Here is a 44,219-nt window from a genome sequence, read left to right as displayed (position 1 = left end):
GATTACCTGCGTAGGTCAGGCTATCCAGCACCAGAATGTGGTCATTGGTATCATTAATGATATGCCGGGCAACCGCCGACCCAATGAAGCCTGCACCACCGGTAACGATAATTTTCATAAAATCCTCTAAAACAACGCCTAGCTTCGTGGGAAAATTCCCATCTCAATCATGTTGAACCGACATAAGAATTTGCCGCTAATCACAAAACCGCACCTTCCGTGAAAACAGCGGCAACGCACTCGGCAAATCTGCCGGTGCGCAGTAACGTTTTCTTATCCAATTCCCTTCCTTCACAAACGGGTTCCTGCCACATTGGCGATCAGCGGTACCCTTGCGGATTCTTTTGCTGCCAGTTCCAGGTGTCGCGCATCATGGCATCAATGCCGCGCTGAACTTCCCATCCCAACTCTTGTTTCGCCAGGCGCGCATCAGCCCAGAAGGCAGGAAGATCACCGTCGCGGCGCGGTAAAATTTGATAAGGAACGGTGACGCCGGAGGCTTTTTCAAAGGCTTGCACCATTTCTAATACGGAATACCCGACGCCGGCCCCCAGGTTGTACGCTTTGAACCCTTCAATCTTAGCCAGATGCCCCATCGCCATAAGGTGGCCTTCTGCCAAATCCATCACATGGATATAATCGCGTACGCCGGTCCCGTCTTTTGTCGGATAGTCTCCGCCGAACACGCCCAACTTCTCCAATTTACCGATCGCCACCTGAGAGATATAAGGCAAAAGATTGTTCGGAATACCGTTCGGATCTTCACCAATCATGCCGGACTCATGTGCGCCAACCGGATTGAAATAGCGTAAGGCAATAATGGAAAATTGCGGTTCCGCCTTGGCGAAATCCTGCAAAATTTGCTCAACCATCAGCTTGGAGGTGCCGTATGGACTCGTCGTGCCGCCAATAGGCGTCGTTTCAACATAAGGAACCGGTGAGTGGGCGCCATAAACCGTCGCCGAGGAGCTGAAGATAAATTGGTGTACGCCGGCTCGGCGCATTTCTTCCAACAGAACCAGCGTGCCCGCGACATTATTCTGATAATACTCAAGCGGCTTGCGCGTAGACTCACCCACGGCCTTCAAACCCGCAAAATGGATGACGGCGCTAATCTGCTGCTCGCCAAATATACGCTCAAGACATTCCCGATCCCGAATATCCCCGCGGTAGAATACTGCAGCCTTGCCGGTCAGCTGCTCAACGCGATGCAATGACTCTTCGGAAGCGTTACAAAGGTTGTCTAACACGACCACGTCTTCCCCGCGTTCCAGCAGACTCAGCACCGTGTGTGAGCCGATATACCCCGCACCGCCCGTAACCAAAATCGCCATAACCACTCCTCTCATGCTTCGCGTTATACATTAGTCATGCCCGCGGCGCGCCGCATTTGAACACTCGATATGAAGCAAACGCATCGGCTAAAAAACAACCTTTCAGCCAACAGGCCGATCTCAGGCGGGCAGTTCGGAGACATACGATAACGCATCTGAGGCAACAATACAGAAGTAAAGCCACATTTCAGAATTATTCTTAAGGCCGCGGCGAGCGGCGGCCGACATGCCCCCGTCAAGGGCTCACACACGCTCTCTCCCCGTAATGACTTCTCAAAAAAAACAAATAGTTATAGAAAAACTTCTTCCCGCTCGATTGATACTGAAAGTAAATAAATTTGCCGTGATTTTGACAAGTATGTACGATAAAAAACCAACTGAAGTCCAATTGATATTCGTGCTGAGGTAGGTTTAATGGAACGTCGTTCTCTACTTAAAAATAGTATGCTGGGACTTCTTGCTTTGTTTATCCCCGCCCGAAAAAGCGCGGCAGAAAATACCGTTATCAGCAATGCAATCGGTCAAAAAGATAAAATATCGATTACCAATGTTCTGATTGAAAACATAAAGCAAAGATCACGGGAGGAGAGCTATCTCTTGGTTGGGAATATCGGCTCGGACCCTAAAACCACACGGAACAGGATCCCTGTTTTCATTCAGCGGCAAGACGGCACATTAACCCCCATTCCTCAACCTATTCAGCTCGGTAGCGACGGATTGCCGGTACTTAACGGAAAGCCGATCGAGATATTCGCAAACAAACAGTTCTCGCTGGCGACTTACGATAAGGCCCAGAATCAACAACGCTACTACGCATCCATCACCGGCGAAAAGTTCGCGCGCTTAACCTCCGAAGCAAAAGCTTACACCATTGGCGATACGACGTTAGACCAATTATTGGCCATTGACGTCCAAATGTTCGGCGCGCATCCGATCACAGAACCGGGCTATGAAAACTTCGACAGCGCTCCCGCTTTTAGAGCCGCCATTGCTCACGCGGCGGCGGCCGGTGGAGGGACAATACACTTTACGGGAAAGTACAAATGCTTATCGGCCGGCGGCGAGTACGTTTTGCCCTACGATGACGGCAGCATATCACCAAAATTTTCTCGTCTTGCACTCGATAGCGATATGCAAGCAGAGGAAAAAATCACCATGCCGGTATGCCTGGATATCCCCTCAAACGTGCAACTGCGGGCCGATAATACGAAAAATAGCCACATTGACTTTGGCTGGAACAGGGAGTCGGGCGATATATCGACAAAACAAATGATCGGTATTGTTTTCCGCGTTTACGGGTACCCGCAAAAAACACGGATGAATACTTATGTCAGCAACGTTTCGATTGACAATTTTAGAATATTGAATGCTTTTATTGGATGGATATCCGACGGTGTGATGTTTGCGGAGTCACGTATCGGCAATATATTTTATTACAACTGCGGGATTCCCGCGATCGCTCAAGGGGTAGACTCCTGTAGCTGGGGAACTCAGACAATTGCCGGCAACTATGCAGGTATTGTCGTTGGTGGCATGTGGCTGCAAAGAAATAACGTTCAACTCGGCGGTGAATGGGTCCCACCATATCGTAACAATGATATTTACGCCCTAGGCTGGTGCGACATGCTCACCATCGATAGAATCGCCGTCGGTAATAATTTATCTTGGTCAGATCGACACCGCGCCATCGATAAGTTTTTCGACGATTATTTTTTCAAGTCTAAAAACTCAGCCACGACATCGGAAGGTGGGCGGCTCTCCAACGTCGGTATGGATCTTAAGACCAAGTCATCCTATGCCGAAAATAAATACCGCGGCATCGCCGGCCGTGCATTTATTAACTTCAGCCGCTACAATCGTGGAAACAATAACTTAATCATCAACGACCTGAAAGTTTACTTCCTGCAAAGAACGCCTATTTTATCGAGCTATGGGCAAGGCTCGATATATTACGGAGAGGTTAAGAACTCTTTTATCGAAAGAGTCGGGTTTTCTGACCACGCCAAACCTAACACTGAAGATAACCGCTTTTACGAGTCGGGTGTCGACGAGTTGAATAAAGATATGAAAACGCTCCCTGCACTGGTTTGTGAAGGTAGCCTCTCAGCAATCCGTGCTTCAATAGCAAGTTCGGTTTTTGCACCAATCAGCACAGTATCATTGCCAATCAATAATGTGATTTCTACTCTGCTTTACACCCACAATATCAGTACGGCGCTATCCTTACCCAAAGTGTCAAACAACGCATTGCGCTACCTGAGTTTATGGGATGGAAAAACCGGTGCGGTTATCGAGCGTGTTTGGCCGGGGAGATTTGAGTCGCAACCTATCGCCTTCGACGCCGAAGACAAAAACCCTGACCATCAGTTTAAGCATCGGGTGAAGAAATTTACGCCGGAGCTATACAACGGCAGTTCCGGCGATAAGCTCTCTCTTGCACAGGCCAAAGGTTCCTGCGTCTTCATGGCGGGGATCACCAAAGTCTTTATAGAAATCACATTACCGCCCCAGACCGACGGGCTGCAAAACGCCTTGACCCTCGGCGCTTTACCTAAAAATACCGATTCTCACTATGAATTCGGTTCAACCATGCCGATTTTGCATGTGATAAATGCGGCGCTAAAAAACGAAAGCGCACAGATTATGACGGCGGCTCTCAACGCGGATCGCCTGACCCTGAGCTATACGCAAAACGCGCAAAGCGATAAGAAAGTGAATATCCATGATCTGATGGGGGGAAGCGTATTGTCCCTGTGCCTTGAATACAATACCAGCTGGCACATGCAGTAACCATGCTGGGGCTTCCGCTATCGGGCAACCCCAGCATCTGCATCAGAATTTCAACGCCCTTTGGCAAAATACTGCGCCACGCGTTGCACGTCTTTTTCATCCAACGTGCCAGAGTCGCTCAACAGGGTGATCCAGGATTTGATGTAGGTGTACTTGGCGGAAGCCAAATCGCGCTGGGCGCTATAAAGCTGCTGCTCGGCGTTGAGCACGTCGACGTTGACGCGCTGCCCCGCCAACACGCTCTTGCGCGTCGCTTCAACCTGCGTGGTGGCCGATTTCACCGCCAGCTCGTACGCCGCCAGCTTCGCCTTACTGCTGATACATAAATTGAACTGCTTGCGCAGATCGTTCAACGTAGTACCGACCTGCGCATCCATTTCATACATCGCCTGACCATAACGCGCCGCCGCCTGACGTGTGGAGGCGGAGACCCCGCCACCGGCGTAGATCGGCATGCTGAGCTGTACGCCGATGCTGTTGGTGCGATATTTCTGGTTTACGGTGTTGTCGCTGCTCGAATCATTTTCAGAATGCGATGCGTAGAGCTGAACCTGAGGCATATGACCGGCCCGGTTCCTCTCCACATCGTACTTAGCCGCCTCAACGCCGTGACGCGACGCCGCCAAGGTGGGATTGTTTGCTATCGCGATCTTCTGCCATTCTTCGAACTTCGACGGGATCAGCGGCGCAACCTGGAATTTTCCAGGCCGCAGCGTTTGCAACTCATCCAATTGGCTGAGCGGCATGCCGATAATCACCTCCAAATCCCGCTGTGCGGCGTCCATCGCATCTCGCGCTTCGATCACCTGGGCTTCCGCCAGGCTGTACCGGGCCTGCGTCTCCGAAACATCGGTGATGGTCCCTTCCCCGGCGCTCATCAAACGATCGTTCAGCGCCAGTTGCTCTTTGTAGGCGGCCTTTTGCGCTTCCGCCAGCGCAATCTGATCTTTGGAATACGCCACCTCGACATAGGCTGAAATCACCCGCACCGCAAGATCCAGATATTTGCCGCGATAGCGCTCGTCCGACATCAGCGTTTGCGCCACGCCGGCCTTATAACGCGCATATGCCTCGTAATCGAACAGCGGTTGCGTCAGCGTCACCGAACCGGAGTAACTGCGATACTGCTGCCGCTTGGTGACCTCCGAAACATTGCCGAAGAAATCACCTTGCGGATACTTCTGCGTTTGCCAGTTGCGCGGTGAGTTTTGGTAATTCAGCGATACCTTCGGCAGCAGCCCCGCCCTGCCGATATTCTCATTTTCATCCCCGGCTTCTTTTTCTTTAATCGCCGCCCGGAAGGTCGGGTCCTTTTCTAATGCCAGCGAATATGCGTCTAAAATCCCTATCGAATAAGCCGGCGCAGACATCGCAAACAAAAGGGTGCCGATAGCGAGGGCGGCAGCCTGTCGTTTTGATTGAATCAAAATTATTCCTCGGTTAATGAAGTATGAGCGCGATCCAGAATAGGTTTAAACAGATAGCTCAACAACGAGCGCGATCCCGTTTTCACGAACACTTCGACCGGCATCCCCGGCTTAATGTCCTCTCCACTGAGCATTTTCATGCCCTCTGGAGATACCGTGACCTGCATCTGGTAGTAGGGTTCGCCATTGGTTTTATCGACCAAGCGGTCGGCTGAAACCAACGTTACCGTTCCCGGAATTTTCGGGGTCTTGTTTTGGTTGAAAGCGGTAAACATCAAATCCACCGGCAGCCCATTGTATACCTTGTCGATCAGATCGACTTTCAGACGAGAATCCACCACCAGCATCGCCTGGCTGGGCACAACATCCATCAGGTGGTCACCCGCTCCCACGACGCCCCCCAGAGTGAAAATATTCAGCCCGACGACGGTGCCGTCCACCGGCGAGGTGATCGCCGTATTGCCAAGATCGAAATTAGCCATATCCAGCTTGTTTTTATACTCACTGGCGTCCATTTGAGTTTGTGCCAGCTGCGTGCGGACTTCGCGTTGATAGTCGGCAAAACGCTGATCTATTCGCTGCTGAGACTCTTGCAGCTGCTTTTGCAATTGGCCGATGCGGCCAACAGTTTCATCAATACCGCCATTAACCTCTGCGAATTGGCGTTGGATTTCCAAATAACGGTTACGCGGCAAGTAGCCGTCGGCGGCCAGCTGTTTCATGCTGTTCATCTGTTCGCGCAGGCTGGCTAGCTGGATGCGCCTGTTGCCGTTGGAGTCCTGCAGCCCCTTCAACTGGAAACGCATGCCGTCCATCGATTGCTTGTAACCGTCGATCTCGCTTTGCAGCCCCTGGCGACGTGAAGTGAAAAGCTGCGTTTGCAGTGCAATAATCTCCGCCACCCGCGGCTGATCTTTAATCTGTTCAAACACAGGAGAAAACGCGATTTTGCTCAAACCATCGCGCTCCGCGAGCAGCCGCCCTTCGGTCGCCAGCGTGGTGTAGTACTGATCGCGCAACGATTCGACCTGCGCCTGCGCCTGCACCTGGCTGAGTTGAACCAATACTTCCCCGGCTTTAACCTTGTCGCCTTCCTTTACCGAGATGTTCTTGATGATGCCGCTGGCCGGCGCCTGCACCGTTTTCCGATTGCCGGAAACGGTAACGGAACCCGGCGACGCCACCCCTTTATCCAGCGGCGCGAACGCCGCCCAGATGAAGAAACCGAACAGCCCGATCCCAACGACCAACCATCCCATGCGGGTAAAACGCCGCTCGTCCTGCGGGATTTGCTCTGTGTACGAGTCTTGCGGCTCGCCAATATGCGTAGACATACCAACTCCTTTGATTGCAAGCGGCGCGACCGCGCCGCCAGGCAAGTTCACGGCTTAATTAATTTGAGTTTTTGGAATATTGCCGTCATTCGGCTCATTACTGACCGCCCGCACGGCCTGCGGCCCGCTCTGAGGGCGCTGCGCATTCGCCAATGCCTGAAGCACTTGCTGCGTAGGGCCAAACGCATTGACGTTCCCATTGACCAGCAGCAGCAGCTTGTTGGTCATCGACAGCAAATTGGTGCGATGGGTGATCAAGACCACCGTTTTATTGCGCTGCTTAAGGAACATAATGGCCTGATTAAGCGCTCTTTCGCCGGCGTCATCCAAATTGGAGTTGGGCTCATCCAACACGATCAACGCAGGGTCGCCGTACAGCGCCCGCGCCAGGCCGATACGCTGTTTTTGCCCGCCGGACAAGCCCGCGCCGCCGTTGCCGATAATGGAGTCATAGCCATGCGGGAAACGCAGAATCAGCTCATGCACGCCCGCCAGCTTGGCGGCCTCAATGACTTTCTCCGAATCCACCTCGTTAAAGCGCGCAATGTTCTCGGCGATCGACCCGGCGAACAGCTCGATGTCCTGCGGCAAATAACCGATATAAGGCCCAAGCTCATCTTTGTTCCACTGGTAAATATCGGCGTTGTCGAGCCGAACAATGCCGTCGCTCACCGGCCAAATGCCGACCAGCAAGCGCGCCAACGTCGACTTGCCTGAAGCGCTGGGGCCGATGATCCCCAGCACGTCGCCGGGCTCGACGGCGAAGCTGACGTTATGCAGCACCGCATCGCCCCGAGATCCCGGCGGCGTGGCGGACACGCCCTCAACCGAAACCAGCCCCTGCGGCCGCGGCAGCGACATGCCGGTTCCGCGTTCCGGATGTGTATCCAGCAATTTGACCAGGCGCCCGTACGAAAGCTTGGCGGCGCTGTAACTTTTCCAAACGTTAATCACCTGCTCGATCGGCGCCAGGGTGCGCCCCATCAGGATCGATCCGGCGATCATCATCCCCGGCGTGATATGCCCGTCGATAGCCAGCCAGCCGCCGAGGCCCAGCACCAGCGACTGCAAAGACAACCGCACGAATTTGGTGATCGACGTCACCGTCGATGCGCGTTCGCTGGCTACCCGCTGGCTGTTCAAAAAACGCTGATGCAAACCGAACCACCGGCGTTTAAGGTTAGGCAGCATCCCTAAGGCTTCGATCACCTCAGCGTTGCGCAAATTGGTGCTCGCCAAATTCGCCGACATAATCGACAGTTTGCTCGCTTCTGCCAGGGGTTGTTTGGAAACCATTTCGTTAATCACGGCCAGGGCAATCAGCAGCAATGAGCCGACCAGCGCAAACAACCCAAGCCATGGGTTGAACAGGAAAATCACCAGCAGATAAATCGGGAACCAAGGCGCATCGAAGAAGGCGAATAACGCGCTGCCGGTCAGGAACTGGCGCACCATGGTCAGATCGCCCAACATTTGCCCTGCGTCGGAAGACCCGTTTTTGAGATTAGATTCGTATGCAGCCGTATAAATGCGGTTATTCAAACGCATGTCCAGTTGGCTACCAATGCGGATCACCACCATGCTGCGCACATATTCCAACAGCGCCATCATACCGAACAGGCCCAGCATGATGAGCGTTAACATCAGTAAGGTAATTTCATTGCGCGAAGGCAGAACCCGATCATATACCTGGAGCATATAAACGGAGGGAACAAGCATTAATAAGTTAATAAAGGCGGTAAAAATGCCAACGGTCCAGAAGACTTTGGTGCGCGTTCGGATAACATCCGCAATTTCATTGCGCGGGATAAATTGGTTCACTTTCTTTCCTTACTTCACCTGCACTGTCAGCCAAATCGCATTGATTCGCATCGGTTTTTCGTATGCGACATCACCCCAAACATGCTCGAGACTGCAGCTGCTTTTTTTAAGCATAGATACAAAAAGCACATAACGGCAAGGCCGCCGCCAAAAAAACGCCGCCTATAGAAAATTTAGGAAAAACACCAGGATAGCTCCTTGTTAAATGCCGAAATGATCACACTCAGCTCATCGCGCCTCACTCGGTCCGTGACGGAAAAACGGGGGCGATACGTGCCCCCGTTTTATTTCACTTAACAGCAAGATTGATTATCAAGCGACTTCAGCCACAGGCGCATGAGCGATACCGTTCAGCGTCACCGTCGATGCGTAATGCAGCGTATCGACCAGGTTCAGGTGATCGGTATTTTTCAGGTAGATCACGCTATCGTTGGCATCCAATTTATGGTCATCATTGTTATCGATAATGATGTATGAATCGGTGCCGCCCGAACGTTCAACCCCAACTACGCCCACTTTGCTTCCCAGCGAGTCGTTGCCGCCGATGCCCAGCAAGGCCCCCAGAGCCCCAATCGCACCGGTAAGGATCCCGCCCAGCAGTGCGCTGACCGCGTTCGCCAGCACGCTTTCGGTACGGACGCCATAGTCGGCGATATTGTTGATGCCGGCGGTAGCGGAAATGGTCAACCCGGAGAGGCCATCGACAATGCTGTCCTGCGCACTGTTGAAGTCATTGATCGTCACGCCCGCCGCCGTGGTGCTGCTGACCAGGTGATAATCGTTGGCGCCCGTGCCGCCGGTGATGGTGGTGTTGCCCAGCACCGTGAAACTGTCGGCGGCGCTAGAACCGGTCAGCGCGAAGTTCGTGCCGCCCAGTCCCAGCAGGTTGGCCAGGGTGCTGCCCAGCGGCAGCAGCGCCAGCAGGTTATACAACACGCCCTGCCCGGTGCCGCCCTGGTTGAGCACCACATCAATGCCACCGGTATTGGCGGAAGCATCCAGCGTCAACAGGTTGTTGTAGCCCGACGCCACGGTCAGATCCAGATGATGATCGCCGGTAACGAAAATCGAACTGACCTGCGAGTTGGAACCAGCCAGATTCAAGATATTGCCGTGATCGCCGGTGCCGCCGGAGGCGATATTGATCGTGGACAGCGCAGTAGGGAACAGAACAGAGCTGCTGCTGTTCAGGCTCAATGAACCGGCATTAATATCGGTGGTGCCCGACGCGGTGAAGTTCACATTGAAGTGATCGGTGGCGTTTTGCCGGAAGGTGATGTCCACGCTGCTGGCTGCGGTGGCGTTTCCTGTCACCTCAAGCTGAGCAGAGTCGCCGCCGGCGGCGTTAATCACCTTGACTGCGCTGGCCAAACCGGACAACACAAAGCCTTGCGAACCGATATTGGAGGTTCCCGCCTGAACCAGAGTGCCGGCATTGACGCTGCTTTCCGTGGTCGCGTTGCCGGTCAGGATACCGAAGTCGAAAGTATGATCCGCAGTCGCGACGGCATTACCGCGGTCGGTCGCGGTTGCTTTGCCGATATAACCGCCCAGATCAATTTTCTCGAAGCTGGTGAAATTACTGGCATTGGTCGTGAAGGTTGTGGTACGGCCCAGGCCGCCGATGCCGGATGCCACCGTAGTCACGTTTTTGGTGATGAAGTTGGCGGAGATGGTGTCGATGCCGTTGCCGCCGTTAGCCTGCACGCCGGAGTTGACAATGTTCGCGGCACCTGCCGCGGCATTGCCCACCCAGGTCAGGCTGTCATTGCCGTCGCCCAGGTTGAACTTCGCCGCGCCGGTCGCCAGATTGGCAGTCGAAGTGACCGCCGCCTTGTCGTTGCCGGAGCTGCCGTTCAGCACCACGTTGCCGTTATTGACGGTGATGCCGACCCCAGGGTTAACGCCATCGGTCGACAGCGACACGATGGAAGCGGCGGTGCCGTTGATCGTCAGGTTGGCCAGATGATCGGCAAACGCCAGATTCACCGTCGCCGCCGCGTTGGCGTTCAGTTGAATATTGGTCAGAACCGCCGTTTCGGCGTTGCTCAACACATGGCTGCTGTTGGTGTTGACGGTACCGGTGGCGTTGCCGCCCGCAGCAGTAGTGGTCAGAGTCGCCGCCGTTTTGTAAACCAGGCTGGTGCCGATGTCGTATTCAAACGCGTGCTGCTGAGCAACCGTGGTGTTGTCCGTCGCCGTCGAGTTGCGAAGATCGTTGATAATAGCGGTGGTAATCGCGGCCTTGTCGGTCAACCCGCTATAGAGCGCCAGTTGCGCCGGTGTCGCGGCAACGCCGTGAACGCCGGTATACACATGCTGGATGAAGTCAGTGCCGGTCAGTTGAGCGCCTTTTTTCTGGAACTCGACGGAGGTCAACAATTTGGTGGTCAGCGAACTGAAGGTATTACCGTGCTTGCCAAGATAGTTGCTCCAGTCGTCCAGACCCTGCGCATCGACATCGCGCTGTGGCACGGCGAGGAAGATCGATGCAACTTGTTCACGCGCGGCCAGCCCCGCCAATTGTCCTGCGTTGTCCGGTGCCGTCTCGTTCAAGAAGAACTGCTGCGCCGCCGTATCGCCGGCGCCAACCGTGCCGCGCAGCCCGGTGATGATATTGACCAACACATCGCCTTTGGTGCCGCCGCCGCTGAGGATCGCGTTCAGAGCGGAGAGTTCGGTGCTGTTTGGTGCGCGCTCATACGCTTCGGTGAACACTTTGTTGATGAAATCGGCGTTGGACAGCGAGTTCAGCGCCGCGCGATCGGTGACAAACTTATTGGCAACCTGCGCAAAAGTCTGTGCCGAGGTGTTGATTTGTGTCCCCAGAGTAATGACCGTGCTGGTAACCGGATCGATCCCCGCCAGGTAATACAGCGCCAAGGCGTCCGATACGCCAGGGCCGGAACCGGCGGCGCTGGTGCCCGGATACAACACGTTATTCAGCTGTGCGTCGAAGTTGTTTTGAGACGTCAACGTGCCCGAATCGAACCCGTTGTAGTTTAACAAGGACGTCACGGCATCGGAGATGGCGTTGGTCAACGAGCTGCCGCTCAGAATAGCCTGAAGTTCCGCGGTGCTCGGCGAGCTGCCATAGACTGACGTGTAAATGGTCTGCAGGATCTCCACGTCGGTTTTAGACGCGTACAGCGCCTGACCGGCGCTGGAGTTTAACAGACTTGTAATGTACGCCTGGGCGGTAGTCTGCCCCTTCTCTATTTGGTTGCCAACACTATCAAATACACTTGGCGAGGCATTTTGCCCAAGCACTGCTAAAAGAAGCGCCGCCGCCTCTTTTTGATACACGAGAGAAGCCATAATCGTATCCTTAAACAAAATGGTTTTAGCTAGGCAAAATCAAATCTGATTTTAAAACCTGGCGTTAGCGATAAAAACGTTACCGCACAATCGAATACCTCGCGAAAAAACCCCCTTTCTTCGCATATAAAGAAAAGTTCAAAAAACGCAAGCTGTCAAGGAAGTGGGATTTTTATTATCAACAGAAAAAGACAGGATTAAAACCCATTAATATCAAATAGTTAGCGCAATTGAAAAAATAATTAATGTTAATATTAGATAGCAAATAGTTCGTGATAATATTAATGCATCTACTTAATGAAAAATGTACGGCAAGAAAATCTAACGAGCAAGAAAATACAATAAAAGCAATAAGTTAAGAAATAAAATAAAAAAAACACTGAGTTATCAACGCGTAACAAGCCTCAAAGCTTTGATTGCTTTAGTCATACAAAGAATAGCCAACAAAATAAAACCATTTAATTATCATTGAGTTGAATTTTCAGGCGAAGAAGGAACAACAGATGATGCGTTCCTATTTGTGAGGAACGCAATAAATATGAAGAAATAAATATAAGAGAGGCGAAAGGATCGGAGGTCGAGGTGGAATGCCGAAAAACGACAGGTCAGACAAGCAGAGGAGAGTGTGATGGCGCAGCGTTTCATACTGCGCGTTAAGAGATGATAGGGTCAGCTTACTTTTTCCCAGTGGTGATGTATTGCTTGCACCTTGGATGATAGCCTTTGAAAAAAGTAGAGATAATATGAAAAACCAAATAAAAATCAAGGCTAAGCACCGCACGAACGAGTGACTTTACAAGGCCTTTAATATAGGACTTATCGGGATAGTGCCGCGCAGACAGTATAATGTCATACAGGCGCTCCCTTTTCGTATGCTCGCTCAGCGTCCCTTTCTGCAAACGGGACAAAGAGTGGTTTATAGAAGAAAAACTTGTAAAGGTAAAAGGAACGCCTTTAGCTAAAAGCTTTCGCATATTTCTGAACAAGCTATAGTCCACGCCATACAACGCATAGTGATTATCAAAAATAGGCATGTGGGCAGTTCGGAATTTATCAATAAATTGGCGAGTCAAGATCAAGCCTGAACCGATAGAGGAAACGGTGCCAACATCAACAATTCTCATTTCCAGGACAGGAACGTCGTCTTCGACCGGATACTGAACAACCCCCGATTCCAGAGAGCCATCCGTTGCCACAATCTTAGGCACTTCAACGTCGTATGACACATCATCGTCAACAAGACGGGATATAAAACTTTCTGTCACTTCAGTGTCATCGTCGAGAAACACATATTTTTGCGCATTCGGATGCGCATCAATAAAGCCGTTATATGCAATGCTAAGCGGCATATTCTCGGTTTTGTTCATCAACTCGAAAGTGTGAAAACCCACTTCGAGCTGGTGATAAAAATCGCCACTATCACTCAGAACCGCTGGCCCATTATTTATTACGACCAAATCAAATAAAGAGCAATCAAACTTTAATAACGAAGATAACGTCGTTGAACTAGCCAGCTCCTTACCATAAAGAATCACTAAAATGCGAGCTTTTTCCATCGCAACACTCATTATTACCTCTCAAGATAGCGCCTGGTGTCATTATCTTCAATAAAAAATAAATTAATCTTCAGACCACTATAGTACAATTAAGCACCGAACAATCGACGGGAGGAAAACCATTCCCTAACCTGTGAATAAAGAATGGAACTTATCCTCTTAAACTTATGCCTTATCAGAGTGAAGTACATCTTTTCCGAAGACTTTACTCAATTGAACTCGCCAGTCAAAGACTTTTTCAGCATATTCACGCAGTGTCCGGCTTTCAAATTTCGATTCATAAAACCAAGTGACAATGTCTGACATATCAATGGGAAGATCGTCAGCGGAGCACTGATAATAATAACCAGTGCCCAAAAAGGAGTCATCCAAATGGCTCTTAATAAATGGAATGCCGCGTGCACAATACTCTTTCGACTTAAGGGAGCAGTTGTAATCATTGCCACTCCGGTGGCGCCCCAATGAATCTACAGCGATATCCATGGAGTCAAAGAGAGCATCCAGCTTTTCACCGTGCATCGAGCCGTGAAATATAACCGAGTCCTTCACACCCAACTTCTGAGCTAACTCCTTCAGCCTTTGAAGTTCGCCGCCGTCACCCGATAGCGAATTACCCACAATATGGAAGGAAACAGGAACAGCGCCATTCATTTTCTGGTACTCAGCAATGCCCGTAATAACACGGTCATAACCATGCCAATAGGCCAGCTGCGCTACGCCAATGAAATTGATGCCTTCATGTGCGATATGCTCTTTCACGCGCACCTTATTGAGAGGAACAGAGTTGAAAATCCTGATGGCCTTGACCCCCCATATATTGTCCCGCTGTGCCCCCATATAACTGATAACATCAATTTTCTTTCTAAAAATCAAAGAGAAGAAAAGCAAGTATAAATTATAGCAACGGGATTTAAAGGTTTTGCTTTCTTGAATAAATGGGAAAGTGGGTATCTCAACGATAAGATTGCTGGCAAATGTCTTTTTCAACGAAAAAACCAGCGGATAGGAGAATATTTTCAATGAAGGATATGGCAGCCTTACATAAGCATAATCATAATAATCCGCTTTCTTTCTAATGTATTTTATCACCGAAGAATAGAACAACATCCCCTTGTCTTTCTTCAGTGGAAAGCTGTCTCTCTGATTAGAATCAATATTCCAAACCGTCATCCCGGTCTCTGTCATATAAATAACGTCGACATCAAACCCTAGCGAATGCATTGCGTAACATTGGGCCATGATCTTCTTGGCAACGCCGGTCGCCATTTCACCAAGATCGATCAATGAAATATAAACTATTCTTTTACCGTTCATAGTTACGCTCACAACGCGCTCCCGCCAAAAATAGCCTCAAATCTCTTATTATAGTTATCAGCATAGAAAAACTCCATATTCTTACTGACGACCTGGGGATCAAAACCATATTCTTTATTAACAACTTTCTGCATGATTGATGAAAGAGTAGCAACATCTCCAACCGGGAAGATAAATCCATTTTCGCCATCATCGATAAAATCCCTGGGGCCAGTTTTACAATCTGAACTAATGCAAAACACCCCTCGAGACATTGCTTCACCAAGTACGGTTGGCAGCCCCTCGAATGCGGAAGATAACAATAATGCGTCAGGTTCTTTCACTACACTCCACGGATTATCATGCCAACCTTGGTGAATTTTAACCGTTTCCGTGAGGTTATGCTTCTCCACATAATCCCGTATAATTTGGCCGTCAGCACCGTCGCCTATCAAATGAACCTTGAAATTCCCTTTAACATGCAGACTGGCATCAATAATATCCTTAATTCTTTTCTGCCCTTCAAAGATAAGCCGGCCAACGTATACAAAATCGACATCATCTTCAATATGCTTTTCTTTCTTTATTATTTCTTGGCGCTCGAACGGATTAGGGAAATAAATAATCCTATCTTCTGCAACACCAATCTCACCAAGCTGGCTGCATATCTCTCTGCTAATGCCAAGACAATAGTCAGCATTTTTGCACAGTGTGAAATCACCGAAGTTAGATGTGAGCGAAAAGTGCGGCCACGCATAAATGCGGAATTTTAATTTAAAGATCTTCCGCAACTTGCTCAAGTAAAGCGCCTGTGCTGGCCCAGTGCAAATAACATAGTCGAAATGATTTCTAATCAAAAAATATGCCATGTATGTAACATGAAGAGAAAAATTAACTAACCGACTACCGACACTGAACGGAAATCGATGCGCTTTCATCGTGGATAGCCAATCTTCTTTCCCGCGATGGAATCCTATTTTCTTGTTATTCTCTCCAATATTCTTATCTCCTCCTGAGAGGGAGACAACGGTGAGCTCCATATCCTCCCTCTCTTCGACCAGGCTATTCACACGTTGAATAATCCGCTCGACACCACCATTCCCGGACATATAAGAGGTAACAATTAATAATTTTTTACGTTCCATTCCAACCCTCAATTCATATATTCATATGGCTTAAAAAAACTTAGGGCCATAAACTGGCGGTAACAGTAAGCCATATTTAGTAACTCATGATTTTGAGTCATAAAAGCTAGTAAGCGCCATCGCGTTTTAAAACAACGCCGATCGTTTTAAACAGAATCGCTATATCGTTCCACAATGCCCAATTCTTCACATACCAGGCATCGAAATATACTCGTGTATCATAATCAATATCATTACGACCACTCACCTGCCATAATCCCGTCATGCCGGGTTTAGCCATAAGGTAATAGTCGACATCGCCGGCATAACGCTCCAGCTCAGCCTCTATCACGGGTCTTGGGCCAACCAGGCTCATTTCACCTTTCAGCACATTCCATAATTGTGGCAGCTCATCCAGGCTGGTTTTGCGAATGAAATGACCAATTTTAGTGATGCGCGGATCGTTTTTCAGTTTAAAGTCTTTGTCCCATTCCTTTCTGGCTTCCGGATCGGTACTCAGCAAATTCTCAAGCACTTCCTGAGAATTCATGACCATCGAACGGAATTTCAGGCACTTGAATTTTTTGCCATTATGCCCTATGCGCTCATGCCCATAAATAGACTTACCGCCATCTCGCGAGACCTTATAAGCCAAAAATGCCAGCACGGGGGAAAGAAGAACAATAATCGATGCCGAGCCAATAATGTCGAACAGACGTTTAACGATGCGCGAGGAGCGCTTAGCCAAATTATTGCTGACCCGTAATATCATCACTTCATGGCTAAAAATAAACGACATATCGGTGCCGTACAATGGCACACCGCGCAACGTCGGAATGACGGATACTGAACGGCAGTTATGCTTGGCGAGATTTTTCAACCACCAATCACGCAGTGCATGTTCTTCAAACTCCAGCGCCACAATAAACTGGGTACTTTCAACGTTAGCGATTCTCCAAAGCTGTTCTTCAGAATCGATAACCGGAACGCCAGCAACCACCTCGTCACAAGGGCCCGTGCTGCAAACAAACGCAGAGACGCGGAACCCCAGCACTTCCTCACTCTGTAACGCCGCGTAGGCCTCAATCGCATTGCGGCCAGAACCAATGATGATAGTGTGTTTTTTCCACAGCCCTAATTTATTCAGCATCCGTTTAGTAATAATGCGTCCAAGCGGAACCAGCACCAAAACAAGGACCCACGTCATCATCCATACAAGCCGCGAAAAATTCCATTTTGAAAAAGCCACCAAGGATAAATCGAGAACGGCAAATATTAATAGCGTTCTGACCACCTCTTTCAACTCAAACCAGAATGGCTTTCTATATGTGTAATGCCGGAGACGGGTCCAAAACCAAACGACACAGATGAGTGATAGTATGAAGTGTGAAAGAATTCTTACATGATAACCGTCTGAAAGAAGGAATATACCTGGATCGTCGATAAGTTTGTAGACAAAGAAGTACGCCAAATAAATTGAAACATTGAAGAAAACTAGATCTGAAACCAACAGTGAAAATTTAGAAAAAAAACTTTTAAATATCCCGCTATTGTTAGACATTGGATCTTACCATCCGTAAAAAGATTCTTTATATGAAATATATTGAGCTCGTGCTTATATAAAAAGTACGCATCTGAACACTCAACACATATCCAGACAACGGGTAGAATATTACTACGATGTTAAAACACATAGTACTACACCGCCATCAGTGAAAAACGCAGAAATTTATAGAGTCAAATATCGTTAGTAGATGATTCTTTTATCATTATTGAACAAGCTCCATTTTTCATGCACATAAGCGCTTATTTCCCCCTGAAATCGCTCAACCGAAAAACGAGATGCATTATTACGGCAATCCTGGGCAACAAATTTATCGAAAACCTCTTCAAAGCGCGCGACCGCATCCACTACGGCAGAAACCGACTGTGACTCAAAGAAAATGCCCGTCGGGTTATCCACACCATACGGCCGCACGGTTTCCAAGACACCTCCCCGTCCGTATGCAATAACTGGAGTGCCGCATGCCTGCGCCTCAACCGGGGTTATGCCGAAGTCTTCTTCGGCGGCGAATACAAAAGCCTTCGCACGCTTCATATAATCATCGAGCACGTCATTATCTTGGTAACCCAAAATCTCAATATTACTTTTCGCCTTATTCTTTATTTTCCCCATTTCAGAACCGTCGCCGATAACAACCAAGCGTTTATCCGGCATGGCCGAAAAGGCTTCAACGATAAGATCAATACGCTTGTAAGGCACCATCCTGGATGCCGTCAGGTAAAAGTCCTCCTTGAGCTCATGAACAGTGAATCTCTCCACATCTACAGGCGGATAGATAACATCCGCATCACGCCCATAAGCTTTTTTGATACGTCTAGCAATAAATTTGGAGTTCGCAATCATATGGTCAACACCATTTGCAGTTCGGTAATCCCAAAGGCGCATTTTGTGTAAAAACCACTTGGCAAACATTCCTTTAACGCCGCTATCTAGACCGGACGCTTTGAGATAGTGATGCTGCAGGTCCCAAATATAGCGCATTGGAGAATGAATATAGCTAATATGCAACTGATCGGGTCCGGTGAGAACGCCCTTAGATACCGCATGACTGCTTGAAATAACAATATCATGCTCTTTTAAATCAAGTTGCTCGACGGCATATGGCATCAATGGGAGATACAGCTGATAGTATTTTTTCGCCAATGGCAGCTGCTGTATGAAAGTGGTCTTAGCCTTTTTCCCTGAAAAATCGCGCCTATCCGTTTCGGACAAAAAGTCGATGACGGCGTATAAGTCGGCACATGGATAAAGATTTAAAATTTCCTTGAGAACACTTTCGGCACCGCCTTTAGTTACTAGCCAATCAGAAACAACCCCTATACTTAATTCACTGCAAAACATCATTATCCCCAAGCATGCTCTTCCCACATGCAGACTTTACCAGCATCAAAGGCAATCTCATCAAGAAAGCGCGTTTATTATGCTGTTTAAGCATGATGCAGAGCTCTCCCAAGAAAAACGCGCAGCATTTTTATAACCAGCCTCCACAAACCGATGACGTCCCGATTGATTTTCAATGGAGGATTTTAGCGCATTAACCAAAGAATTTCTGTCATACGGATCAAAATAAATGACGCTGTCTTGCAGAACCTCAGGCATCGCCGCCGCTGATGAGGCAATCACAGGGCACCCCGATGCCTGCGCTTCGAGCGGCGGTATGCCAAAACCTTCGTAAAAGGAAGGAAAGACAAACGCAAATGCGCGACGATATAGTTCAGATAAGGTGTCATCATCGACCCGCCCTAAAAACTCAACGTGATTGATCGACGTGGATGATGCAAGAATGCTTTCCACACCTTGATAGTTTTTGTGTTGGGCCCCGACTATTTTGAGCTTGAAGCCCAAACACTCAGGTAAACAAGCGAAGGCCGCGATCAATCCTTCGAAATTCTTGTGGTATTGCTGCGAAGCAACGGCCAAGAAATATTTTTCTGGTGCATGATTCTCTTTAGCCTGCATCTGCGGGTGAAAAAGGTCACTGGCCGCATTGTAAACGACATAGCAATGCTCTTTCGGTAAGTTAAAGAAATGTTCTAGCTCACTTTTGGCAAACTGACTAACCGTTAATACAGCCCTACTGCTGGCAATCAATCTCGGTATAATAAAGTTATACGCCCCCCTGAATTTGAAGCTATAACTTTGGGGGAAACGTTTATAAGCGACATCATGCAGCGTAATTACTTTGTTCTTATAAAATAGCGGGGCAGTATTACAAAAGTTAACCAACAGAGGGTTATCGATATCTCGCAAGTATGAAGGGAGATCATATTGCTCCCAAAAATGCCCGCTATTTTTTCCTATTACTTTGACATTAAGGTGCTTTGTAACTTCATTATGTTTAATTTTCGCTGGGGCCAAAAAAACAACATCATCCCTCTGCTCACATAATTTTTGGCTAAGTTCGATAGCAAAACGCTGAACGCCAGTCACCTCTTGGGAAAAAAATCTCGCGTTTACATATAGCATATGATTATTCCTGAGCACTCATGCATATCACAAACGGCAAGCAGAATTTAGCGCCATTCTCGCCACAATGTCCCCATGAAATGATCTAGCGACTTCCCATAACCTGTGCCAAATCCCGCTACTGGCGTGAAAGTTATCTCACCAAAATAAAGTTTTCCATGATAAATATACCAGTCAATTCGAACATAATTGAAATCCTGGGCAAGCTTTTTACTTAATGAAAGAGCCAATTCAAGATTTCTTAAATCGAGCGCCACACATGTATTTTGAGATTCAGACTGTTCGAACGTTTTCTCGAAATTATTGACGTAAAAATGTCTAGTCAGTGAGCCAGAAAATCTGTCATTAATAATCTGCAAGACAAAATCGAAATCACCATCATCTTTTTTGAAAAGATGAAACTTGTAGTCTGTTAATGCAACAATACCATCACCCAGCAACTTTTCAACAAGTATTAAGGGAGAGATATACCGATAATGTATTTCACGCTGAACATGGGAGAAATCAGTTTGCATCCAACGACGGCTAACAGCTAAGATATCGTTCAGTTCGGCTGCAGAAACCGGAGGATGAATAATTTTATACATCCCGGCGCCATGGTTGGGTTTAACAATGACACTGTTCGTTGTCCAATTGAATTTTTTTAGCTCTTCGGGATCTTCGGTTACAAACAATAACGGAATTAAGTATTGCCTGCCAATATTCTCTTCTATATAACGTCGAACTCGATATTTATCGGCCAACTCGATAAACAAAGGCACATTCATCTTGAAATTCTTTCGATAAAGTACCTTTTCATTGAAGGTCTTGGGATTTTTTATATTTGGAAAGCGGCCAAATTTAAGCGTATAAACACAAAAATCCTGGACATACCAAGGCAGTGTTTTCGATATTTTCTTTATACAATCCCGAATGGACATTTAAATAGCTCACCAAAATTAATTTATTAACCCTCAGGAATCTGCTCCACTTTCTTTATCTGACCGCCTACTTTCCCGTTGTATAAGCAAAAGTCCCAATAACATCAGAAGTTTTACAAGAGTCAATACAGGCATTGGATAAGGCTGTACAACAACACAAACAAAGCCGATAATCCAAATCAAATTAAAACAAATTGGCGTCGCATACTGATAGTTCTTCAATTTTATATTGACAACAAATAGACGATAAGAAGCCAGCGCCGCAGTAATCAACATGACTATCAATCCGACAATGCCGCTATTTTTAATTTGCGTGAGCAATGGCGTTTGGATGCTGCGTTTATATTCAACTTCGCCATTTGCATCCATGTCTATTCTTTTTATCTCTCCCTTGTCTGCCACTCCCGTAGGGGACAGATAAAGGCCTCCATGCCCTATACCGATGAGATTTGCAGGGAGGTACCTTCCTGTATATTCCCAATAGTCGTGCAGTTGACTCGCTCGGGTATTCATTGCTTTACTGGTGAATATTTTAATCGCCGACGGAGTCAAAGCAGCCGTAATAATCAACAATAATATAATTCTTTTTCTTGGCAACTGCCGGGTCACAAGTCTGAAGAAAATCTCATACAACAAATAAAGTACAGAGATGGCAAAAAGAAATTTATACACATTGAGCAACATGCCAATGGCTATAACCACCATTATCATAAGGGATAAACTGAACCGCTTCTTATTAGCAAAAAACAAAGAAACAAGCACGAACAAATACAGAGTGAAGTAGTTATAGATATTATCTTGGTCTATTATACTGACCTTCACCCCATATCGTTCCCATACATAATCCGTGTAGATATAGGTTCCAATCAGCCCAGAAATAAAGTTGATAAAATCTATCGCACATAGAAATAATAATAAAGGACCAAACCTTAACTTACCAATGTCACTGCTCGCCCTGAAAAAAACAAGCATTAGAGCGATAAAATAAACGATCCCACGGGCATAGAGCAATTGATTCCTGACACTTCCCACCCCGTCCAGCGCCACATGAATAATGTAGCCAAGCAATGAAAAGGAAAATAAAATCGTCCCTTGGACGGCGGTCAACTTAATGAATGGAGAGACTCGCAAGAATAAGGGACTCGGCTTTATTCCTTTGTTCATCGCCCATTGGACGAGACATACAGATAACATGGCCAGAAAGAAAATATCAGCCGATGAAAACAGCCCAATAACTTTATAATGATAGATAAAGGTTCTGGCTATAGGGATGTTAAAATCATGGATAGGCATCACCATGATATTATATGAGGAATATGAAAATATAATATAAGTAAACAGCAAAAAGGCAAATGAACGGTTGAGTTCATATTTTTTGTAAAAAAAATAAAGAATAATAAGTGCAGCAATAAGAAAGCCGATAAAAAAAATAGAATCTAGCACCACCAGTGAATGAGGTATATATGAAGGATCAATATCCGTTTTTGACACGGTCATACTCTGCAATATACTCCTGGGTGATTGTCTCAGGTGAAAAAACTTCACGAACTGAAGGGCTGACTGCGCGGCTTTCCTTTTTCATAGCGAGTAACTTTTCGTATGTAGGAGTACCTGTTAACTCCGAAATTGTTGGTGCAATATCAAGCATTTCGGTAATTCCACCAACAGAGGAGACCAGCACAACCTTATTGGCAAGTGCACACTCAATAACCGTACGCCCGAAGGGTTCGCGCCATTTGGTTGGCAGTATGACGATGTCCACCTTCGCCAAAAAAGCTGGTAAATCAAGCCGCCCTAAAACATTAACCTGTGCAGCGGAAGCCAATGCCGCCAGGTGACGCTTTTCTTCATCTGCGTAATCACCTGCCGCAATCGCCATGACATTCTCATTTTCCGCTTTTATTGCCTGAGCAAATTGACAAAATATATCAAAGCCCTTCGCAGCACTTAATTTCCCAATAAAACCAATGCGCAAAGGCTCTGTGCATTCAGTATCATCCGATACCGGATCGATAGCGACTGCATTATAAATTCGTCTTTTTAGGGCACGGGGAAAAAAACCATTGGCGAGATGAAACTCTTTTATAAAATCGCTGATACCGACAAAAGTATTTACTTTCTTGCTATGAAATCGCCTAAAAAGCGACCAAATCCAAACGCCATAGCTGCGTGGGTCCTGATTGCTCCCCTGCTTGAATAGCGTAGAATTCGGATGAAAAAGGTAATAGTCTCTTGCCGTATGAAGGATTTTTACTCCTCGCTTCTTTGCAGCCCCCCAAACGGCAACAGAGAAACCGGCCAGGTTATTGGTGTGAACAAGATCTGGCCTATACATATCTAATTCATTACAGAACTGAAGATATGAAGCCAGATTGTAACTATCAATAATGTGCCACAACCCACGCTGCAGTGACGATCGTTTCTTATTATCGAATGGCCAATAGATATTTTTCAGCGGCAGATAAACAACTTCAACACCGTTGATGATGCTGCACTTCCGATAGGGTTCGGCATGAAAAGTCAAAGCTCTCACCTGGTGCCCTAGGGCGACTAAACTCTCACACAAAATCTGAACCGAGATTTCAGCTCCGCCGACACGATGAGGCGCATATAACGTATTTGCCACCATGACTTTCATAGCCTATCTCACTGTTATCAGATTAAGTCAATACCACTAACTCGTCGTTTTTTACTAATCAAAGTCTTAACTAAGCATCGCTATTCTTTATCGCTAAGAAACATACCGAGCTGAATTTATCCTTTATAGAGATTGAATGTTTGCTCAATCATTTTTTTCGAAGTGAAATTATTTTTATAGAAATCAATCGCATTTTCTTTCATTTTCTGCAGATCTTCTTTGCTGAGACTACTTAATATCCTGCAAGCTTCATCCACATCGCCAACCGGGAACAAAAAGCCTGTGGTTCCTTCTAGCACAACCTCTGGCAATGAACTGCATCGTGATGCGACGACAGGCAATCCGTAGCTTTGCGCTTCGACGGCAACTAACCCGAATGATTCCCAACGACTGGGCATTAGCAAAACATCGGCTTCCAAATAATATTTTGCCATGTTTTCTTTACTTACCCAACCTGCGTAATCGATATTTTCAACCTGTGCAAGTTCTGGATTTGAATGAACTCCGCCGCCAACAACGGTAATTCTACATCCATTTCCAATCTTATTGGCAACCTGCTCAACGATATCAATTCCCTTTTGAAAATCTAGCCGACCGACAAAGAGAATATTCAGGCCATGATGTTCATCGTCCTGCTTAACATAGTTTTCGACGGTGGTACTGGGAGGTTCTACACCATTATAAATGACAGTGAGCTTATCTTTATTTACCCCCCACCTTACAGCTTCATCATATTCATACTGACTTACACAAACGATCACATCCGTCTTATGGGACAAAATTTTCTCTATTATCGCATAGACTTTCTTCTTCTTATCACTTGTATCCATCAAGAAGGAGAATGCATGCGGACAATATATTACTTTAGGGCGGCCGGGCAGGAAAAACAATAATCCCCGACATATAAAGCCAGCGAAGGAGCTATGGATATGCACGATATCAGGGCGCTCATTTCGATAAAGCCGGACAAATCCAGCCGCCAGGGAAAAGAAAGACCTCATGTTGCGTCCCGAACGCTTGAAAGTATAAATTTCTGCCTTTGAATCTTTGATTTCTTCGCGTTGTTCTTCAGGGACCAGGCAAGTTACATTGAAATTTTTCGTGTCTTTTGTCAGCTGCCTTAAAATTGTTGCCACTCCACCTTTAATGGTTTCAGCTACATGCAATATTTTTTTCATCCGGTTAACTCACGATTCATTGAAGTAGTTCTTCATAGAGGCCATGTATCTTTTCACCAGTACGCCCTGAAAAGAAAAATTCATTGCGTTTGGACTCGCTGATGTGAATCAGTTTTCTTTTGCCTAAGCTTATCTCTTCAAGAATGTCAGCCAGTTTGTCCGAATCCAGCTTATCAAACAAGTAACCGGTTTCACCATCAATTACCACGTCTTTCAACCCGTTAATGCTCGTGGTAATTACAGTTCTATTTCTTACCATTCCCTCAATGGCCACTAAACCGGCTTGCTCCCATAATGAAGGCATGATAATTATAGGTACATCTTTCAGCAATATCCAAGGAGATTCAGAGTACCCTTTAAAGATGACCTTTTCCGATAGTCCTAACGAGTTAGCCTGTTTTTCTACGTCCGGACGATCTTCCCCATCTCCAATCAACAGTAACTCAAAATCAATACCTCGTTGATTGATTTTCCCTAACGCATCAATCAACGTCGGCAGTCCTTTCTGTTTTGTAACCCTGCCGATAAATCCCAACTTTAATTTATCGTGGTTATTCAAGGAAAGCTCAGAGTAAACCTCACTCTCATCAGGGGCGGTGGTTCCGTTATAAATCAACCGTATATTCTTCTTTTTTCCATTCCTGGAAATCTTTCCGTATGATTCTTGCGATAGTGTTATATATCTATCGGCCATAAAGGAGAAGTGCTGAGAAACATCATCATAGTTAGCTGTTGGGCCGCCGTGCCCTGTATGAACAATCTTGAAATGCCCACCCAACAGTTTGGCGCCAAAAGCCATGATTAACGAATAAATAGAATGTGTATGAACGATATCAGGCCTAAACTCCACCACAGCTTTTTTCAAGGCTTTTATATTGCCAAGCAAATCTTTTTTATTCTTCGCTGAAGGGTTGTCAAAAAGTGTTATGCCGGTGTCGATAAAGTTTTGTTTTCTGCGCCCCTCACTGCAATCGGCCAGGATAGACACCATCACGTTCTTCTCATTTATCAAGTAGTGACTTGTTTTAAGAATGACATCTTCTGTCCCTCCCGCATCCAATACAGGAAAAACATTCATTACCTTTTTCACTTTCATCTTTTCTTCAGTCTGAATGGCAATTGACATAAAATTATTTTATCCAAAAATAGAATGGATAATCCCCAATCCAATCATAGTTTGTCCAAAACTCGTATCCTGTTGCACCGCCTAAACCACCACTCAATGGCCCTACGGACATAAATTTATAGATAAAGTAGAGGATCAACAGCATTCTATATATTGTCGATATCTGTGAAAAAGACAAGAATAGCAAATACCCCATCAAGAATACGGACATCACCATGAAAAGGCGGTCCGATGCCATTGGAATCGGTAACAACAGAATATATGCAGCCCCGCCCCACAAAATAAAACTTCGCCATTTCTTTAGATTTTCATTTTTATCAAAATAAAAACTTCCCGCAGCAATCATTATCATAAGGGAGAAGAAAAACGCCAAAAGATTAATAGTGGTATCTTTATCCAAATAATACTGAAACTTGAAGCTAGCCACACCCAAAAGGTTTTGTGCAACAATCGCACCTACTAAGAACTGGAAGGATATAACCAATAACACAATAAAGCCCAGACCTATAACTTTAGGTCCGGTCTTACTTCCAGAAAAGATTCTTATTATAAAATAGATTGGGATAGAGGTTAAATGCGTAAATATCGCAAGTGCCGTGAAGAACGTTGATTTTATCTTACTTCTACTTAAATAGCCAATAGCAAGCAGCAATATGGAGGTGGCTAGCCCCTGTCTGATTTGAACTGACAATGCCAACAAACCCATAATACCAAGGGCAGAAGCAGCACAGAGGTTTTTCTTATTTTTACTAATATGTTCTAAGCCGAACTTCTCCAACCATATATAATATATAATGTACGGAAGAAAAACGAACACACTGGTGAATATATCTTTTTCAACAGGCTTTTCTGTAAAGAGGGCCAACAGTTTGAATAACCCTCCCAAGACAAACTCCCACCCTCCCGAATAAGAGCTGAAATAATCGGCCCCATAGAATATTCGTCTATATACAGGATAATAAACAAAAGTTATATCATCGCCCAATGCACCATTGAAGTTACGAGAGCCTATATATACAGTGCCTGAAAGGACAATCAGAACACCCAGCAATCTCCTTGTAAGATTTTTTACCTCTGGCGACATAGCCAACACAATGAGAGAAAGGTAATAAGAGATAAAAGGTGATATGGTAAAAACCAGCCATAGAAATATGGCTGTAATAAGTATGAAGTTGTTATATCTATACCCGCTATCAACAGGGCCGTATTTATATTCTCTCATATTTGATTAGCCATATCTTCCTAAAACTCTGCTCATGTCTTATCGCATGTATGTCAATACGGCTGATAACTCGCTATCAGCCGTATTTTTGCTATTACTTATACGTATAGTCGTAGCTATTGTAACCGTAAGTATAATAGCCGGAGGTTTTCTTAACGATGGCATTGATAATAACACCCTTCACATCAATACCATTCTGTTCGAGCCTCCGGATGGAAACATCCACCTCTTTTGGCGTATTCACGCCAAAACGAGCCACCATCAGTGTTGTTCCTGCATTTTTACCTATGATAGCCGCATCGGTCACTGCCAGAATTGGCGGTGTATCCACTAACACTAAATCATAGTTTTCGCTCGCCCACTTCAGAGTTTCATTGAAACGCGCATGCATTAACAATTCAGAAGGGTTCGGAGGTACCTTGCCGCGGCTGATAAAGTCGAAATTAGGAATCGGCGTCTGTTTTACGGCGCTGGCAACAGCGAGTTTGCCCGACAAAATATCAGACAAGCCATCAGTGCCACTGGCATTAATCAGTTCATGCGCATACCCCTTACGCATGTCACCGTCAATGAACAATACCTTAATTCCTGCCTGAGCAACTACCCCTGCCAGGTTGGCGCTAACGAAGGTTTTACCGATGCCAGGACTGGCGCCAGTAATGATCAAAATGTTGTTCTTCGCTTCCATCATGGCGAAATGCAGGCTGGTGCGAAGACTGCGGATCGCTTCAATCGCCAGATCGGCAGGGTTGCCGATAACCAGTAAATTATCGGCATTGGTATTCGCCGCTTTAAGCTTCTGACGTTTATTTCTGACCAGTAACTCCCCGTCTTTCTTCCTTTGCCATTCTGAAAGAGGAATGCTGGCATAAACGTTAATGCCATACTCTTCCAGCTGTTCAGGGCTTTCAATACGGCGCAGCAAAAATGACTTCAGCAATACATAGCCGCCAGAGAAGAAAAGTCCCGCCAGCATGCCTAATGCGAGTATAACTACCTTGCGAGGTGCAACTGGTTTTTCTTGCGTCACGGCCGAATCGACGATTCGAACATAACCGACAGTGCTGGCCTTAGAAATTTGCAGTTCCTGTTGTCGATTCAACAGCTGCATATAAACCTCTTGCCCAGACTGGACGTCGCGGCTGAGACGTACAATTTCCTGTTGAGTTTTAGGCATCAGATTGACTTTCTTATTCAACCGGCCTTTTTCCTCTTCCAGCGTCTTTCTTTTTTCCATCAACGCCCGATATGCCGGGTGCTCTTTGGTGTAAAGTTTGGAGATATCCGCTTCTTTGAATGTCAACTCATTCAGTTGGGAATCCACTGATACCAACGAATCCAGAACAGATTTTGCTTCCAATGGAAGGTCTACAGAATCATTTTTCTGTCGGAACTGATTCAGTTTATTCTCGGCGGCATCCAGTTCAGAACGTGTGGCTGGCAACTGAGTTTGCAGGAATGCCAGACTTTTAGCATCCTCTTCCGATTTACGGGCGATATTTTGCTGCAAATAATTGCCAATAACATTATTGAGAATGTCACTAATAACAACAGGGTCATCCCCCGTCAAGTTCAGTTCCAGAACCCCGGTGTTCTTACCGCGATCGGCAACGCTCAGACTGTTCAAAAGCGAATTCATCGCTTTTTGATCAGAACGATGTGCAACGGTAAATGTGGTGCCTGGCTCTGCACTCAAAGAGCTGACAAGGATGCTAACGCCGTCTTTAGCCGAAAGCTCGCCTACTTTGCCTTTAAAGAGCGTCTCATCGTCTTTAACCACACTGTAAGTTTGCTCGTCATTGACGACCAAGGTAATAGCCTGTTTTTCCCAAGTTTTTGGCAAAGTGAATTGGGAAACACTAACGACACCAGGCTTATTTCCAATAAGGCGGTTATAACCGCGGCCGAAAATCGGGAAGTAGTTCTGTTCGACCGAGGTGGTAAGATTCATGTCTTCAACGGTTTTTCCTAAAACCATTCTGGACTGAATCAGCTCAATCTCAGGAGCTGACTCCGGTTGACTGTCAGGCAACATCTTAGTGATATCACCCAGTATTGAATTAGCGCTTTTCTGCTCAACCTGGACCAAAGCATCAGCCTTGTAGATTGGTGTAGAAAAAATGGCGTAAATAATAGCGACGGTTAAACATGCGGCGGTAACGCCAATAACCAACCAGCGATGGTCGATCAGTTCACCGACAAAACGCCCTATGTCAATGTCATCAGAGCTTTGTTTCTCTGGAGTATTCACTCGGTTTCTTTCTAGCATTGGGAATCCTGACTTGCTATCGGCTTAAGACTTGTGCCCATTTTTGGGCTGAATTGTCGAGCAAGCTATAGACATGTTCAAATGCTTCATAGCTTTTTCGGTATGGATCGGGAATCTCATGTTGATTAAGCCAGTGGCCAAACAGCATGGTTTTTCCCCTAACCTCTGGTGCCAAACGCCCAACGGCATCAATGTGCTGCTTTTCCATCACAAGAATCAGATCGTATTCTCGACACATGGTTGCCGTCAGTTGCTGAGCTTTATGTCCGTCCAAGGAAAGACCGTGCGCCCGAGCAGTATCGCTGGCATGAACATCGGCGGGCTTGCCCACCAAAGCGCCTAAACCCGCCGATGCTATCTTTTTATGAGGTAGGGCTTGCTTCAGCAGCCGCTCTCCTGTCGGAGAGCGGCAGATATTGCCCACGCAAACCACCAGTATCGAATCAAACATGATTGCTTACCACGTATGGATGTAGCGAACAGTTTCAGTCATATCATGTACGCCCGTGATCGTTGGGATCAGCTGGCCAATGACTCGATTCCAACGCACCAACGGCGCCGTGGTGACATAAACGATATCGTAAGGCTGAAGCTGGAACTCAGTTCCCATGACCAGGGCTGAAGCGTCTTTGGCATTCAGCTGATAAATATTGGCAATTTTCTTGCCTTCGGTGCCACGCAGAGGACGAATGACAAACACGCCGGTCGCATCAGAAGTGGTTTGATCCATCCCTTGCGCGTTGCCCAACGCCTCGGTCAGAGTCATGCCGCTACGATCCATTTTCAGGGTGTTTTGCTGCTTCACTTCACCCATCACGAAGACTTTCAGATCATCGTTGCGTGGTACGTAGAGAATGTCGCCAGGATAAAGCAGTTGGTTTTGGGTCAGATCGCCTTTCTGCATCAACGCCTGCAGGGAGATTTTTCTCTCTTTGCCGTTGTGCGTCAGCACCACGTTGCGCCAATCGGCATTTTCCGTCAGTCCGCCGGCGGCGTTAATCGCATCCATCACTGTCAACGGCACGTTGGTGATCGGCTGCTGGCCCGATTTGCTGACCTCGCCGGTGATATAAGCCTTCTGCGAACGGAATGCCGCAACGCTGACATCAACCTGCGGGCTCTCGATAAATTGAGCCAATCGCCCGGCAATGTCCGCGCGAACCTGGCTCAGCGTTTTACCTTCAACGCGAACTTTGCCGATATACGGATAGAAGATAGAACCGTCGGAATTGACCCAGTTGCCGGTGTCACTGGCACTGCGGTATTGGCCGGCAGGCGTCGTCAGTTCTGGGTGGTCCCATACCGTCACCATCAGAACATCGCCAACGCCGATGCGATATTCATAGTTCTTCAGCTCCCGCTCCAGCGGAAGGTTATTCTGCGCCACCACGTTTTTTGGTCGCATTTTTTCAATCAAGGAAGGGGTCATCGGATAAATATTGACCAATTCATCCAAGTCAAAGTCGCTATCTTCTTGCTTGACAACGTCTTTTCCCATAGTAGACAGATGAGTCCCAGGTACCATCGTACATCCACTGATCACGCTGATAGATACCAGAAGTGGTATCAGTTTCCATTGTCTTTTTGCCATCGAGTTATCATCACTTTCAAAGTAAATATATCTGCCGAGCTACGTTACCTGGCCAACCCTGGCGTCATCACGGCACTCGCTATATAAATGCGGTCAAATCTCGCACCTGTCGAACCGGCGGAGGAAAGATGCTCATATTGAGCCTGCGTTGAAGATTAGAACCGTACGATTATGGAATAATCCCTGCGCAGAGTCCAACGCCGAAAGGTTCATTAAACGCGGCTTAATCCAGAGAAACATAGAATAAAAAACGCGGAACGTCATTACCGGCCTAACAGGTCGCTTTACAACGACAGCTGCCTGGCCCAAGCGCTAAACGCCTCACCCTGCGTCGGATGACGCAATCCGTAGGTCACGAAAGCATGCAGGTAACCCATTTTCTCACCGCAGTTGAACGACTCGCCCACCAGCTCCGTCGCCTCAACGGTGTTGTGCTTCAATAATTCGGCGATGGCGTCGGTCAGCTGAATTCTGCCCCAGGCGCCGGGTTCGGTTTTCTCCAGGATAGGCCAAATATCCGCCGACAGCACATAGCGTCCCACGGCGGAATAATTGGATTTCAGCTGAAGCTCGCGGCTCGGCTTCTCGATGATCGATGTCATTCTGGCGCTTATGCCCGGATGCAAGACATCAGTCTCGCACTCGACCACCGAATAGTCATAAAGCACATTTTCATCTGCAGACTGCACCAGCACCTGGCTCAACCCGGTTTGCTCAAACCGGGAAATCATATGAGCCAGGTTGTCTTTCTTGAGATCGGCTTTGGCGTCGTCCAGCAGGATATCCGGCAGCAAAACAACGAAAGGTGACTCGCCAATCAAGGGCTTGGCGCACAGAATGGCATGCCCGAGCCCTTTCGGTTGCCCCTGACGAATATGCATCAGAGTCACCCCTTTCGGCGTGATGGACTTCACCTCATCGAGCAGTTGACGTTTGACGCGCGCTTCCAACATCGCTTCCAATTCGAACGAGGTGTCAAAATGGTTCTCGATCGCATTCTTGGAAGAGTGCGTCACCAGAATGATGTCTTTGATCCCGGCAGCTACGCATTCATTAACGATATATTGAATCAGCGGCTTATCGACAATCGGCAACATCTCTTTGGGAATCGCCTTCGTCGCCGGCAGCATATGCATACCCAAACCGGCAACAGGAATGACAGCCTTTAACTTAGTCATGGTAATCCTCTTCAACATTGCGATTGCACGAGCTCACCGCAGTTATTTATCGTTCAACGCCTGCTTCAGCCATTGGGTAAATCCTGCGCCTTCAGTCTGATGGCGCAACCCATATTGGACGAATGCCTTCATATAGCCTAATTTATCGCCGCAGTCATGCGACTTGCCGCTCATATGGAACGCTTCAACGGTTTGTTGCTCCATCAGCATGGCGATGGCATCCGTCAATTGAATTTCGTCACCGGCGCCCGGCGGCGTTTTTTCCAACAGCGCCCAAATATCGCCGGCCAGCACGTAGCGGCCGACCACGGCCAAGTTGGAAGGCGCTTCTTCGCGCGCGGGTTTTTCCACCACCGCCGTCATGGCGGTGCTTTCGCCCGCCGCCAACGACGCGCCGCCACAGTCCACGACGCCATATTTCGACACGTCTTGCTCAGGGACAGGTTCCACCATGATTTGGCTATAGCCGGTTTCATCAAAGCGCTGCAGCATTTTAGCCAGGTTATCTTTGCGCAGATCCGCAGTGGAATCGTCTAACAAAACGTCCGGCAACAACACGACGAAAGGCGCGTCGCCAACCATCGGCTTGGCGCACAGCACCGCGTGCCCCAACCCCTTTGCCTGCCCCTGACGCACTTGCATAACGGTAACGTCCGGCGGGCAAATCCCTTTGATCTCTTCCAGCAGTTGACGCTTAACGCGTGATTCCAGCACCGCTTCGAGTTCGAATGAGGTGTCAAAGTGGTTCTCAATCGCATTTTTCGATGAGTGCGTGACCAGCACGATATCCTTAATGCCCGCCGCCACACATTCGTTCACGATGTATTGAATTAGCGGTTTATCGACAACCGGCAGCATTTCTTTAGGAATGGCTTTCGTCGCAGGCAACATTCGAGTGCCCAGTCCCGCAACGGGGATTACAGCCTTAAGTTTCTTTTGCATGTTTTTTATCCACAATCAAATTATTCTGCGAAGTTAAGCTAATTCTTAGTTTGGAAGACAGTATCGATAAGCAGGCACGCTACCGCCCCTGGCTTTCAGCTACCAATGCACTGTTTTTAGTGGTTGCAAAAAAATTCAACCACATGATTTTATTGATATTTTATCTTTCCACTTAGCATTTATAACGGATATCGCCTATGTTCATCCCGCCAAACCGTTAAAGCGGCGTTGTTTATAACCAAAAGGCGATGATTCCTGCTGCTTATATATGGCTAAGATTCTTATACTATTAATCTTTAGACACAAGTCTTAGATACCCGCGCCATAGCGTTTTCAGAATAAGACTACTAAGCCTCCCGGTCTCCTTGAATTGCAGGCGGGCAGACAGAGCACAATAGCCTGATCTGAAAAGATTATTTCACTCTGTCTCTTTTATGTTCAGGCGATAATAGGAATATTTGCTTAAGTGGTCTGCATAACCATTTAATTTATTACGGTTACTATTTTTCACTTGGGTGTTAATCCGAGCATCGTTTTGTACGACTTTTCGATTAAAGTTGAATTTTGCCGCCTCAACGCCCATCATTCCGGTGCGGCATAAGCCGTAGAACTTACAGGTGAAATTGGGCGTATGGAATGGATCGCTGATCCAACAATTTGGGCCGGCCTGGCCACTTTGGTCGTGCTGGAAATCGTGCTGGGTATAGACAACCTTGTCTTCATCGCCATTCTGGCGGACAAATTACCAAAACAACAAAGAGATAAGGCCCGTGTCGTCGGTTTGTTGCTGGCGCTGGTCATGCGTCTGGCGCTGCTCGCCTCCATCTCGTGGCTGGCGACGCTGACCAAACCGATGTTCATCGTCGCGGAGCACCCCTTCAGCGGCCGTGATCTGATCATGCTGGTCGGCGGGATATTCCTGCTGTTCAAAGCCACCATGGAGCTCAATGAGCGGCTGGAAGGCAAGGACGAAGAGCAGCACGGCGCGCGCAAAGGCGCACGTTTCTGGCCGGTCGTGGCGCAGATCGTGGTGCTGGACGCCGTTTTCTCGCTCGACTCGGTGATCACCGCGGTGGGGATGGTCGATCACCTGGCGGTGATGATGATCGCGGTCTGTATCGCCATCGGCCTGATGCTGCTGGCCAGCAAACCGCTGACGCGCTTCGTCAACGCGCACCCGACTATCGTTATCCTGTGCCTGAGCTTCCTGCTGATGATTGGCTTTAGCCTGGTGGCGGAGGGCTTCGGCTATCACATTCCTAAAGGCTACCTCTACGCGGCGATCGGCTTCTCGGTCATGATCGAGGCGCTGAACCAGCTGGCGCAGTTCAACCGCCGTCGCTTCCTGTCGAAGGTCCGGCCACTACGTGAACGCACCGCCGAAGCGGTGCTGCGCATGCTGAGCGGCAAACATGAAGAAGCGGAAGTCGACAGCCATTCCGCCAACCTGCTGGCGGACAGCGACAGCGAAAACGGCGAGATCTTCAATCAGCAAGAGCGGCGCATGATCGAACGCGTACTCGGCATGGCGCAGCGCACGGTCAGTAGCATCATGACCTCGCGTCACGACGTCGAATACCTTGAGCTGAACGATCCGCAGGAAAAGCTGACGCAGTTGCTGGAACGTAATCAGCACACGCGCATCGTGGTGGTGGAAAGCAGCGCCAGCGACGAACCGCTGGGCGTGATCCACACCATCGACGTTCTCAAACAGCAACTGGCGCAGGCGCCGCTGGATCTGCGTGCGCTGATACGCCAACCGTTGATCTTCCCGGAGCAGCTCACGCTGTTAAGCGCCCTGGAGCAATTCCGCCAGGCGCAGACGCATTTTGCCTTTGTGGTCGATGAGTTCGGCTCCGTCGAAGGCGTCGTCACCCTGACGGACGTGATGGAAACCATCGCCGGCAACCTGCCGGAGGCCGGTGAAGAGGTGGACGCACGCCACGACATTCAGCAAAACGAGGACGGCAGCTGGATCGCCAACGGCTATATGCCGCTGGAAGATCTGGTGTTGTACCTGCCGATGCCGTTGGAAGAAAAGCGCGAATACCATACGCTGGCGGGGCTGTTGATGGAACACAGCCAGCGCGTGCCACAAGAAGGAGAACAAATCAAGATCGGTGACTACCTGTTCGAACCATTGGAGGTAAACAGCCACCGCATCCTGAAAGTGAAGATCACCCCGCCTCCCCCACCGGAGGAGTACGAGGTTTAACATCGAGGCCGGGCATCGCCCGGCCTTCCTTTACTGGGGAACCAGCAGCTCCGTCGCCACGATCACCACCACCAACCCGACAATTACCGGCACTGAAGTACGCTTCACCACATCAAACGGCGAGATTTTCGCCATGCCGGAGACCGCCACCACCACGCCGGAAACCGGCGACAGCGTACGGCCGAGATTCGAGGCCTGCAGCATAGGGATCACCAGATAGGCAGGATTCACGCCCATCTGTGCCGCCAGTTTCGGGATCAGTTCGACAAACGCATAGAACGGCGCATTGCCGGAGCCGGTTGTCATGGCCGCCAGCATGGTGATCACCACCAACACCAGCATCATAATCAAACCGCCGGTACCGAACGACTGCGCCAACCCGATCAACCCGCTGATAAAGCCGACGGTGCTCAACCCTTGCGCGAAGACACCCGCGGCCACCAACAGCATCACCACGCTGGCGAAAGCGTCCGCCATACCGCGATACGCCACTTCCAGGCCGCTGAATACCTGTTTGGCGCTGAAGCTGCGCACGAACTCGATCGCTGCCGCCAACAGTATGCACCCTACCAGCACGGTAATAATGTGCAGTTCTGGTCCCCATTTGCCGTCGAAGATCAGCACGCCGAGGATCGGCGTAAACGGCAATATCGCGTAGAACCCCGGCGCATGCGTTTTTATTTCACTGACGTCCATGATGTGGTGCTGTTCATCACTCTTCTTATCGAGATAACGCTGCCAGAAAAAGTGCGCCACGGCCATGCAGACGATGGCGGCAATCGAGATAGGCAGCGTGGTTTTGAACGCGAAGTCCACCAGCGGCATTTCCGCCGCCTTGGCTGCCAGTACCACGTCGCCGGAAGTCGGCGCCAGGATAATCGCCGCCGGCGAAGCGCAAATGGCCGCCGCGGCGCCGCGGCTAATGCCAACGTTCACCATCAATGGGAACAGCGTCGCCATCAGCAATACGCCGAGCCCGGTAGCGGAAGAGACCGCCAATGACATCAGGCAAGCGACAAAATAGGCCGCCACCATCAGCAGATAAGGCGAATTGATCATCTGCAATGGGCGCGAGGCCAGCTTGACGACCACGTCGTTGGCGCCGATATGCGTCATATAGGCGGCGAAACCGCACAGCATCATGATCATCATGCCCAGATCGCCGCCGCGGCTCATCAGCAAAATCTTGACGTATTCGATCATATCGGTCGCGCGCCAGCCGGTAGATGCGGCGCCGGACGGCAACAGCGTTTTCCCCATCAGGGCGCTGATGCCAAGCAGCAGCAGCCCTCCCACCATCAAGACGCCCGTGGCGGAATACCCTTTGATGATGTAACGGCCCACGCCCGCCGCCACCGCCGCGCCAATAAGAAGCTCTATCATGTTTCCTCAACTCGTCATTTTTTCGCGCTTAGGCGCATAGTCATAGCAGAATGTGCCCTTACTCTGCACAAATTGAGCGCGGGTCTTCATGACCTTCATCAAGGTAACGGAGGGAAATTATCGCGGGAAACGTCGATACTGACGCGGGCCGCAAGACGGCCCGCGTCAGGAGGGATTACAGCTTGTCGAGCAGCTTTTTCAGATCCTGACCCTCGCGCGAATCCTTGTTCTTTTCAGCCCATTTGTTCAGCGCATCTTTGGCCCGATCGTGCAGCGTTTTACGCAGCACCTGATCGACCTGCAGTTGGTAATTCAGCTGTTGCCAAGGCCCATAGACCCGCAGCGGGATCGGCGTTTTTTGCAGTTGCTCGATCAGTTCGCCGCGCCCTTGCCAACCGCCAGTGACGCGCACATTAAGCGCCATATCGCACTGTTTTCCCGGCATATCGATACTGCCGGCGCCGGTCAGCGCCAGCAACGGCGAATCCGCCGTCAGGCTGCTGAGCTTGACAGTGCCTTGGCTCAGGCTGGCCCGCGCCGAGACGCTTTTGACTTCGGTATAGCGCTGATAGCTGTCTTGCCCGCGCACGCTGTTATCGTTGCGCGCCACCGCCTGTTGGATCAATTGCTGAATGTTCAGGCCGTGCAGCTGCGCATCCTGCATCGCCAGCTGCGCCGTACCGCTCCAACGGTGCTCAAATGACTCTGAAGAAAGACGATCGCCGGTCAAATCCCCTTTCATGCTGAATTTTCCGGTCAGCATCTGCGGCATCTCGAAGGCTTTGAGCACCGCGCCGAGCTCAACCTGGTTCAGGGTCGGCTGCACGTTTATCACCGGTTTATTGCCGCGTGCGTCGAGCGATCCCGGCAAGGAGAAATCACCGCCGGCCAATTGCCCGGCAAGTTTATGCAGCGTCAGCAGGCCGCGTTGATTATCTGCCGCGACGGCTAACTGGGTAACGTTCATACCGCGGTAGGTCAACTGCGCCGCCTGCAGATTCAACTGTGCATTGAAATCGCGCAGCGCCTCCAGGTTCTGCTGCCGATCGTCGACCTGGCTGGCGATCACCGGCGCGGCGGTCACGGCGGGCTGTTCGGCGGTATTGGTGCTGGATTGCCAACCGGAAAGCGCGTCGAGATCGAGATTAGCCGAATTCAGGTTCACCACATAGCCGGGCACCGCTCCCAGGCTGGCGCTGATATCGCCGGTCAGCTGGCTGTTATTGGCGCTGACGTTCAACTGGGTGACGGCAATTTGCGCCGGCGTCTGTTGATAGACCACCTGAGCATTCCCCTCGCCTTGAATACCGCCGTTCGGAATATCCGCTCCCACCAATTGGTAATTGAACTGGGTCACCTTGGCGCCGATCTGGTGCGGGAACTGCTGCAGATCGATATCGGCCGCCATGCTGAAGGCCAGGTCGCGCTGATCGCGGTTGACCCGGCTGGAAATGTCCAGCTGCGCCTGCCGTTTCTCCGTTTGCTGCAGGGTAAGATTGATGTCCCGGACATTGATTTGCGCGTTGTCGGCGCGCTGCCAAATCAGCAAGCTGTCCACGACGCGCAAGTTATCGATGTCGAACTTCCAGGCCGTGTCTGCCGCATCAGCGCCGCTGCCGGCCGGCGCAATCGGTGCGTCCACTTGCGAGTGCTCTTCACTGTCGGGCGTGAGGCGAATGACGGCATTTTTCAACATCACCTGTTTCACAAACAGCTGATGCGACAGCAGCGGCAACAGTTTGACGTCAAGGCGCATGTTTTCCGCGCTCACTACCGGCGCCTTGGCGCCCGGCGCGGTTAGCGTCATGCGCCCGGCCAAAATACTGAGCTGCGGCCAGATATGCCAGCGCAGGTCGCCTTCAAGCGTTAGCTGGTAGCCGCTCTTCTGCTCGACCTTTTTGACCATGTAACCGCGAAAATCATTCGGATTGACCAGCAGTACCAGCGCGGACATTCCCGCCACCACGACCACCAGTAAAATCGCCAATGTCGTCAGTAATCTTCTCATGCCACCCTCTTGTCAGCGCCACACCGACGGTGCATCTCGCGCCGTTAGTCCTTGTCGATTCGACTGGCTACTGCGCCCTGCTGATCGCGATATTTTGCGTCCTGCCGGCTGTTATATGGCCGGGCCGCCGGGCCGGACAACGGCTCAAAGCTCAAGGCGCCAATCAGCATCCCCGGCCGCAGCGCCAGCGGCAGCTTGCCGGAGTTGTAAAACTCCAGCACGATGCGCCCGTGCCAGCCCGGATCGATCCGGTGCGCGGTCACGTGCACCATCAGCCCCAGACGCGCCAGAGAAGAACGGCCGTCGAGCCAACCCACGAGATCGTTCGGCAGCGTCACTGATTCGAACGTCACCGCCAGGGCCAGTTCGCCGGGATGAAGGAAGAACGCCTCGCCTTCCGGTAGGACAATCTCGTCGCTCATCACGCGATCCAGCGCGGCGCTGACTTCATCTTTCGGCCCGCTGAGATCGATAAACGGCGCGGTATGGCCGCGGAACACGCGGAACTGATTGCCCAAACGGACATCTACTGTGGCCCCGTTGATGCGTTCGAGCGGCGGGCGCGGCGAAATCACCAGTTTCTCGCTATCCAGCCAGGCTTCTATATCGCGGTCGCACAGTCTCATGTCTTTCTTCTCCATCAAAACGCGTAACTAAACAAAAATTGCCACACAACGGGCGAAAGGTCTACGCCGGGGTGCAAATAGTTGGCCGTCGGCCGGAAATGAGCATTTCCGGCCATTAAGCGGCATTATTCAAAGAATTGGCTGATTTTGGCTTTCAGAATATCGATCGCGATGCGGTTTTTGCCGCCGCGCGGAACGATGATATCCGCGTATTGTTTGGAAGGTTCGATAAACTGCAGGAACATCGGGCGCACGGTCTTCTGGTATTGCGCCATCACCGAATCCATCGAGCGGCCGCGCTCGTTAACGTCGCGCTTCATGCGGCGCATCAGGCAGATATCCAGCGGCGTGTCGACGAAGATCGAGAAGTTCATCTCTTGGCGCAAACGGATATCCGTCAGCAGCAAGATCCCTTCCAGAATGATCACTTTTTTAGGTTCCAGGTGGACGGTTTCTTTCTTGCGCGTGTGTTCGGTGTAGCTGTACAGCGGCAGCTCGATCGCCTTACCGGCCTTCAGCATCTGCAGATGCTGGAACAGCAGGTTGTGATCCATGGCGCTCGGGTGGTCATAGTTGGTTTTGACCCGTTCTTCCATGGTCAGGTGAGTCTGGTCTTTATAGTAACTGTCTTCTGGAATAACGCCGATGTGCTCATCGCCGACTTGCTCGCGGAGTTCGCGGTACAACGTGCTGGCGATAAGGCTTTTTCCGGAGGCAGATGCGCCAGCTATACCAATAATGACGCACTGATGCGGATTGTCAGTCATAAAATTAAAGACCTGATTTCATAGTGTGAAGGGGGGAACTAAAACGCGACAATTATAGGGAGTCGCCGGGGTTTGCGCCAGCTTTTAACATGGCCGGCGAACCGGCTTTTGCGGCTTAATTTAACGGACAACCGAAGTTAAACGCCGGTTTTCAGAACTTTCAGTCTACTTATTTGTTGTCGGCCGGGATAGTATTGCCGCCAATCCGCCATGGCGCTTCCCTCGAACGGTGCCTTTAGGGCCAACCATGAATATGTTATCACTCTTTGTTTTCATTAAGGTTTTCCTGTAATGAATTGGTATTTTTTGACCTTTTTCGGCGACAGCATGTTGCTGCTGCCTTCCGGCATTATTGTTTTCGCTATCCTGATTTTTTCCTACCCCAGCTTGAAACAGACGACCCAATGGGCGCTGCTGTTCGGCGGTGTCGGCGCCATCGTCTGCGCCTCCAAGCTGGCTTTTATGGGCTGGGGCATCGGCATTCGCGAGCTGGATTTTACCGGCTTCAGCGGGCATTCCGCTCTTTCCGCCAGCATTTGGCCTGTGATGATGTGGCTATTGACCGGCCGTTTTTCCGCCGCCGTGCGCAAAACGGCGGTGCTGAGCGGTTACGCGTTGGCGCTGCTGATCGGTTATTCCCGCTTGGCCATCCACGTGCATTCGGTGTCGGAAGTCGTCAGCGGCCTCGTCTTGGGTTTTTGCGCCAGCAGCGCATTCTTGTGGCTGCAGCGCAACGTCGCCCCACCTGCCCTGTCGTACCGTAAAATCGCCGCGGCCCTGCTGCTGCCGATCGTGTTGATCAATAACGGCACGATAGCCCCGACGCAGGGTTTGCTGGAGTTTATCGCCGTCAGCATCGCGCCGATAGATAAGCCTTTCACGCGTGAAGATATGCACGCCAACGCGCCGGTCGCTTATAACACCTTCAATTCCGGCTCCGCCCAATAAAAAAAATCCCGGATGCCCGGGATTTTTTTCGTCTGTCTTTACAGCTACAGCGCGCGGAAGGCAATCTCCGTCGGGATCGCCTCGCCCTGCCAATACATCTGCGCCGCCACACGGCCGGCCAGTTGACGATACATGTCGGCGAATTCGCTCTCCGGACGGCTGATCACCGTCGGCGTACCGCGATCCAGATCTTCGCGCAGCGAGATATGCAGCGGCATCTGCCCCAGCAGACGGCTGTTATATTTCTGCACCAACTTCTCGGCGCCGCCGGTGCCAAAGATCGGCTCATGGTGGCCGCAGTTACTGCAGATGTGCACGCTCATGTTTTCCACGATGCCCAGCACCGGCACATGCACTTTCTCGAACATCACGATGCCCTTGGCGGCATCCAGCAGGGCGATATCCTGCGGCGTGGTTACCACCAGCGCGCCGGTCACCGGAATGTTCTGCGACAGCGTCAGTTGAATGTCGCCGGTGCCCGGCGGCATGTCCAGCACCAGGTAATCCAGATCCGGCCACAGCGTATCCTGCAGCAGCTGCATCAGCGCCTTGCTGGCCATCGGGCCGCGCCACACCATGGCGTTGTCGTCGGTCACCAGATAACCGATGGAGTTGGTCGCCAGGCCGTGCGCCATGATCGGCGCCATGTGCTGCCCGTCCGGCGAAGTCGGCCGCTCATGTTCGGTGCCCAGCATATTGGGGATAGACGGGCCGTAGATGTCGGCATCCAGAATGCCGACCTTGGCGCCTTCGGCGGCCAGCGCCAGCGCCAGGTTGACGGCGGTGCTGGATTTCCCCACCCCGCCTTTGCCGGAACTGACGGCGATGATGTTGCGCACGCCTTTGATCCCGGCTTGGCCGTTGGCGCGTTTCAGCGTCGTGATATCGTGTTTCAGCTTCCAGTCGATGGCGGCGGCGCCGGTCACACGCAACAGCTCAGGGCCGACGCTCGCCTGCAGCGCTTCAAAACCGCTCTGCCAGGCAAACGGCATCGTCAATTCGATATGCAGTACGTCGTCCAATAATGCGCAGTGATGAATAGCCTTCAGCGCAGTCAGGTTGTTTTTCAACGTCGGGTGTTCAAAGGCGGCCAGTACACCGGTCACCAGGGCGCGCAGAACTTCGGGGTTGGTCTGCTCAGGGGATTTTGCGTTCATCCCGGCTCCTTGATTTTGAATGAGTCGCTTCCGGCTAAGCATATCAGAACTGCCCGGTAGCTGGCGCGTATAACCTGTAAGAAACCGCCCTAGCAGCGAAGGGCGCGATCGGTTAACATCGAAGGCCCTTTTATTCATTACAGAAAGCAAGTTCTCACTATGGCTCAAGTCGCGAAAAAATTATTGGTGACGTGCGCGCTACCGTACGCAAATGGTTCCATCCATCTCGGCCACATGCTCGAGCACATCCAGGCGGATATCTGGGTGCGTTACCAACGAATGCGCGGCCACGAAGTGCATTTCATCTGCGCGGACGACGCGCACGGCACGCCGATCATGCTGAAAGCGCAGCAACTGGGCGTCAAACCGGAAGAAATGATCGCGGAGATGAGCCAGGAGCACCAACAGGATTTCGCCGGCTTTGGCATCAGCTATGACAACTATCATTCGACCCATAGCGATGAAAACCGTGAGCTGTCCACCCTGATTTACAGCCGCCTGAAAGAAAACGGGTTTATCAAGAACCGCACCATTTCTCAGCTGTACGATCCGGAGAAAGGCATGTTCCTGCCGGACCGTTTCGTGAAAGGCACCTGCCCTAAATGCAAATCGCCGGATCAGTACGGCGACAACTGCGAAGTGTGCGGCGCCACCTACAGCCCGACGGAACTGATCGATCCGAAGTCCGTCGTTTCCGGCGCGACGCCGGTGATGCGCGACTCGGAGCACTTCTTCTTCGATCTGCCGGCCTTCAGCGAAATGCTGCAGGCGTGGACGCGCTCCGGCGCGCTGCAAGAGCAGGTGGCAAACAAGATGCAGGAGTGGTTCGAATCCGGTCTGCAGCAATGGGACATCTCCCGTGATGCGCCTTACTTCGGCTTCGAAATCCCGGATGCGCCGGGCAAATACTTCTATGTCTGGCTGGACGCGCCGATCGGCTACATGGGTTCCTTCAAGAACCTGTGCGACAAGCGCGGCGATCTGGACTTCGACGAGTTCTGGCGCAAAGACTCCACCACCGAGCTGTATCACTTTATCGGCAAGGACATCGTCTACTTCCACAGCCTGTTCTGGCCGGCGATGCTGGAAGGCAGCAACTTCCGCAAACCGACCAACCTGTTCGTGCACGGCTACGTGACGGTGAACGGCGCCAAGATGTCAAAATCGCGCGGCACCTTCATCAAGGCCGGCACCTACCTGCAGCATCTGGACGCCGACTGCCTGCGTTATTACTACGCCGCCAAGCTCTCTTCACGCATTGATGACATCGATCTCAATCTGGAAGACTTCGTGCAGCGCGTGAACGCCGACATCGTCAACAAGGTGGTGAACCTGGCGTCACGCAACGCCGGCTTTATCAACAAGCGCTTCGGCGGCAAGCTGGCCGACAGCCTGGCCGATCCGGCGCTGTACCAGACCTTCGTCGACGCGGCGCAGAGCATCGCCGAAGCCTACGCCGGCCGCGAGTTCAGCCGCGCGATCCGCGAAATCATGGCGCTGGCCGATCTGGCCAACCGTTATGTGGATGAGCAGGCACCGTGGGTAGTGGCGAAGGAAGAAGGCCGCGACGCCGATCTGCAGGCCATCTGCTCGATGGGCATCAACCTGTTCCGCGTGCTGATGACTTACCTGAAGCCGGTGCTGCCTTCGCTGACCGAGCGCGCCGAAGCGTTCCTCAACGCCGAGCTGAGCTGGGACGCGATCCCGCAGCCGCTGCTGGGCCATCAGGTGAACGCGTTCAAAGCGCTGTTCAACCGCATCGATCTGGACAAGGTCAACGAGATGGTCAATGCCTCGAAGGAAGACATGGCCGCCGCCAAGCCGGTGACCGGCCCGCTGGCTGACGATCCGATCCAGGAAACCATCACCTTCGACGACTTCGCCAAGGTCGACATGCGTATCGCCCTGATCAAGAGCGCCGACTTTGTCGAGGGCTCCGACAAGCTGCTGAAGCTGCAGCTGGATCTGGGCGGCGAATCGCGCCAAATCTTCTCCGGCATTCGCTCCGCTTACCCGGATCCGAA

At 49.9% G+C, this 44,219-nt stretch carries 32 protein-coding genes (1 of these 32 only partly in view); 4 read left to right on the top strand and 28 right to left on the bottom strand.

From position 1 onward, the window contains the following. Both ACOWVD_RS19095 and galE read right to left on the bottom strand, forming a co-directional pair. On the bottom strand, positions 1–118 hold a 118-nt coding region (locus tag ACOWVD_RS19095; protein WP_421105742.1), incomplete at its 3' end, for an NAD-dependent epimerase/dehydratase family protein. A 202-nt stretch (positions 119–320) separates the two neighbouring features. After that, positions 321–1,334: a UDP-glucose 4-epimerase GalE gene (gene galE / locus ACOWVD_RS19090; protein ID WP_049241326.1), complete on the bottom strand. Its 1,014-nt coding sequence runs from the start codon at positions 1,332–1,334 to the stop codon at positions 321–323. Between the two features lie 414 nt (positions 1,335–1,748). Between galE and ACOWVD_RS19085 the strand changes: the two genes are divergently transcribed. Next, the gene (locus tag ACOWVD_RS19085; protein ID WP_080356237.1) at positions 1,749–4,124 is read left to right on the top strand and encodes a phage tailspike protein; all 2,376 of its coding nucleotides are present in this window, start codon (positions 1,749–1,751) and stop codon (positions 4,122–4,124) included. 50 nt (positions 4,125–4,174) lie between these two features. Here ACOWVD_RS19085 and ACOWVD_RS19080 read toward each other — a convergent pair whose 3' ends face one another. The 21 genes from ACOWVD_RS19080 to galU all read right to left on the bottom strand — a co-directional run bounded on the left by ACOWVD_RS19080 (position 4,175) and on the right by galU (position 33,091). After that, a complete protein-coding gene (locus ACOWVD_RS19080; protein WP_049241323.1) occupies positions 4,175–5,551 on the bottom strand; it encodes a TolC family outer membrane protein in 1,377 nt (458 codons plus the stop codon). Between the two features lie 2 nt (positions 5,552–5,553). Further along, complete coding sequence (locus ACOWVD_RS19075; protein ID WP_197763627.1) at positions 5,554–6,885, bottom strand: HlyD family type I secretion periplasmic adaptor subunit; 1,332 nt, start codon at positions 6,883–6,885, stop codon at positions 5,554–5,556. A gap of 54 nt (positions 6,886–6,939) precedes the next feature. Further along, positions 6,940–8,706, bottom strand: coding sequence for a type I secretion system permease/ATPase (locus tag ACOWVD_RS19070; RefSeq protein ID WP_049241318.1), 1,767 nt, complete (start codon positions 8,704–8,706; stop codon positions 6,940–6,942). A gap of 312 nt (positions 8,707–9,018) precedes the next feature. After that, positions 9,019–12,024, bottom strand: a complete 3,006-nt coding sequence (locus ACOWVD_RS19065; RefSeq protein WP_049241317.1) for a beta strand repeat-containing protein — start codon at positions 12,022–12,024, stop codon at positions 9,019–9,021. A 674-nt stretch (positions 12,025–12,698) separates the two neighbouring features. Next, entirely contained in the window at positions 12,699–13,580 is an 882-nt protein-coding gene (locus tag ACOWVD_RS19060; protein ID WP_049241315.1) for a glycosyltransferase family 2 protein, read from the bottom strand. A 165-nt stretch (positions 13,581–13,745) separates the two neighbouring features. Beyond that, positions 13,746–14,906, bottom strand: coding sequence for a glycosyltransferase (locus ACOWVD_RS19055; RefSeq protein ID WP_421105739.1), 1,161 nt, complete (start codon positions 14,904–14,906; stop codon positions 13,746–13,748). Continuing rightward, the gene (locus ACOWVD_RS19050; protein ID WP_049241312.1) at positions 14,903–16,018 is read right to left on the bottom strand and encodes a glycosyltransferase; all 1,116 of its coding nucleotides are present in this window, start codon (positions 16,016–16,018) and stop codon (positions 14,903–14,905) included. The genes ACOWVD_RS19055 and ACOWVD_RS19050 overlap by 4 nt, the downstream gene beginning before the upstream one ends. A gap of 106 nt (positions 16,019–16,124) precedes the next feature. Then, entirely contained in the window at positions 16,125–17,558 is a 1,434-nt protein-coding gene (gene wbaP, locus ACOWVD_RS19045; protein WP_049241310.1) for an undecaprenyl-phosphate galactose phosphotransferase WbaP, read from the bottom strand. A 186-nt stretch (positions 17,559–17,744) separates the two neighbouring features. Continuing rightward, the gene (locus tag ACOWVD_RS19040; protein ID WP_273890461.1) at positions 17,745–18,905 is read right to left on the bottom strand and encodes a glycosyltransferase family 4 protein; all 1,161 of its coding nucleotides are present in this window, start codon (positions 18,903–18,905) and stop codon (positions 17,745–17,747) included. Positions 18,906–18,962: 57 nt separating this feature from the next. Next, on the bottom strand, positions 18,963–20,027 hold the full coding sequence (locus ACOWVD_RS19035) for a glycosyltransferase family 4 protein (RefSeq protein ID WP_049241309.1): 1,065 nt from the start codon (positions 20,025–20,027) through the stop codon (positions 18,963–18,965). A gap of 47 nt (positions 20,028–20,074) precedes the next feature. Continuing rightward, positions 20,075–20,947 (bottom strand): ATP-grasp fold amidoligase family protein, encoded by an 873-nt coding sequence (locus ACOWVD_RS19030; RefSeq protein ID WP_197798530.1) that lies wholly within the window; start codon positions 20,945–20,947, stop codon positions 20,075–20,077. A 33-nt stretch (positions 20,948–20,980) separates the two neighbouring features. Beyond that, the gene (locus ACOWVD_RS19025; protein WP_421116411.1) at positions 20,981–22,438 is read right to left on the bottom strand and encodes a hypothetical protein; all 1,458 of its coding nucleotides are present in this window, start codon (positions 22,436–22,438) and stop codon (positions 20,981–20,983) included. Continuing rightward, on the bottom strand, positions 22,419–23,585 hold the full coding sequence (locus ACOWVD_RS19020; RefSeq protein ID WP_197763629.1) for a glycosyltransferase family 4 protein: 1,167 nt from the start codon (positions 23,583–23,585) through the stop codon (positions 22,419–22,421). The genes ACOWVD_RS19025 and ACOWVD_RS19020 overlap by 20 nt, the downstream gene beginning before the upstream one ends. 116 nt (positions 23,586–23,701) lie before the next feature. Then, positions 23,702–24,763 (bottom strand): glycosyltransferase, encoded by a 1,062-nt coding sequence (locus ACOWVD_RS19015; protein WP_306377293.1) that lies wholly within the window; start codon positions 24,761–24,763, stop codon positions 23,702–23,704. Positions 24,764–24,779: 16 nt separating this feature from the next. Then, positions 24,780–25,889 (bottom strand): glycosyltransferase, encoded by a 1,110-nt coding sequence (locus ACOWVD_RS19010; RefSeq protein WP_421105737.1) that lies wholly within the window; start codon positions 25,887–25,889, stop codon positions 24,780–24,782. 4 nt (positions 25,890–25,893) lie between these two features. Continuing rightward, entirely contained in the window at positions 25,894–27,111 is a 1,218-nt protein-coding gene (locus ACOWVD_RS19005) for an EpsG family protein (protein WP_049241299.1), read from the bottom strand. 94 nt (positions 27,112–27,205) lie between these two features. Further along, the gene (wzc, locus tag ACOWVD_RS19000) at positions 27,206–29,380 is read right to left on the bottom strand and encodes a tyrosine-protein kinase Wzc (protein ID WP_421105736.1); all 2,175 of its coding nucleotides are present in this window, start codon (positions 29,378–29,380) and stop codon (positions 27,206–27,208) included. A 16-nt stretch (positions 29,381–29,396) separates the two neighbouring features. Next, a complete protein-coding gene (locus tag ACOWVD_RS18995) occupies positions 29,397–29,831 on the bottom strand; it encodes a protein-tyrosine-phosphatase (RefSeq protein ID WP_049241297.1) in 435 nt (144 codons plus the stop codon). 6 nt (positions 29,832–29,837) lie between these two features. Continuing rightward, positions 29,838–30,971: a polysaccharide export protein gene (locus ACOWVD_RS18990; protein ID WP_049241296.1), complete on the bottom strand. Its 1,134-nt coding sequence runs from the start codon at positions 30,969–30,971 to the stop codon at positions 29,838–29,840. Between the two features lie 284 nt (positions 30,972–31,255). After that, a complete protein-coding gene (locus tag ACOWVD_RS18985) occupies positions 31,256–32,149 on the bottom strand; it encodes a sugar phosphate nucleotidyltransferase (protein WP_049241295.1) in 894 nt (297 codons plus the stop codon). Between the two features lie 42 nt (positions 32,150–32,191). Further along, positions 32,192–33,091, bottom strand: a complete 900-nt coding sequence (galU, locus tag ACOWVD_RS18980; RefSeq protein WP_049241294.1) for a UTP--glucose-1-phosphate uridylyltransferase GalU — start codon at positions 33,089–33,091, stop codon at positions 32,192–32,194. A gap of 631 nt (positions 33,092–33,722) precedes the next feature. Between galU and ACOWVD_RS18975 the strand changes: the two genes are divergently transcribed. Then, positions 33,723–35,306, top strand: a complete 1,584-nt coding sequence (locus ACOWVD_RS18975) for a TerC family protein (RefSeq protein WP_033633706.1) — start codon at positions 33,723–33,725, stop codon at positions 35,304–35,306. A 30-nt stretch (positions 35,307–35,336) separates the two neighbouring features. On the opposite strand, the gene dcuC is transcribed toward ACOWVD_RS18975, so the two are convergent. The 4 genes from dcuC to udk all read right to left on the bottom strand — a co-directional run bounded on the left by dcuC (position 35,337) and on the right by udk (position 40,090). Beyond that, positions 35,337–36,689 (bottom strand): anaerobic C4-dicarboxylate transporter DcuC, encoded by a 1,353-nt coding sequence (gene dcuC, locus ACOWVD_RS18970; RefSeq protein WP_015377222.1) that lies wholly within the window; start codon positions 36,687–36,689, stop codon positions 35,337–35,339. 175 nt (positions 36,690–36,864) lie between these two features. Then, complete coding sequence (asmA, locus tag ACOWVD_RS18965; protein WP_049241292.1) at positions 36,865–38,697, bottom strand: outer membrane assembly protein AsmA; 1,833 nt, start codon at positions 38,695–38,697, stop codon at positions 36,865–36,867. A 44-nt stretch (positions 38,698–38,741) separates the two neighbouring features. Then, the gene (gene dcd / locus ACOWVD_RS18960; RefSeq protein WP_004938917.1) at positions 38,742–39,323 is read right to left on the bottom strand and encodes a dCTP deaminase; all 582 of its coding nucleotides are present in this window, start codon (positions 39,321–39,323) and stop codon (positions 38,742–38,744) included. 125 nt (positions 39,324–39,448) lie between these two features. Beyond that, the gene (gene udk / locus ACOWVD_RS18955) at positions 39,449–40,090 is read right to left on the bottom strand and encodes a uridine kinase (protein ID WP_004938922.1); all 642 of its coding nucleotides are present in this window, start codon (positions 40,088–40,090) and stop codon (positions 39,449–39,451) included. A 291-nt stretch (positions 40,091–40,381) separates the two neighbouring features. On the opposite strand from udk, the gene ACOWVD_RS18950 reads away from it, so the two are divergent. Further along, a complete protein-coding gene (locus tag ACOWVD_RS18950) occupies positions 40,382–41,038 on the top strand; it encodes a phosphatase PAP2 family protein (RefSeq protein WP_049241291.1) in 657 nt (218 codons plus the stop codon). 44 nt (positions 41,039–41,082) lie between these two features. Here ACOWVD_RS18950 and apbC read toward each other — a convergent pair whose 3' ends face one another. Then, the gene (gene apbC / locus ACOWVD_RS18945) at positions 41,083–42,195 is read right to left on the bottom strand and encodes an iron-sulfur cluster carrier protein ApbC (RefSeq protein WP_004938926.1); all 1,113 of its coding nucleotides are present in this window, start codon (positions 42,193–42,195) and stop codon (positions 41,083–41,085) included. Between the two features lie 159 nt (positions 42,196–42,354). On the opposite strand from apbC, the gene metG reads away from it, so the two are divergent. Beyond that, positions 42,355–44,219 carry the 5' portion of a methionine--tRNA ligase gene (gene metG, locus ACOWVD_RS18940; RefSeq protein ID WP_004938929.1) on the top strand. 163 nt of this gene lie beyond the right edge of the window, so only the first 1,865 of its 2,028 coding nucleotides appear in the window; it begins with the start codon at positions 42,355–42,357; its stop codon lies off the right edge, out of view.

The organism is Serratia sp. SA088 (assembly GCF_049065515.1).
In the GTDB taxonomy this organism is placed as follows: Bacteria; Pseudomonadota; Gammaproteobacteria; order Enterobacterales; family Enterobacteriaceae; genus Serratia; species Serratia nematodiphila.
The sequence above is the reverse complement of the archived record's forward strand: the minus strand, read 5'-3'. Positions and strand labels throughout refer to the sequence as shown.

Bases quoted from the DNA above. Each gene is read 5' to 3' on its own strand.
- ACOWVD_RS18985 (WP_049241295.1), bottom strand. From the start codon at position 32,149: ATGACTAAGTTAAAGGCTGTCATTCCTGTTGCCGGTTTGGGTATGCAT.
- dcuC (WP_015377222.1), bottom strand. From the start codon at position 36,689: ATGATAGAGCTTCTTATTGGCGCGGCGGTGGCGGCGGGCGTGGGCCGT.
- dcd (WP_004938917.1), bottom strand. From the start codon at position 39,323: ATGAGACTGTGCGACCGCGATATAGAAGCCTGGCTGGATAGCGAGAAA.
- udk (WP_004938922.1), bottom strand. From the start codon at position 40,090: ATGACTGACAATCCGCATCAGTGCGTCATTATTGGTATAGCTGGCGCA.
- wbaP (WP_049241310.1), bottom strand. From the start codon at position 17,558: ATGTCTAACAATAGCGGGATATTTAAAAGTTTTTTTTCTAAATTTTCA.
- ACOWVD_RS19075 (WP_197763627.1), bottom strand. From the start codon at position 6,885: ATGTCTACGCATATTGGCGAGCCGCAAGACTCGTACACAGAGCAAATC.
- ACOWVD_RS19040 (WP_273890461.1), bottom strand. From the start codon at position 18,905: ATGATGTTTTGCAGTGAATTAAGTATAGGGGTTGTTTCTGATTGGCTA.
- ACOWVD_RS19035 (WP_049241309.1), bottom strand. From the start codon at position 20,027: ATGCTATATGTAAACGCGAGATTTTTTTCCCAAGAGGTGACTGGCGTT.
- ACOWVD_RS19010 (WP_421105737.1), bottom strand. From the start codon at position 25,889: ATGTCAATTGCCATTCAGACTGAAGAAAAGATGAAAGTGAAAAAGGTA.
- ACOWVD_RS19015 (WP_306377293.1), bottom strand. From the start codon at position 24,763: ATGAAAAAAATATTGCATGTAGCTGAAACCATTAAAGGTGGAGTGGCA.
- ACOWVD_RS18990 (WP_049241296.1), bottom strand. From the start codon at position 30,971: ATGGCAAAAAGACAATGGAAACTGATACCACTTCTGGTATCTATCAGC.
- ACOWVD_RS19005 (WP_049241299.1), bottom strand. From the start codon at position 27,111: ATGAGAGAATATAAATACGGCCCTGTTGATAGCGGGTATAGATATAAC.
- ACOWVD_RS19050 (WP_049241312.1), bottom strand. From the start codon at position 16,018: ATGGAACGTAAAAAATTATTAATTGTTACCTCTTATATGTCCGGGAAT.
- ACOWVD_RS18975 (WP_033633706.1), top strand. From the start codon at position 33,723: ATGGAATGGATCGCTGATCCAACAATTTGGGCCGGCCTGGCCACTTTG.
- ACOWVD_RS19085 (WP_080356237.1), top strand. From the start codon at position 1,749: ATGGAACGTCGTTCTCTACTTAAAAATAGTATGCTGGGACTTCTTGCT.
- galE (WP_049241326.1), bottom strand. From the start codon at position 1,334: ATGGCGATTTTGGTTACGGGCGGTGCGGGGTATATCGGCTCACACACG.
- asmA (WP_049241292.1), bottom strand. From the start codon at position 38,697: ATGAGAAGATTACTGACGACATTGGCGATTTTACTGGTGGTCGTGGTG.
- ACOWVD_RS18950 (WP_049241291.1), top strand. From the start codon at position 40,382: ATGAATTGGTATTTTTTGACCTTTTTCGGCGACAGCATGTTGCTGCTG.
- ACOWVD_RS19030 (WP_197798530.1), bottom strand. From the start codon at position 20,947: ATGTCCATTCGGGATTGTATAAAGAAAATATCGAAAACACTGCCTTGG.
- wzc (WP_421105736.1), bottom strand. From the start codon at position 29,380: ATGCTAGAAAGAAACCGAGTGAATACTCCAGAGAAACAAAGCTCTGAT.
- galU (WP_049241294.1), bottom strand. From the start codon at position 33,091: ATGCAAAAGAAACTTAAGGCTGTAATCCCCGTTGCGGGACTGGGCACT.
- ACOWVD_RS18995 (WP_049241297.1), bottom strand. From the start codon at position 29,831: ATGTTTGATTCGATACTGGTGGTTTGCGTGGGCAATATCTGCCGCTCT.
- ACOWVD_RS19060 (WP_049241315.1), bottom strand. From the start codon at position 13,580: ATGGAAAAAGCTCGCATTTTAGTGATTCTTTATGGTAAGGAGCTGGCT.
- ACOWVD_RS19065 (WP_049241317.1), bottom strand. From the start codon at position 12,024: ATGGCTTCTCTCGTGTATCAAAAAGAGGCGGCGGCGCTTCTTTTAGCA.
- apbC (WP_004938926.1), bottom strand. From the start codon at position 42,195: ATGAACGCAAAATCCCCTGAGCAGACCAACCCCGAAGTTCTGCGCGCC.
- ACOWVD_RS19020 (WP_197763629.1), bottom strand. From the start codon at position 23,585: ATGAAAGTCATGGTGGCAAATACGTTATATGCGCCTCATCGTGTCGGC.